The organism is Arenibacter flavimaris (assembly GCF_030291335.1).
In the GTDB taxonomy this organism is placed as follows: domain Bacteria; phylum Bacteroidota; class Bacteroidia; order Flavobacteriales; family Flavobacteriaceae; genus Arenibacter.
The window spans coordinates 1-43,737 of the sequence record NZ_JASWIM010000043.1 but is presented as its reverse complement, the minus strand read 5'-3'; the positions used below and the strand labels follow the sequence as shown (position 1 = coordinate 43,737).

General features: G+C 41.0%; 32 protein-coding genes and 1 tRNA gene. 21 read left to right on the top strand and 12 right to left on the bottom strand.

Annotated features, from left to right (window positions below; translation table 11 throughout):
* Positions 1-274 precede the first annotated feature (274 nt).
* From QSE00_RS22340 to QSE00_RS22325, 5 genes are all read right to left on the bottom strand, one after another.
* The gene (locus QSE00_RS22340; protein ID WP_286107571.1) at positions 275-1,591 is read right to left on the bottom strand and encodes a site-specific integrase; all 1,317 of its coding nucleotides are present in this window, start codon (positions 1,589-1,591) and stop codon (positions 275-277) included.
* Between the two features lie 227 nt (positions 1,592-1,818).
* Positions 1,819-1,893, bottom strand: a tRNA-Pro gene (locus tag QSE00_RS22335).
* A gap of 86 nt (positions 1,894-1,979) precedes the next feature.
* Positions 1,980-2,123: a GIY-YIG nuclease family protein gene (locus QSE00_RS25275; protein WP_353477491.1), complete on the bottom strand. Its 144-nt coding sequence runs from the start codon at positions 2,121-2,123 to the stop codon at positions 1,980-1,982.
* A 23-nt stretch (positions 2,124-2,146) separates the two neighbouring features.
* On the bottom strand, positions 2,147-2,485 hold the full coding sequence (locus QSE00_RS22330; RefSeq protein WP_286107570.1) for a GIY-YIG nuclease family protein: 339 nt from the start codon (positions 2,483-2,485) through the stop codon (positions 2,147-2,149).
* 291 nt (positions 2,486-2,776) lie between these two features.
* A complete protein-coding gene (locus QSE00_RS22325) occupies positions 2,777-11,167 on the bottom strand; it encodes a T9SS type B sorting domain-containing protein (RefSeq protein WP_286107569.1) in 8,391 nt (2,796 codons plus the stop codon).
* Between the two features lie 135 nt (positions 11,168-11,302).
* Here QSE00_RS22325 and QSE00_RS22320 point away from each other — a divergent pair, with 135 nt between their 5' ends.
* The gene (locus tag QSE00_RS22320; protein WP_286107568.1) at positions 11,303-12,424 is read left to right on the top strand and encodes a PQQ-dependent sugar dehydrogenase; all 1,122 of its coding nucleotides are present in this window, start codon (positions 11,303-11,305) and stop codon (positions 12,422-12,424) included.
* Positions 12,425-12,463: 39 nt separating this feature from the next.
* On the top strand, positions 12,464-12,868 hold the full coding sequence (locus QSE00_RS22315; protein WP_110355861.1) for a c-type cytochrome: 405 nt from the start codon (positions 12,464-12,466) through the stop codon (positions 12,866-12,868).
* Between the two features lies 1 nt (position 12,869).
* Here the strand turns inward: QSE00_RS22315 and QSE00_RS22310 are convergent, their stop codons facing one another.
* Positions 12,870-13,685 (bottom strand): N-acetylmuramic acid 6-phosphate etherase, encoded by an 816-nt coding sequence (locus QSE00_RS22310; RefSeq protein WP_286107567.1) that lies wholly within the window; start codon positions 13,683-13,685, stop codon positions 12,870-12,872.
* Between the two features lie 193 nt (positions 13,686-13,878).
* Between QSE00_RS22310 and QSE00_RS22305 the strand changes: the two genes are divergently transcribed.
* The 8 genes from QSE00_RS22305 to acs all read left to right on the top strand — a co-directional run bounded on the left by QSE00_RS22305 (position 13,879) and on the right by acs (position 24,443).
* The gene (locus tag QSE00_RS22305; protein ID WP_286107566.1) at positions 13,879-15,393 is read left to right on the top strand and encodes a glycoside hydrolase family 10 protein; all 1,515 of its coding nucleotides are present in this window, start codon (positions 13,879-13,881) and stop codon (positions 15,391-15,393) included.
* A 71-nt stretch (positions 15,394-15,464) separates the two neighbouring features.
* Positions 15,465-16,739, top strand: a complete 1,275-nt coding sequence (locus QSE00_RS22300; RefSeq protein WP_286107565.1) for an MFS transporter — start codon at positions 15,465-15,467, stop codon at positions 16,737-16,739.
* The gene (locus QSE00_RS22295; RefSeq protein ID WP_286107564.1) at positions 16,729-18,294 is read left to right on the top strand and encodes a glycoside hydrolase family 3 protein; all 1,566 of its coding nucleotides are present in this window, start codon (positions 16,729-16,731) and stop codon (positions 18,292-18,294) included. Before QSE00_RS22300 ends, QSE00_RS22295 begins: the two co-directional genes overlap by 11 nt.
* Before the next feature lie 5 nt (positions 18,295-18,299).
* Positions 18,300-18,959 (top strand): class I SAM-dependent methyltransferase, encoded by a 660-nt coding sequence (locus tag QSE00_RS22290; RefSeq protein WP_286107563.1) that lies wholly within the window; start codon positions 18,300-18,302, stop codon positions 18,957-18,959.
* A 45-nt stretch (positions 18,960-19,004) separates the two neighbouring features.
* Positions 19,005-20,081 carry an anhydro-N-acetylmuramic acid kinase gene (locus QSE00_RS22285; protein ID WP_286107562.1) on the top strand — a complete coding sequence of 359 codons (1,077 nt, stop codon included), beginning with the start codon at positions 19,005-19,007 and terminating at the stop codon, positions 20,079-20,081.
* A gap of 80 nt (positions 20,082-20,161) precedes the next feature.
* On the top strand, positions 20,162-20,422 hold the full coding sequence (locus QSE00_RS22280; protein ID WP_110356061.1) for a DUF4212 domain-containing protein: 261 nt from the start codon (positions 20,162-20,164) through the stop codon (positions 20,420-20,422).
* A gap of 106 nt (positions 20,423-20,528) precedes the next feature.
* Positions 20,529-22,226, top strand: coding sequence for a sodium:solute symporter family protein (locus QSE00_RS22275; protein WP_286107561.1), 1,698 nt, complete (start codon positions 20,529-20,531; stop codon positions 22,224-22,226).
* Between the two features lie 309 nt (positions 22,227-22,535).
* Positions 22,536-24,443 carry an acetate--CoA ligase gene (gene acs / locus QSE00_RS22270; protein WP_286107560.1) on the top strand — a complete coding sequence of 636 codons (1,908 nt, stop codon included), beginning with the start codon at positions 22,536-22,538 and terminating at the stop codon, positions 24,441-24,443.
* Positions 24,444-24,959: 516 nt separating this feature from the next.
* Here acs and QSE00_RS22265 read toward each other — a convergent pair.
* Together QSE00_RS22265 and QSE00_RS22260 are read right to left on the bottom strand one after the other, a co-directional pair.
* Positions 24,960-25,376, bottom strand: coding sequence for a response regulator (locus QSE00_RS22265; protein ID WP_110355872.1), 417 nt, complete (start codon positions 25,374-25,376; stop codon positions 24,960-24,962).
* A 13-nt stretch (positions 25,377-25,389) separates the two neighbouring features.
* Positions 25,390-28,047, bottom strand: coding sequence for a PAS domain S-box protein (locus QSE00_RS22260; RefSeq protein WP_286107559.1), 2,658 nt, complete (start codon positions 28,045-28,047; stop codon positions 25,390-25,392).
* Between the two features lie 429 nt (positions 28,048-28,476).
* On the opposite strand from QSE00_RS22260, the gene QSE00_RS22255 reads away from it, so the two are divergent.
* Entirely contained in the window at positions 28,477-29,778 is a 1,302-nt protein-coding gene (locus QSE00_RS22255) for an APC family permease (protein ID WP_286107558.1), read from the top strand.
* Positions 29,779-29,838: 60 nt separating this feature from the next.
* On the opposite strand, the gene QSE00_RS22250 is transcribed toward QSE00_RS22255, so the two are convergent.
* The gene (locus tag QSE00_RS22250) at positions 29,839-30,075 is read right to left on the bottom strand and encodes a hypothetical protein (protein ID WP_110355876.1); all 237 of its coding nucleotides are present in this window, start codon (positions 30,073-30,075) and stop codon (positions 29,839-29,841) included.
* A gap of 574 nt (positions 30,076-30,649) precedes the next feature.
* Here QSE00_RS22250 and msrA point away from each other — a divergent pair.
* The 3 genes from msrA to QSE00_RS22235 all read left to right on the top strand — a co-directional run bounded on the left by msrA (position 30,650) and on the right by QSE00_RS22235 (position 34,258).
* Positions 30,650-31,315, top strand: a complete 666-nt coding sequence (msrA, locus tag QSE00_RS22245) for a peptide-methionine (S)-S-oxide reductase MsrA (RefSeq protein WP_110355877.1) — start codon at positions 30,650-30,652, stop codon at positions 31,313-31,315.
* A 222-nt stretch (positions 31,316-31,537) separates the two neighbouring features.
* Positions 31,538-32,929 (top strand): 3-keto-disaccharide hydrolase, encoded by a 1,392-nt coding sequence (locus QSE00_RS22240; protein WP_459076854.1) that lies wholly within the window; start codon positions 31,538-31,540, stop codon positions 32,927-32,929.
* Positions 32,930-34,258, top strand: a complete 1,329-nt coding sequence (locus QSE00_RS22235; protein WP_286107557.1) for a Gfo/Idh/MocA family oxidoreductase — start codon at positions 32,930-32,932, stop codon at positions 34,256-34,258.
* A 74-nt stretch (positions 34,259-34,332) separates the two neighbouring features.
* On the opposite strand, the gene QSE00_RS22230 is transcribed toward QSE00_RS22235, so the two are convergent.
* The 3 genes from QSE00_RS22230 to QSE00_RS22220 are packed head-to-tail and all read right to left on the bottom strand — an operon-like array spanning position 34,333 to position 37,010.
* Complete coding sequence (locus QSE00_RS22230; protein WP_286107556.1) at positions 34,333-35,847, bottom strand: hypothetical protein; 1,515 nt, start codon at positions 35,845-35,847, stop codon at positions 34,333-34,335.
* Positions 35,848-35,887: 40 nt separating this feature from the next.
* The gene (locus QSE00_RS22225) at positions 35,888-36,484 is read right to left on the bottom strand and encodes a hypothetical protein (RefSeq protein WP_286107555.1); all 597 of its coding nucleotides are present in this window, start codon (positions 36,482-36,484) and stop codon (positions 35,888-35,890) included.
* The gene (locus QSE00_RS22220; RefSeq protein ID WP_286107572.1) at positions 36,468-37,010 is read right to left on the bottom strand and encodes an RNA polymerase sigma factor; all 543 of its coding nucleotides are present in this window, start codon (positions 37,008-37,010) and stop codon (positions 36,468-36,470) included. Before QSE00_RS22220 ends, QSE00_RS22225 begins: the two co-directional genes overlap by 17 nt.
* 142 nt (positions 37,011-37,152) lie before the next feature.
* Here QSE00_RS22220 and QSE00_RS22215 point away from each other — a divergent pair, with 142 nt between their 5' ends.
* From QSE00_RS22215 to QSE00_RS22185, 7 genes are all read left to right on the top strand, one after another.
* Positions 37,153-38,061: an aldose epimerase family protein gene (locus tag QSE00_RS22215; protein ID WP_110355882.1), complete on the top strand. Its 909-nt coding sequence runs from the start codon at positions 37,153-37,155 to the stop codon at positions 38,059-38,061.
* 29 nt (positions 38,062-38,090) lie between these two features.
* Entirely contained in the window at positions 38,091-38,651 is a 561-nt protein-coding gene (locus tag QSE00_RS22210) for a DUF2911 domain-containing protein (protein ID WP_110355883.1), read from the top strand.
* Between the two features lie 2 nt (positions 38,652-38,653).
* Positions 38,654-39,700, top strand: coding sequence for a methylmalonyl Co-A mutase-associated GTPase MeaB (gene meaB / locus QSE00_RS22205; RefSeq protein WP_110355884.1), 1,047 nt, complete (start codon positions 38,654-38,656; stop codon positions 39,698-39,700).
* 191 nt (positions 39,701-39,891) lie between these two features.
* Entirely contained in the window at positions 39,892-40,605 is a 714-nt protein-coding gene (locus QSE00_RS22200) for a glycosyltransferase family 2 protein (RefSeq protein WP_110355885.1), read from the top strand.
* On the top strand, positions 40,606-41,244 hold the full coding sequence (locus QSE00_RS22195; protein WP_110355886.1) for a lipid-A-disaccharide synthase N-terminal domain-containing protein: 639 nt from the start codon (positions 40,606-40,608) through the stop codon (positions 41,242-41,244).
* The gene (locus QSE00_RS22190) at positions 41,225-42,868 is read left to right on the top strand and encodes an ArnT family glycosyltransferase (RefSeq protein ID WP_286107554.1); all 1,644 of its coding nucleotides are present in this window, start codon (positions 41,225-41,227) and stop codon (positions 42,866-42,868) included. The genes QSE00_RS22195 and QSE00_RS22190 overlap by 20 nt, the downstream gene beginning before the upstream one ends.
* Positions 42,865-43,545 carry a hypothetical protein gene (locus QSE00_RS22185; RefSeq protein ID WP_286107553.1) on the top strand — a complete coding sequence of 227 codons (681 nt, stop codon included), beginning with the start codon at positions 42,865-42,867 and terminating at the stop codon, positions 43,543-43,545. Before QSE00_RS22190 ends, QSE00_RS22185 begins: the two co-directional genes overlap by 4 nt.
* The last annotated feature ends 192 nt before the right edge of the window (positions 43,546-43,737 follow it).

Sequence of the window (43,737 nt, the reverse complement as noted above, 5' to 3'; positions counted from 1 at the left end):
CCTGGACAACCTTCCCGAAAACATACAACAAATGGTGCTCCGGGCAAGAGCGGAAGGAAAAGATATTGAATTCACTACAGAATATGAAGATCAATAACTAGTGTAGTTGCTCGGATGGATACGTTAGGTGCAGTAGAATGACAGAATTCGACCTGTGGCCTTACGCTTTTTGTAGCCTTACCCTTTTTAGGAAATACCGCATTTCACCATAAGCACCTTGCGCCCTAATTCGATTTTAATTAACGCTTATCAGTCCGAACACTATAAAATCGAATTAGGATCCATGCGCAGTTAAGTTATGGTAAGATTTGGGATCTTTTGTTCTTACTCCTTGCCTCCCTTTTCTCTCTTTCTTTTCAAAAGCTCTGTGGTTCTCCCTTTCCTTAAACCTTAGCAAAAGGTTACCAATATCCTCGCTTATCTTGGTTTCCACTACCCTAGCATATATCTGGGTAGTCGATAGCTTGGTATGGCCCAAAAGCTTTGAGACCGTTTCAATGGGTACCCCATTGGACAGCATTACCGTGGTAGCAAAGGTATGCCTGGCCACATGGAAGGTAATATTCTTACGGACTCCGCATGCCCCTGCTATTTCCTTGAGATAGGTATTCACCTTCTGGTTGGAGCATATAGGAAGCAATCCATGGTGGGTAGGGTAATCCCTATACTTTTCCAAAATATCCCATGCTTGGGGAAGAATAGGTATTTTGACCAGCTCGTCCGTTTTTTCCCGTTTGGTATAGATCCAATTCCTATCATCTATCCCCTTGGTGATCTTTTCCCTTGTAAGCTCCTTTACATCCACATAGGAAAGTCCGGTATAGCAGGAAAATACAAAACAGTCCTTTACATGCTGCAATCGGTCCTGCTTGAATTCCGTTTCCTCTATCAGCCTTAATTCCCTTTGGGTCAGGAACACCCGGTCGAATTTGTTGAACTTCAATTGAAACCTATCAAAAGGATTTTTATTTACCCATTCCAGTTTCACGGCAAGGTTCACCATCTTCTTGAACCGTTCCAAATGTTTCATAACTCCATTATTGTTAAGGCACAGCTGTTTCTTTTTGTCCGTGCACCTCCTTAAATAATGTTCTAGGTCCAGTATAAAACGATAGTTGAGCTGCTTCAGGTGGATATCCTCCTGTTTGTACTTGCTCTTTAAAAACCGTTTTAGGTATTTTTCCGTTGTATAGTAGTTCTTCATGGTGCCAGGCTTCAGGACATGGACCATGTTCCCGTTGTGGTATTCGATAAGGTCCATCAAAGTCCTGCTTACCTTATCTTCACCCAGAAAACGCATTTTTATGGCGTTGGAGGACACGATCTTGTCCTCTTGGACAAGTTGGCCGTGGCACTGCAGAAGTTTGGCCTGGACCTGGTCCAGATAGGCATTAAGGTTACGGATATCTTCCGACCTGCCCTTGCCCCTGCCCTTGATGCAGTCCCATTGGCCCGCATCGATATTTCGCTTTAAACTGATCTCCGCACGTTTGCCCAAAATGGTGATACGTACATAAATGGATAGAAGGTTTGCTACACTTCTTGATTTTCTCGTAAAAAAGATTACCGTAAAGGTCTGGTTTGTTTTCATTTGAAACGGCTTTAGTTAGACAATGATCACTAAGGAAAAAAGTCAAATACTACCCTAAAGTTCTTTCAAGTTATTACAATTTCAGTGAACCGTTGCACACCGAATTGCACACCGAATTAGGTGTGCACATATGATATCATTTGATATCAAAGAAAATGTGTAAAAACAAAAAACACTGAAAATCAATTGATTAACAGTGTTTTTACTACTACCTATTTCTAGGTTCGTCGGGGTGGCAGGATTCGAACCTGCGACCTCCGCGTCCCAAACGCGGCGCGATAACCGGGCTACGCTACACCCCGAAATGGTCATCTATAAAACGTTTTGCTCCTCTCTTTTTTATTTTACGCTCCAAGACCAATGCCTCAGATCGTGATAAAACTTCAATTTACAAAATTAATTTCCAAGGCGTCCCACTCTTAGTAAAAGGAACTACCCCTTGATTATGTCTTTTTAATCTTCTTTCAATATCAGCAGTTTGACCTACGTAATATTTTGAACGTTTCTCGCTATATAAAATATAAACGAACATATGTACTATCTTTCTTCGGGTGGTCACGCCCAAAGCGTGACGACCTCCGCGTCCCAAACGCGGCGCGATAACAATGCCTTGGGCTTTGCAAGCCGGGCCAGACCTGCCACGCCATCAGCGTGGTACACCCCGAAATGGTCATCTATAAAACGTTTTGCTCCTCTCTTTTTTATTTTACGCTCCAAGACCAATGCCTCAGATCGTGATAAAACTTCAATTTGCAAAATTAATTTCCAAGGCGTCCCACTCTTAATAAAAGGAACTACTCCTTGATTATGTCTTTTTAATCTTCTTTCAATATCAGCAGTTTGACCTACGTAATATTTTGAACGTTTCTCGCTATATAAAATATAAACGAACATATGTACTATCTTTCTTCGGGTGGTCACGCCCAAAGCGTGACGACCTCCGCGTCCCAAACGCGGCGCGATAACAATGCCTTTGGCTTTGCAAGCCGGGCCACACCTGCCACGCCATCAGCGTGGTACACCAAGAACATTTAATAGAACCGAATATTTCAATGGGAAAATTCAATCCTATTTTTTGGGACTGCAAATATAGCATAATCCTTGGAAATAAAAAGATATGTTACATAAAAAAGGACACTAATATTTTTAGTGCCCTTTTCATGGAAAATACAGGTAATAATTCCGTTATCTATACAGGGTGAAGTGGCCCATAAACTGCTGCTTATCCTCGTCATTGGCATTCACTTCATACCAATAATCCCCAGAAGGTAAGGCTTTGCCATCATAATTACCATCCCACCCGGATACCTGGTCCAAAATAGCCACTACCCTACCATATCGGTCATAAATCTTAACCTCCAAATTAGGGAAATAGTCCCTATTGTCGGGAAACCACTCATCATTCATATTATCTCCATTCGGAGTAAAGAAATTTGGTACTACCAACATACCCGTAAATTTAAACGGAATGGATATTGTAGCCTCGCAACCCATACGATCTACAACTCTCACCGTAACATTGGTATCTTGGTTGGACAAAAACACATTTACTGCACCATATGAGTCCCCTTGGAAAAAATATTCGTAATCGCCAAAGCCTCCAGTCGCTGTTGCAGTAACCTCATTTGGACCTGTTTTTATGGCTGTCAAAGTCAATGGTTCATACGCATCCACAGTAAAGTCAACTGAAGTAGCACAACCATTTTCATGATATATGTAAACAGTATGATCGCCTGCCGGCAAATCTCCAAAAACAGTTTGGGTATTGGCCAAGGTCATATCGTCCACATCCAAGGAAAAGAGCAATCTAGGCATTAAACTAGTATCCGTCATTCGAATGGTAACCGTGCTATTTGGGAATATTCCCTCACAACCGTATTCTACAACAGGCTCTGCACTTAGGTCAACACCTATCATAATGGGGACAACAACATTTGTTTCACACCCCATAGCATCCCGAATGAAGACCACATAGGTTTCACCGCCCATTAAATTATCAAAAAACAAGGTATCGTTTCTCTCAAATACTTCATCTCCAACAGAGTTTGGCCCAATAATCCTTGTCTCATAATATTCCACTCCGGTAAGTATGTCCACAAAGGGTGTACCACCCATCATGGTCAACTGTGCAGAACCATCAGCTGCATTGATACAGGTCTCCGGAGTGGTATCTACATTGGCTACCACCAATTCCTCCGGCTCCGTAATGGTTACTTCCTGCAAAATATTACATCCCAACTCGTCCTGTACTATTATCTCGTAGGTTCCAGGAGGTAAATCCGTAAAAGTAAAGGAATTTGGATTCAAAGGATCTTCCCCTTCAAAGAACTCACTTAAGGTATCGGAGATGGAGAAACGAATCTTTCCTGTACCACCACTGGCTTCAATAATGACCTGACCATCTACATCCCCATAACAACTAACAGGTACCATTTCCAAACGATCCAAAATCAAAGGGTCTTTGGGAGTTATCAAAATTTCCTCGGAAATAGCAGTACATCCCAAACTAGTGGCATAGACATAATACGATCCCGGTGGCAAATCCCTAAATATACCCGAGCTTTGAGCTCCCCTCACAATATCAGCTGCAACAGGGGGCCTTGGAACTCCAGGGGTTCCACTATCCAATACATTGTTTACCAACGTATAAATGTAGTTCCCTACCCCTCCAAAAGCCTCAGATCTCACAATACCGGTGGGTTGTCCTGCACATTTAATATTGGCATCTACCAGATCAAGGGCTATAACCAATGGTAAAGCAGGATCAAGGTTAATTTCATTCGATTTCTGTTCTGGACAACCATTGCCATTTTGTACATCAAATTGATAAGGACCTGGATTAAGATTTACATCGGGTATAATAATCTCAGTGGTAATTACATCAATTCCACCAAAAGAAACAAAAGGATCAGTAGTACCCGACCTACGATAGAAATACTCCATTCCAGCAACTGGATTTGCAATAGTCAATTCCATACGGCCCTCATCCCCACAACCAGGTGCCAAAGTCTCCACAAGATCGGCATCTACGGGCAATGGATCTTGGATAAAGACCGGTAGGGTAGTAAAACTACATCCCCAACCGTCATAGACCACTATAGTATAATTTCCTGTTGGAAGGTTAGGGAATACAGCAGACTCCTGTAAACCACTGGTATTTACAATATTGCCCAATGCATCCAACCTATTCAACTGGAATAGATATTCCTCGCCATCCCCATTAGTATCCTCACCACCGCTTACATTGTAAGCTTCAATTATTCCGTCATTTGATCCAGGGCAGAGTAAAGGCTGTACAATTCTAATATCGGCAGCAATCGGTACAGGTGGACTAATGATGAAATCCTCCATTACCACACACCCTCCAGAGTCACGAATACCTACACGATATGTACCGCTTATTAAATCGCTGAATACGTTATTGACAGAAAAGGAAGCAATCATAAGATAAGTCCCAGGAGCAGTTTCCAATTCCAACTGATATTCATAGCCTCCCCAGCCGCCATCGCCCGAAACCGTAATTTCACCCCTACCCGGGATAAAACAAGTTACATCCGCAGTTTGGGCCGGAGTGGGATCCAAAGGTCTATCAGGCCCGTGTACCGTTGTTGTGTTACTAACGGTATCACAAAATGGACTATCTACAGCCTCTACCCTCACCAATAAGTTCCCAGCGGGTACGCCTGTAATTATTTCAGGGGTATTTATAGGATTGGTCGTATCGAAACTACCGGTAACCCCTGTGCTGGTTTCAACACCTGAGGCATCACGGGAAAATACTTCATAGTTATAAATACCGGTATAATTATTTAGTTCAATACTAATTTCCCCATCAGATCCATTAAAACAAGTTACTGGTTTCACCTCATTAATAACAGCCTCTATAAGGTTGTAGTCCGGAACATTATAAGTTGGCGTAACAAATAAACAGCCACCGTTTGCAATATCCCTCACGGCAAATATATAGTCTCCCGGTGTATCCAAATCCCAAACAATCCTATCGGCCCCACCGGTGAGTCGCTCTGGCTGTGAACCCAAAGGCAATATTTCAATGCCATAGTTTCCTGGCCCTTGGTCTATAATTATCTCTACATTACTTGCCATTACACCAGATCCCGAAGCATCGCAGGTAATAGGGTTAAGTTCGTTAAAGCTGAAGCTTAGCCCGGACGGGGGAGTCAAATTGACCGTGTCGGTAATTTCACAACCATTGTCATCCCTTATGGTTACAATGATAGTTTGGGGACCACCATTATCAATAATCTCAAAGGTATTACTACTCTGGAAATTGGTTCCATCAAATACGGCAGTTCCATCATTTATACTGTAAGTGTATGGACCCGTACCTGTCAATGTACCAGATCCGTCGCCATTGGTATCGGTATAAGCTGTAATTATTGTTGTATTAAAAGTATTGCTGGACGGATTACAGGTAAATGGTGGTGCTGTTGCCACTCCCATTAATGCCGTCGGTTCCAAAATATTAGCAGGTACACGCGGCGATGTACACCCTCTGCTGGACACTACCTCAACCTCATAGGTGTCAGCCGTCAAATTATCGAAAATTGCATCGGCCTGACTCGTAACCAAACCTCCTCCACTGTCATACAAATTATAAACAAAAGGTCCGTCCGTAGCCGAAGCCGCTACCAAATCCACCGAAATACTGCCATCGGCACTTCCGAAACACGAAATGTCCTCGGTTAATATTGAATCAATAATTGGCTGATCTACCGTAATAATTTCTACTACCGCGGTATCCTCACATAACGGTGTAGTATTAGAACTTCTATCCGTTACGGTAATGGTATAATTCCCAGGAGGTAAGGCGGTAAACACTGGATCGTCCGATTGATTTACCACGAAACCGGCACCATCGTCCAAAACATAATCAAAATCCCCGCTACCACCTGAAGTTACAACGGTAATAGAACCATCTGCATTATTACAGGAAGGCTCCGCCGTTGCACTGGCGGTTATGGAAAAAAAGTCGAACACCTCAAAAGTATTGGTTGCAGTACACCCGTTACCATCCCTTACCGTCATAGTATAAGTCCCTGGATTGGGGACAATGAAAAGCGGGCTATCTTGAAATCCGTTGCCCATATCGTATTGAAAAGTAGTTTCCGGGGCCGGCCCACTGTTTAGTGGCGAGGTAACTTCTACATTATAGGAGGCCACTACAAAACACTGATTGGTAACATCAATAGCAGGTACCGCAGCTCCAGGATCTTCTGAAATGGTCACAGTTGTGAAAGAACTACAACCACTGGCATCCTGTACATATATATCATAATCTCCTGGAGACAGATCATAGTCCGTTGTTGCCGAATAAGCCCCGACTGGCGTTGTGGTAGGTACCACTGAAAATTGGTAAGGCCCTGTTCCCCCTACACCCCGTATCACCAAATGACCATCCGGATCAATACAATTGGCATTGGTATTACTATCTATGCTAACGCTTGGAATATCTTGAACTATGGATACCAATGCCTCACCCACACATCCACTGGTTAGGTCTTCGGCGAAGATCTGATAATTACCAGGGTTAAGAGCTGTTAGATCAGGATATGGTCCGGCAGATGGCATAATTGTAGGTGCCAAAATTAGATTTCCTGTATCGGTATCATATACTGTGATTTCTACGTTGACCCCAGAGGTACCGGTAACGTTATAGGAAATGGTTCCATTACCGGCAACATCACACGAAGCGGAAGTTGCGGTAGCATTTACAGTTAATGAAGGTCCTGGAATAGGATCTATCTGTTCAACATACCTACAACCCAAAGCATCAATAACTTCAACAAAATATGTTACTCCATATTGAATCTGTCCGGTAAAATCATGGGTATCCCCATCAATATTGGGCGCCCCCAAGGCTCCTCCAACCAAACCAATTTGATATGCAGGTGTTCCTCCTACAATATCTACAATATATGTAAAAGTAGTAGTACAATCTTGTGGGTCTGTTGTTGAAACAGGCACCAAATCGATTGTATTTTGATCAATGACTACCTCATCACGATCTTCACAACCGGCGGCATCATTTGTAATTACGGTATATGATCCCTGTGGCAGATTCGGAAAGTTTTCGGAGGTACTGGCTGTTGGACCAATGGTATTAAGAACAACTCCTGCGGCATTCACCAATGTATAGGTATAAGGTGATACGCCATTGGCAATTGCCGTAACATCTATAGACCCAAAAGTTGCCACCCCCGAACAAACTGCATCATTTGGCACCACTGTGGCGTCCACCCCAGGATCTGGTGCTCCAATCGTAAAATCAACATCTATAAAACACCCTCTGCTATCCCTAACATAATAGGTATAATTTCCTGGTGAAAGGTTCCCATAAACAGCTTGATTGGTATATGTAATACCATCAATACTATAGGCGTACGGAGCTACCCCTACCGTAGTATCAGGTAACAATTGCACTATCCCGGTATTGGGGTCATTACAACGTGGGTTGGTAACATCGGCGGTTGCCGCTATTATATCAGTTGGGCTTATGGTAACCACATTGGTTTCCACCACACAACCATTACCGTCCGTAATTTGGAACTGGTAAGTACCGTCACTTGGAGTTGTATAAATAAAACTACTTCCTGCAATAGGTGTAGTAGGTCCATATGCCCCTCCATTAAAACTGACTGCATAATTGGCATAGGGTGGATTTCCATTTCCGATATTGACTCGGATATCCGCATCACCTGCACCAGGTACCAGGCTACAAGTAAGTTCTTTTTGTATACTGACCGTAGAAGTAGTCTGTGCCCTTATATTCCTAACCACCGAATCCATACATTTATTTCCATCCCTAACCTCAACAGTATGGTTGCCAGGGTTAAGACCACTAAAACTTGCACTGGCACCACCTGCTGCCCAAGGCCCATTGTCTATTCGGTATTCATAGTTCCCATCTCCTCCACTGGCATTGACCACCATGGTAGTGGCATTGGTACTATCAAAACAAAAATCAGAGGCTCCAGTGTCCAATACCAATGTTGGTGCTGTTAACATGGTAAATGTATAGCTAGCTGAAGCGGTGCAACCACCGCCATCTTCCACACTTATGGTGTATGGTCCTGAATCATCTGTTAAACCTGTGAAATTTGGATTGCTCCTAGGGCCTACAGTACTTCCGTTAGGCCGGGTAAGAGTATATTGAAATCCGCCCCACCCGCCGGAGGCATTCCCGTTAACAGCACCCCTATTGTTATTCTGACAACTCATATCCGTCCATATGGGAGCTATGGTCAAGGATGATGATGGCTCCGAAATAGTCAAGGTTGCCGTATCAACGCAATTGGTATCTTCATCCGTTACCGTTATAGTATAGGAACCAGCACTTAATCCACTTACAGAAACTATGTTGGAAGTCTGGCCGGTAACTACAGGATCGGCATCTATTTGATACGCATAGGTACCGCTAAATCCGTCCACTATAAAACGGCCTGCCCCATCGCTATCGCCAAAACAGGTGACATTGGTCAGCAACTGACTTGTAACCCCAATAGAACTTATATCGGTTATAGCGAAACTTTCTGTAAAACTACAACCAGCAGAATCGGTTACCCTAAAGGTATAACTACCAAGCCCTAAGCCGGTAAAGGTGTTGGATCCACCATTATTTACACTTGTCGGGGCTATAATTTCATAGGTACTTATAGCCGTGCCACCTGTTACCGCAAGGGAAACGGATGCCGTACCTGTGGCACAATCTATACTGGATACCGCAAAATCGATATCCGTAGGTTTATCCAACGGATTAAAAACAATGGCCGGTAAGGTGGTAACACAGCCATTCGCATCCCGTATCTGAGGGGAATAGGTTCCTGCAGAAATACCATTAAAGACCGTATTGTTCAGAATGAAGCCAGATCCAATACTGTACTCATATGGACCTACACCTCCGCTAACTCCTGTAAAAGTAATCTGCCCCCCACTTTCGTTTAAACAACTTGGGGTTTGGGTGGCGTTGGCACTTCCTAAAATAGTTGAAGGGGTCGCTATAGTCCTACTAACCGCCGGTGTGGTACATGAAAAAGTATCTTGTTGATACCTTATTACTATATCATAGTTCCCTGGTGCCAAATTGGAAAACACATTACTGTTCTGAAACGTACCACCATTATTAATACTGTACTCCAGATTATAACCATTACTATTCGTTACATTTACAGTAATACTACCATTATTGGATCCTCCACAGTTGGCGTCTATAGAACTAATATTATATACTGGGGGTGGAATATTCTCAACATCCACAACAGCATTTTTAGTACACCCATTGTCATCCCTTACCACTATATTATACGTACCGGGACTATTTACCGTATGTGTGGTGGAAGTAGCAAAACTTCCTCCGAAGGCTCCTCCATTAACACTATATTCATACGGTCCCGTACCACCACTTGCATCAATGGTAATATCCACAGAAGTAGCACCACAGCCAAAACTGTCTGTGGCAAAGGCCGTAGCATCTACAGGAACAAGTCCTGCACCTATGGTAATTGGATTGCCATCAATAGTACTAATGGTTTGGGTACAACTGCTGCCCGCCTGAACAGATACCGAATAGGTACCGGCCCCGAGATTATTAAAGGTATGTGTGTTAGAACCATTTGGTCCAAAGGTGTTCATGGTAACACCATTTCTAATTAACCTATAACTATAAAATCCGGGTACCCCAGAAATGTCGATGCTAATACTTCCCTTATCACCACTACAGATGATATCTACCTTGGAAACATCTACCGTCATATCCACTGCACTTATGGTTACGGTTTGGGATGGAAAAACACAGGCACTTGGGGAAGCATTTTTTAAGCGAGTATATACCTGATAATTACCAGGTGTAGTTATATCAAAATACGGATTGTCCTGATAAGGGCCTGCAGCAGAATTAAGGCTGTATTCGTAGCCGGCAGGAACATTGGTAACCTCTACCCTACCTGGATTTCCACAGATAATGTTTTGGGTACTAAGTTGGGGGTTCAATGGGTTTGAAGAAACCCTAAAGTAATAAAAGGCCCCGGATCCTACCCTTACACGATATTCTCCCGCAACAGCGGGATCACTGGCATCAAGGAAATATGTCGCACTTGTTACTGCCGGCCCATAACAACTATTATCCTTCACAGGGCAGGTATCCGTTCCAACAAAAACACAGCTGGCAGAAAGTTTCTGCCAGGTAATGGTGCCAGAACCACTTACTGAAATAGTTCTATCATCACCAGTTCCACATAGGAAAAATTTAGCCAAAGTACTACCGTCATTGGTACAGGTTACCTCTTCATTGGCGCCATTGATGATTGTAGCGAACATCATTGGACTTGAAATAGCTTCTATTTCAGCCTCTTTGTCGGCATTTATTTTTGAATCATTTCGTACGTTATTCTCCTGACGTTCTTCAACTACCGTTTCCGTCGAATTTATATTCTCGACAGCAGATGACACATCCGCGATAAGTTCGTAAACTATCGAGTTGGCCTTCGAGGCACTAAACACAATGCTTAGTGCTAACAGAAGTAAGGCATAATAGACATGCCGTGGTTTTTTCGGGAGCATAGATTAAGTAGGTTTTACAAAATACATTTGGACTTGGGGAAGTCTAAGTATATTCTTGGTGTATTAGTTTAAACTTATATTTTATATTTATCTTTATCGTTCTAAGCTACATTATTAATTATTTAACGTTGAATTATGAAAAATAGTATCCCAATTATAATCATTGCCTTAATGTTTTTGAATTTATCTTGTGCACAACAATCTGAAAATGAGGTAAATAACATAGATAATCCACCGTTCACCACTGAGCTAATAATCGATGAACTACAACTACCGTGGGGATTTACCTTTCTTCCGGATGGTAGTATGCTCATCACGGAAAAGGCTGGTCAATTGATCCATTTTAAGGATGGCAAAAAAAATATAGTGGACAATGTTCCTCCGGTATATGTTAGGGGCCAAGGAGGGCTGTTGGATGTTGTCCTACATCCCGATTACGCCAACAATGGATGGATCTATATATCCTATGCTTCCGAAGAAGGTGATGAAAAGGGGGGGAATACGGCCATTATTAGGGCAAAGTTGAACAACAACAGCCTTACCGATACCCAATTATTGTACAAGGCCACCCCCAACACTACCAAAGGTCAGCATTTTGGTTCCAGAATCACCTTTGATGATAAGGGCTATCTATTCTTTTCCATTGGAGAACGTGGAGACCGGGACGTTAACCCCCAGGATATTACCAGGGATGGCGGTAAAATATATCGTTTAAACGCGGACGGGAGCATTCCTTCCGACAATCCTTTTGTAAACACCGAAGGGGCAAAAACTGCCATATATAGCTATGGACATAGAAACCCACAAGGTCTGATTAAAAACCCAATGACCGGGGAAATCTGGGACAACGAACACGGTCCACAGGGCGGGGATGAAATAAACATTATTGAAAAAGGAAAGAATTATGGTTGGCCGGTAATTACCTACGGTATCAACTACAGTGGCACCCCTATTACCGACAAGACCGAAATGGAAGGCATGGAGCAGCCAATACACTATTGGGTGCCATCCATAGCACCCAGTGGTATGGCTTTTGTTACCTCGGAAAAATACCCTGATTGGAAAGGTAATTTATTAATTGGCTCCCTAAAGTTTCAATACTTGGAAAGGCTTGAGCTAAAGGGCAATAAAGTTGTTTACAGAGAAAAACTAATGCCCAACTTGGGACGTATTCGGGACGTTAGACAAGCCCCGGACGGTTTCATATACGTGGCCGTGGAAGGCAAGGGAATCTATAAACTGGCACCAAAAAAATAATACTTCTTTCTCACATATCATTATCCTAAAAAGTAACACATGAAGCTTTTGCTTTTAACTTATATTTCATCTATTTCCTTGTTAACCATTTTAATGTTCCAAGACAAGGAATTGGAGGAAAGCATTGAGAGAGGTGCGGATATCTATTCTGACTTTTGTATAAACTGCCATATGGCGAATGGGGAGGGTGTTGAAAAAACATTCCCTCCATTGGCAAAATCAGATTTCTTATTAAACAAAAGGGAAGAAAGTATTAGGGGTGTAAAATACGGCCAACAAGGTTATATATTGGTAAATGGAGTAGCCTATAACAACATTATGCCCCCAATGGGATTGGAAGATGAGGAAATTGCAGATGTCATGAACTATATCCTAAACTCTTGGGGAAATAAAAGTGACAGCATAGTAACCCCTGAAGAGGTTAGTATCAATGTGAATAAATAGTTCAGCCCTTACCCGCTTCTATGGCATTCTTTACAGAACCATATTTCTTTAATAGTTTCTCGGCCTCGGTGTAACCTATTTTTAATTCCTCAACCAAATATCGGGTTCCACGATCCACCAACTTTTCATTGGTCAGTTGCATATTTACCATTTTATTGCCCTTCACCCTACCAATCCTGATCATCAAAGCTGTGGAAATCATATTGAGTACCAACTTTTGTGATGTACCACTTTTCATCCGCGTACTTCCCGTAAGAAATTCGGGCCCTACGTTTACTGCGATCGGGATTTCAACGACTTGGGTCAAGGGAGATCCTGGATTATTGGTGATACATGCGGTCAGTAATCCATGGGAAGCCGCCTCCTTTACCCCTCCAATAACATATGGGGTAGTTCCCGATGCGGCTATTCCTACCACTGTATCGTTCTTGGTTATATCATAAGCTTCCAAATCCTTCCAAGCCTGAACGGTATCATCCTCGGCATTTTCAACGGCCTTTCTAATCGCCACATCACCACCGGCAATCAGTCCAATGACATGATCATGGGACAATCCAAAAGTAGGAGGGATTTCCGAGGCATCCAATATACCCAAACGGCCACTGGTTCCGGCACCTATATAAAAAAGCCTACCACCTTTATCGAATCTTTCCTTAAGGGCATCCACCAGTTTGGTCACTTCCGGTATAACCAAGGCTACGGCATTGGCTATCAATTGGTCCTCCTTGTTCATATTCTTCAGGATGGTTGCTGTATCCATCAATTCCAGGTCCGTATAATTTGATGGTAATTCGGTTATTTTCTGGTATTTAAACATTAGTGATTTTTTTTTAATTCCTATTACAAAAATACGTCATTTGATATCAAAACAATCAAACTTGACCCAAACTATATCTGAAATAATATACCAAACCATCATAATCGACATTGGTTATTTATACCTAAATCACATAATAAAAACCTATTTTTAGTTTTTATTATGTGATTTAATCCATTTTTCACTTTAACCTATGCCTAAAAATTTTATTGCCATATTACTTGCATTAGCACTCACCTCCTGCTCGGTATTCAAACCCTCCATACCAACACCCAAACATGAATTCAGGGGGGTATGGATAGCCACCGTAGTCAATATCGATTGGCCAAAAAGCGGCCTTGACGATATTGAAAAACAGAAACTCGACTATTTAAAGATCCTTGATTTTTATAAAGATTTAAATTTTAATGCCGTAATAGTGCAAATTAGAGCCGCTGGTGACGCCTTTTATCCATCCCAGTACTCACCTTGGTCAAGATTTTTGACCGGTAATGAAGGCACTGCCCCCGAACCTTATTACGACCCATTACATTGGATGATACAGGAAGCTCATGCCAGAGGAATGGAGTTTCACGCATGGCTTAACCCTTACCGAGCCACGTTCGACGAAAAACTGGAAATCTTAAGTAAGGACCATGATTACAACCTACATCCAGATTGGATGCTGAAATACGGAAAAAAATACTATTACAATCCTGGCCTACCGGAAGTACAACAGCATTTAACAAACATAATGGGAGAAGTAGTTGCCAATTACGATGTAGATGCCGTTCACTTTGACGATTATTTTTACCCCTATAAAATAACGGATGAAACTTTTGAGGATACGGAAACCTTTTCCAAATACGCACAACCACAACAGTCCATGGAAGATTGGAGAAGAAGCAATATAGACAGTCTGGTAAAAAACGTACATAAAACCATAAAAAACATAAAGCCTTGGGTACAGTTCGGCATCAGTCCGTTCGGAGTGTGGAAAAACAACTCTACCGACCCGCGAGGATCCGATACCAAAGCGGGTCAGACCACTTATGAGGACCTGTACGCCGATCCGTTGTTATGGATGAAAATGGGTTGGATAGACTATTTGGTACCCCAGGTATACTGGAGCATGGATCTACCCGTGGCATCCCATAAAAAAATTGTGGACTGGTGGTCCAAAAACAGCCATAACACCAACCTATATATTGGCAACGGACCTTACAAAATAAGAAACAATAGTGACAAAGCTTGGGACAGGAAAAAAGAACTTCCCAACCAAATAAGATTTGCCAGGAAAAATAAAAACGTAATCGGCAATGTGTTTTTCAGTGCCAAATCCCTAATGTCCAACAAAGAGGATGTGCTCAAAATATTGAAGAAAAAATACTATAACAATATCGCTTTGCCCCCTACCTCGCCCCTTCAAAAAAATGTATTTGACAATGAGATTGTAGAAACCGAGTTTGAAGAGAAAGACGGACTTCTACATTTCAGTTTACCATCCACGGAAAGACAAAATTTAAGATATGCGCTGGTGTATCTTGCCAAAAAAGAATCAAAATTAAGTCTGGAAAACACGGATAGATTAGTGGAAAAAATACCACTTTCGGACTCCGAACATTTCAGTTTTGACAGTTCAGGATTCAAAGGAAAAAAACTTTTGGCCTTAACATTTATAAATAATTTTGGACAGGAAAGTAAACCCCAAATCATCAGAATAAATTAATGTCAAAGAAGATATAATATCTTCATGAACAACAAAATAAAATCAATTTTAGAAAATAAAAATCCAACAAAATGATTCAAAAAGACAAGTGGGCATGGGCATGGGTTCCTGTTTTATACTTCACACAAGGCATTCCATACGTACTTGTAGTTACAGTTTCGGTAATAATGTATAAAAAACTGGGTATCAGCAACTCAGATATAGGTTTATACACCAGCTGGCTTTACCTTCCATGGGTATTGAAACCCCTTTGGAGTCCGTTTGTGGACCTCAATGGCACCAAACGAAAATGGTTTTTGAGCATGCAATTAATAATTTCCCTTGCTATCTTGGGAGTGGGACTAACCATTCCTTCATCCATATTCTTTACCACTACTTTGGCCTGTTTTTGGATGGCGGCTTTTGCTTCCGCAACCAACGATATTGCATCTGACGGATATTATATGTTGGGGCTTACAGAGAAGAAACAAGCCTTCTTTGTGGGCATGCGAAGTACCTTTTACAGGTTGGCAATGATTACTGGCCAAGGACTCATTGTTATCCTTGCCGGATTTTTGGAAAACTACTACGGGGACAATACCAAGGCATGGTCCGTTACTATGATCGCCGCTGCCGTTTTAATGTTGATATTGACCATTGCCAACTTTTTTGTCACTCCAAAATATGAAACATCCGAAGCTATTGTCCATGTTAAACCTGAGGGATTTTTGGATGTATTTATTTCCTTTTTTAAGAAACCCAATATTGGAATTGCCTTGGCATTTATTTTAAGTTATCGTCTTGGAGAATCCCAGTTGGTAAAAATGGCTGCCCCCTTTTTGCTGGATAAAACTTCAGCTGGAGGATTGGAATATTCCACGGAGGCGGTCGGGACCATTTACGGAACGGTCGGAGTAATTATGTTGTCCTTGGGAGGTATCCTCGGAGGAATCTTGATTTCCAAGGATGGACTAAAAAAATGGATGCTGCCCATGGTCCTGTCTTTGAATGTACCCAATGCCATGTATGCAATTCTTGCACTGACCAAAACCACCAGTATAGTAGCTGTGGTTGCAACGGTAGTATTGGAGCAGTTTGGATATGGGTTTGGATTTGCCGCCTTTCTAATCTTCCTCATCTATATTGCCGAGGGAATTTCAAAAACCTCGCACTATGCCATTGCAACCGGTTTTATGGCCCTAGGTATGATGCTGCCCGGAATGATCAGCGGTTACATTCAGGAATGGCTCGGATATGGTGGTTTTTTTGTTTGGGTGGTTATTGCTGCCCTACCAGCCCTTTTTCTTTTAAGATTTATTAAATACCCAGCCGATTACGGCAAAAAGACGAATACCGATGTTATTTAATATAGACTCATACAAAACGGCAACCAACACGCTTTCCCTAAGGGAAAAACTTGGGCAACTATTTATGCCTGCCGCCTTCATCAATGATAAGGAGGAGGAGATTCGGGAATTGGAAAACCTTATTGCCGAACAGCATGTAGGTGGACTCTGTTTTTTTCATAGCAGGGCCAGTGCCGCCACTAATTTTGAAGGCAAAAAGAGAATCGTATATAACGAACAAAGCCTTTCCACCCTTAAAACCCTTATACAACGCTATCAAAAAGCGGCAAAATATCCATTGCTCATATGTATTGATGCGGAATGGGGATTGGCCATGCGCATAGAAAACACTCCCCAATACCCCTATGCTATAACGCTAGGGGCCATTCAAGACAACGATGAGCTTATTTTTAAAGTGGGACAACAAATAGCCCGCGACTGCAAGGAAGCCGGTATACATTGGAATTTGGCCCCAGTGGTAGACATCAACAACAATCCCAATAATCCAGTAATTGGTTACCGCTCTTTTGGCGAGGATAAATTAAACGTTACCAAAAAAGCAATTGCCTTTATCAAAGGAGCTAAAAGTGTAGGTGTTTTAAGCTGCATCAAACATTTCCCAGGACATGGGGATACCGCAACCGATTCCCACCTTGGCTTACCAATCATTAAAAAATCCAAGGAAGCCCTGATGGAAAACGAACTCTATCCCTTTAGCGAGATCATAAAAAATGGAGTGGATAGCGTTATGGTCGGTCATTTATCCGTTCCCTCTTTGGATAACGGAGAAGGCGTACCGGCCACCATTTCCAAAACCATAATTAAGGGACTCTTACGCCAAGAGCTGAATTTTAACGGTGTGGTCATCTCCGATGCCTTGAACATGCACAGCGTTAGCAAAATGTTCCCCGAAAAAGGGCAACTGGAATGGCAGGCTTTCGACGCTGGCAACGATATCCTTTGTTTTGCAGAGAACACGGTGGAAGGAATTCTAAAAATATTGGAAAATGCAGACCCTGCTGAAATAGAAGTTCGATTTAAACGGATATGGAGATTAAAGGAGCATGCCTTCACGCCCCCCGAACCAATTGACTTTGGCACGGAAGCTCCCACTGCCCTAAATAAAAGATTGGCCAGGGAGAGCATCACCTTATTTACCGGTAGTGAGAGCCTTGTACATACATTTAAAAATGATGGTTTTTCCTGTCTTGTCTTTGGGGAACCAGCCAATCAAATATTTGCAGAAAAGGTAGCCAAAATAGCCCGTGAAGGACCTCAAAATAAGAATAACATTTTAATAGCCCTTTACCCACCAAAAGTAAAACCCCAGAACAATTTTGACCTCAAAACCGAAGAACTGGAGTTGCTTCGGCAATTGCTAAAAATAAAAAAAGTTGTTCTATATGTGTTTGGAAACCCTTATGTGCTCAACCTCATCAATTATAAATCGGCCGAAGCCATAGTATTGGGTTATCAAAATTTTTCGGAATTTCAGGATATGGCCTTTGCCCATTTCATGGGAAATCAAAAAGCAAAGGGAGGCCTAGCTGTTTCTCTCAACCCTAAAAAGAATTAATGGACATGGAAAAAAACACAATCGATTCTTGGAATAAAAATGCCCTTGAGTGGATCAAGGTAATTGACAATGCCGAAATCGAATCCAGAAAATTCACCAATAAAGCCATATTGGATGTTTTAGGAAATTCTTCTGCAATTAAAATATTGGATATGGGCTGTGGCGAAGGTTGGCTCACTAGAACCTTGATGGGGATGGGAAAATCTGCAGTAGGAATGGATGCCATTCCCCAATTATTGGAAAATGCAAAAAACAAAGGTCAAGGAACCTATTTTCAAATGTCCTACGAAGAAATAATATTGGAAAACCCTATCCCTAAAGCACCCTATGATGCAGCTGTTTTCAACTTTTGCCTTTATCAAAGGGAAGGGCTCAGCCAACTCCTAAGGCAAGTAAAAAAATCGCTATCGGAAAATGGTTATATCGCCATCCAGACCCTTCATCCTTTTTTCCTTTTAGAAAATGATTTGGGGTACAAAAGTCAATGGATCAACGATTCCTGGAAAGGACTTCCCGGCAATTTCACAGAAGGCCACTCTTGGTACGCCCGTACTTTTGAATCATGGATGTCCGTCTTCAAGAAAGCCGGACTTCAATTACATCAATGTCAAGAAGTCAACAACGATAACAACAAACCCGTTTCCGTAATATTTATACTCTCGTAATAAAATGCCCCAATTATAAACTAAAACAACACTATTAGGTTAAAGATGAAGATATATAAAGTTATAGGGTTAATGTCCGGCACCTCCTTGGACGGGTTGGACCTTGCATATTGCCATATATGGGAGACCTCCAACGCTTGGGATTTTGAAATTAAACAGACCCATAGTATTTCGTATAACGAAGAAATGCAGGAAAAACTAAAAAATTCAATTTTCCTCCCAGCAGACCAATTGCTGCGATTCCATAATTCCTATGGAACTTGGTTGGGAATACAAACCAAGGAATTTATAGAATCTCATGGGCTGGAAGTCGATTTTATAGCCAGCCATGGCCATACCACCCACCACCAACCCCAAAACGGACTTACTTTTCAAATAGGTTCTGGCCAACACCTGGCCAACGAAAGTGCCACCAAGGTGATCTGCGACTTCCGTACCAACGACCTTGCATTGGGAGGACAGGGTGCACCTTTGGTACCCATTGGCGATCAACTCTTTTTTGGGCAATATCACTATTGCCTTAATCTTGGTGGAATAAGTAATATTTCTTTTGAGCAAAACGGCAAGAGACGGGCATACGACATAGGACTCGCCAATATGATCCTTAACCATATCACCCAAAAAATAAAACTCAATTACGACAAAGGAGGCTCCTTGGCACGAACGGGAAAAATAAATCAACCCATGCTGGACCGTCTGAACAACTTGGAGTTCTATAAATTGCCATTTCCCAAATCTATAGGTTTTGAATGGTTTGTGGAGAAAGTAGTACCCATAGTGGATTCCACTTCGGATTCCATTGAAAATTTACTGCACACTGCCATTCACCATATTTGTGATCAGATAGCCATACAGGTAAATACTCAGAATAATAAAACAAATAGAAGCTTATTTGTTACCGGGGGAGGTGCTTTAAACACTTTTCTGATGGACTGCCTACAAGAAAAATTGGGTCCTGAAACAATGGTTGTTTCCCCATCAAAAACGCTGATCGAATTCAAGGAAGCTCTGGTATTTGCCCTCATGGGCGTTTTGCGGGAAGAACAAAAAAACAATTGCCTGAGTTCCGTAACGGGTGCCAAAAGGGATTGTTATGGTGGGGTTATTTATTTGCCGGCATAAAACATATCGTTTGGTATATTAATTCAAATACTTATCTTGGGTACCTAATCAATCTACCAACATCTAACAAAAGGGTAAAAATGAGTGAAAAACAAAAAAAGGCAACCGCCTATTGGAAGGAAAATGTACGCTATCTGTTTATTCTTCTAGCCATATGGTTTGCAGTATCATTTGGGGCCGGAATCATCTTTAAAGATGCCTTGAACAATATAAAGATTGGTGGCTTCAAATTGGGCTTTTGGTTTGCCCAACAAGGCTCTATATATGTCTTTGTAGTATTGATTTTTGTTTATGTTCGTCTTATGAACAAGTTGGACAAAAAGTATGGTTACAACGAATAGGCGTTTTGATTCTTCCAAATTCTCTTATCAACACCAAAATCCCTTTGGGCCTACCACCCAATTGACAAAAAATATAATCCAAAATATCAACCAAAAAACTTAAAAAATGAGTGTTCAAGTCTGGACGTACCTTCTCGTAGGAATCACCTTTACCCTATATATTGGAATAGCTATCTGGTCCAGGGCCGGATCAACCAAAGAATTTTATGTTGCCGGTGGAGGTGTATCCCCACTTGCCAACGGAATGGCAACGGCAGCCGATTGGATGTCCGCAGCCAGCTTTATTTCCATGGCCGGAATAATTGCATTTGCAGGTTATGACGGTTCCGTTTATCTGATGGGCTGGACCGGAGGATATGTGCTATTGGCTTTACTCCTTGCCCCCTATTTGCGGAAATTCGGAAAGTTTACCGTTCCCGATTTTATAGGGGATCGCTACTATTCCAACACCGCACGTATGGTGGCCGTTTTCTGCGCCTTAATAGTTTCCTTTACCTATGTGGCCGGACAAATGCGCGGTGTAGGGGTAGTCTTCTCCAGATTTTTGCAGGTTGATATCAATACCGGGGTGATCATTGGTATGATCATAGTACTTTTTTATGCCGTTTTAGGGGGCATGAAGGGAATCACCTATACCCAGGTAGCACAATACTGTGTACTTATATTTGCCTTTATGGTCCCGGCTATTTTTATATCCTTCCAAATGACAGGCAATCCTGTTCCGCAACTTGGAATGGGATCTACCTTAAACGATGGTTCCGGAACCTTTTTAATGGATAGGTTAAACGGACTCTCCACCGAGTTGGGTTTTGCCGAATATACAGATGGAACCAAATCGGTCATCGATGTTTTTGCCATCACCTTGGCTTTGATGGTAGGCACGGCAGGATTGCCCCATGTTATTGTTAGGTTCTTTACTGTTAAAAGAGTTAAGGATGCCAGGAAATCTGCCGGACTGGCCTTGTTGCTTATCGCAATACTTTACACCACCGCCCCCGCTGTTTCCGTTTTTGCCAAAATAAACTTAATAGATACGGTGAGCAATGAAGAATACAGCCTTATGCCTGCCTGGTTCAAAAACTGGGAAGAAACGGGATTATTGACCTTTGATGACAAAAACAAGGATGGCATCATTCAATACGTGGCCGATAAAGACAAGAACGAACTAACGGTGGATAATGATATTATGGTGCTGGCCAATCCAGAGATAGCCAACCTTCCCGCTTGGGTAATTGCCCTAGTGGCTGCAGGAGGACTGGCAGCAGCATTGAGTACCGCTGCCGGACTGTTATTGGTTATTTCGGCCTCCGTTTCCCATGATTTGATCAAAAAAGTTTTTAAACCCAATATTTCTGAAAAAGGCGAACTTTGGGCAGCAAGGGGTGCCGCTACCGTAGCAGTTGTAATTGCAGGGTATTTTGGAATCCACCCCCCTGGCTTTGTGGCGGCTGTAGTGGCCCTTGCCTTTGGACTGGCGGCCGCATCCTTCTTTCCTGCCATCGTCCTTGGAATTTTTTATAAAAAAATGAACAAGGAAGGTGCAATCGGCGGTATGATAGTAGGAATTAGTCTAATGCTATTTTATATGGCCAAATTTAAATTGGGCTGGTTGGGAGAAATCCCGGATAAGTCGGAATGGTGGTTCGGGATATCGCCAGAAGGCTTTGGAACCGTTGCCATGATCGTGAACTTTGTGGTGGCTTTGGTCATCAATAGATTTACCCCGGAACCTCCAGAGGAAGTGCAGGAAATAGTAGAGAATATAAGGATTCCCAGTGGTGCTGGAGAAGCCGTGGACCACTAACGGTCTTGTGGAAAGGTTAAGGGCAGCTTCCTGGAAACTTACAACCATTATTAAGGCTTTTTGCCTATTTAATAACGGAAAAGTAAACTACCTCGGGGCAAGCCCACGAGGCATTCATAGGAAGCGAACTTTAATTTTCGAGGCAAGCCTCGGGGTATTATACCTTTGGCGGTGCCAATAAATTGGTCATCCCGACTTTGACCGTTTTAAGAGTTTCTCAGAAAAACAGCCTTTCCATAATAAAATCCTTGAATGAAACCGTTCTTTTATGGATGATTTATATAAATTTATAGAAATTTTTTAAACACGATGAGCAATTATCACATTAAACATTTAGAAGAGTACTACCAAGTTTATCGAAAATCGGTTCGAGAACCAGAAAATTTCTGGGGTGAAGTGGCCGAAGAACATTTTTTATGGAGAAAAAAATGGGACAAAGTTTTAAGTTGGGATTTTGAAAAGCCGGAGATAAAATGGTTTCAAGGTGCGCAGCTTAACATTACTGAAAATTGTATAGATAGGCATCTCCTTACCCGAGGCGAAAAAACGGCCATTATATTTGAGCCTAACAATCCGGAGGAGGAAGCCCAGCATATTACCTATCATCAATTACACGAGCGCGTCTGCCAATTGGCCAATGTATTAAAGGACCAAGGCATTAAAAAAGGGGATCGGGTGTGTATTTACCTTCCCATGATTCCGGAATTGTCCATTGCCCTTTTGGCCTGTGCCAGAATAGGGGCTGTTCATTCAGTAGTGTTTGCAGGGTTCTCGGCAACCGCACTGTCCACACGCATCAATGACAGTGACTGCAAACTGGTTATAACTTCAGATGGCTCCTATAGAGGGGCAAAATCCATTGACCTTAAAGGAATTGTAGACGAGGGACTTGAGGATTGCCCCGGGGTTGAAACGGTTTTGGTGGTAAAGCGTACCAATGCCGAAATAAACATGAAGGAAGGTCGCGATAAATGGCTCCAACCTTTGTTGGAGAATGCCTATTTGGATTGTGTTCCTGAAATAATGAATGCCGAAGACCCTTTATTCATATTGTACACCTCTGGTTCCACAGGAAAACCTAAGGGAATGGTACATACTACCGCTGGCTATTTGGTGTATACGGCCTATACGTTCAAAAATGTTTTTCAGTATACCGAAAACGATGTCTATTGGTGTACCGCCGATATCGGTTGGATTACCGGGCACAGTTATATTGTTTACGGTCCCTTGGCCAATGGCGCCACTACCATTATGTTCGAGGGGGTACCCAGTTATCCAGATTTTGGGCGCTTCTGGGAAATTGTGGAAAAACACAAGGTGAACCAATTTTATACGGCACCTACAGCTATACGGGCCTTGGCTAAACAAAACATATCCTTTGCAGAAAAACACGACCTCTCTTCTTTAAAAGTATTGGGCTCCGTTGGAGAACCCATCAACGAAGAGGCTTGGCATTGGTACAATGATGTTATAGGTAAAAAGAATAGTCCAATTGTGGATACTTGGTGGCAAACAGAAACAGGAGGCATTATGATAACTCCCATACCTTATGTAACCCCCACCAAACCCACCTATGCTACCCTCCCATTTATTGGGATACAACCGGCATTGATGGACGAGCAGGGCCAAGAACTCAAAGGCAACCAAGTAGAAGGTCGGCTTTGTATCAAGTTCCCATGGCCGGGAATGGCACGTACCATTTGGGGCAATCACGATCGGTATAAGGAAACCTATTTCACAGCCTTTCCCAACAAATACTTTTCTGGGGATGGCGCGTTAAGGGACGAGGTGGGATATTACAGGATTACCGGTCGTGTAGATGACGTAATCATCGTATCTGGCCACAACCTGGGTACCGCCCCAATAGAGGATGCCATAAACGAACACCCTGCCGTGGCGGAATCTGCTATAGTAGGTTTCCCTCATGATATAAAGGGCAATGCCCTTTATGGCTATGTAATCCTTAAAGAAACGGGAGAATCACGTAACCACGATAATTTAAGGAGCGAGATCAACCAAATCATTACGGAGCACATAGGCCCCATTGCCAAACTGGATAAGATACAATTCACTTCTGGCTTGCCCAAGACCCGGTCCGGCAAGATCATGAGACGTATATTGCGTAAGATTGCCAGTAGGGACATGAACAATTTGGGAGATACCAGCACTCTGCTAAACCCAGAAGTAGTAGAAGAAATTAAGGACAACGTACTATAATTATTTGGTGGGGCATTGCCACTTTATGCAATAACATAAAGTGGCCGTGCTTTCCGCTATATCTTTTTTATGCCCAGGACATCAAAGATGTTTTTAATACTTTCCCCATTGGCCTAAAAAAGGATGCCGCTACAATCACTAATGCGGCTTACTTCAAAGAATACTCCCTCCCCTATCCAATTAGTATTGCCCCCCTTAAAACAAGGTAATAATTAAAGCGCTCCGAAATACTACAGAAATTAAAGACTGGACCTTAAAAAGAACCGGTTGAATATAAGAAAAGACAAGCATCTACTTTCCAAGGAACAACGACCTTATAATTTATGGGCAAAGGGCAATATGTTTGTCCTACTTACCTAAAATCCAACTATGAAACGGAATAACTCTATTTTACACCTGCCACTGACCACCCCATTATAATGGAACAATCCTACCAACTTATACAAAGGAGAATAAGGCACATGAAAATCCCTTCCAATGAACGAAGGGCTTAAATATAATCCACAAGCAATTCAATTACAATGCTCCGCTACTATCCAATTCCCTGATAATACCCGTTAACTGATCGTGGGTTATTGGTTTCACAATATAATCTGTAATTTCACTTATTTTCTTTGCCCTATCAATATCAACGGGGTCTACAGATGAAGACACCATATATATCGTTATTTTTTTTCCCAACTTTGGCTTTATCCTTACATATTCCTCCATAAACTGAAATCCGTCCATTATAGGCATGTCAATATCCAAAAAAATCACATCGGGAAGCTCCTTATCATTGTGTAGATTGTCCAACATAAAATCCAATGCCTCCTCTCCATCGGAAAAAACCATAATACTATCGGTTAACTTTAAGGATCGCAATGTTTTTACCATTGTAAACTGATAAATGTCGTCGTCGTCAACAATACATACATTTAAAGTACTATTCATTATATCTAAATATCTAATTAAAATTAATTTTAAAGGTGGTACCCACATCTACTTCACTTTCTGCCGATATAGACCCACCATGCGCCTCGACCTGCATTTTAGTCAAGAACAAACCTATCCCCTTGGCATCGGGATGTCTATGAAAGACCTTGTTTAGACCAAACAATTTATGCCCATGCCTTTTTAAATTGATACCCTGCCCATTGTCCGAAACCTTCAGGAACTTTATACCTTTTTCAATACCCGATGACACAAATATCTTAGGTACCCTATCGGAACTCCTGTATTTCAGGGCATTTCCTACCAAGTTAAGAAAAATACTTTCTAAATAAATTTTATTATAGGCAATTTGTGGAAAATTTGTAAAATCACTTTTAATTTCGGCCCCTGTTCCCATAATTTCACCAGATAATATTTCCTGTGTTTTAACCATGACCGAATTGAATTCAATATCCTCCAGTGTTTCCTCGGTATTATCCTTCTTTATATTTAAGGCCTCTACTAAGGTATTGAGCGTTAGTGTAAGGTGATTTATAACGGTTTCAAATTTTTCAAAAAGATCCACACGCTCCTCTTCACTTTCGGCAAGTTTGTAGAAACCTAAAAGTGAATTTAGGTTGCTCACCGGGGCTCTTAAGTTGTGTGAGGTTATATGGGTGAAATCGGCCAATTTTGCGTTTTTTGAAACCAATTTTTTAGAAAAAATTTCCAGTTCTTCCTTGGCCTTCAATATTCTTCGCTCTGCCAATTTTTGGGACGTAATATCCCTAATGGCAGCGGATACCAATACTCCTTCCTCCGTTTTAAGTGGGCTAAGACTAATTTGTATAGGAATTAATTCCCCTTTCCTGTTAATTCCATATAAATCCTTTCCTTCACCCATATCCCGTGTTTTGGGATTGGCAAAGAAATCCGACCGATGTTCGGAGTGTTTGCCCTTATAATCTTCGGGAATAAGAATTTCCACGGGTTCACCCGCTAATTCCTTAGCACTATAACCAAATAATTTTTCCGCCTGCTTATTGATCATATGAATTTTCCCGGCTTCATTTACGATCACCATGGCATCAGGAGCCGATTCCAACAGTCCACGAAATTTTATTTCCGCCATCCGTTGTTCCGTTACATCCTGACAAGTACCTACCAATTCAATTACCTCCCCAGCGTCATTGGTTATAATTTCTGCCAAAAGCTGAATATTTTTTACCGTCCCATCCATTAACTTGATCCGATGCAATAAATCCGGGAATTTTTTTTCCTTCAAGGAATATTGCACATGGTCTGTTACCATTTCCTTGTCCTCAGGATGCACGAATGAAAAATAGGTATCGTAAGTCAACCGAGTCTCTTCTTCAACATTAAAAATCTCATATAAATTGGAAGACCATATCACATCATTCGTAATTGTATTCCATTGCCAGTTGCCGATCATGGTTAAACGTTCCGCAAAATTGAGTAGCTGATTTTTTCGTAATAATTCAACCTCCGCATGTTTCCTTTCCGTTATATCGGAGGCTACATTTAAAAATCCGATCAATTCACCTTCTTCATTTTTAATGGCCGATAATGTTACCTGAACCGTTAGTCTAGTACCATCTTTCTTAATATAGGTCCATTCCCTAACATCAAACTCATTTTTTTCTGCCAATTCCTTTAAAGGATCAAAATGACGCGGGTCTTGTCCATATTTAAGGGACATATCCAACATGAATTTTTCCACCTCTTCCTTCACTGTATAAACACCGGGTGCTTTTTTTCCGATTATTTCAGAAGCAGAATAACCCAATAATTTTTCCGCACCATGATTGAAGCGGTTTATAATCCCTTTATCGTTGGTTGTGATAATGGCAACGGTCTTGGAATTGAATATGGCCCTTAATTCGGCATTGGCCTTACTCAATGCATGCTCGGACAACTTTCTATTATTAATATCCTGGAAGACCCCAAAAAGGCCAACGCATTTTCCATCAACAAATTCTCCATTTCCTATGGCCCGTACCCATATAGAAGCGCCTTTAGCAGTCACTATTTCAACTTCAATATCAAAAGGTTCCCCTGTTGCCATGATTTCTTGCATTACCCTTTGGATGGTATCCCGACTCTCTCCTTGCTTATAAAAGTTTATGGCAGATTCCAAACTCGGTTTATAATCTTCGGGCACCTCGTGAATCTCACACACCATCTTACTCCAATAAACTTCATTCTTTATAAGATTCACTTCCCAAGTACCTATACGGGCCACTTCGTTGGTCTTGTCCAATATTTCGATCATGCGGGCCCTTTCCCTTTCCTTTTCTTTCTGAATTGTAATGTCTCCGGTATGCATAAGCAAACCACCAATCTTATCCTCCGAAATATACCAAGGCCGTACATCCCAATAGATCCACTGTATAGTCCCATCTGCACGCTTAAACGGTGCCTCCTCACAAATATCTATAGCTCCATTAAGACATTTTTGGTGGTTTATTTTCCAATCTTCCCCAATTTCCGGAAATATATCATAATGTGAACGGCCAATTATTTCCTTGCCTTCCATTTTATAATCCGATATCCAGCGTTGGGATACTGCAATATAACGCATGTCCCTATCCAACATCGCGATGGCCGTAGGTGCCTGTTCAATAAAGATCTTATTATATTCCCCACTTAATTTTAAATCATTTTTGTGCATACTCAATCCCTAAGATTAATGAAAAAATTTCCAAAAATTAACGTTTATTGGTATTTCCAAATCAGTAATATGAAAGAAGTACCTTTAATTATATCCAACTACAAGACCAGGTCGAAATACATACATATGGCCCTAAAATTCAAGTACTTGTTTAAAATTCGTTTCCAATTGTTAAAATTAGCACATTTTTCCTACATAAAATGGAGACGACCAATCTTTAAGGTCCATTTAATGAAATTAATAACACTACGGAACCCTTGGCCTTATAGAGCCGGAGGAATAAAATTAACTTGGATCGACCATTAAACGTTACACATTCCACTTAAGGAATTCCATGGATAACAGCACATTCCGGAACACCTTTTAAGGCCAAAATCCATTATCCATAAAATCAGTATATTAGATTGCCCCTATAAAACAAATCGACCAATGCAAGAAACCAATGAACATTTAAAAAGGGAGGTCGGTGTTTGGGGCCTAAGTGCCAACTTAGTAAATATTATGATCGGCGCCGGCATTTTTGCCTTACCTGCCATAGTTGCTGCCGGACTAGGTACTTCCAGTATTTACGCTTATTTATTCTGTGGTCTGTTAATTGCCTTGGTAATGCTCTGTTTTGCCGAAATAGGTAGTAAAGTAACTACTTCAGGAGGTGCCTACACCTATATTGAAACAATTTTTGGACCCTATTGTGGTTTTCTAACGGTAATTCTATTTGCGCTTTCCGCCTTATCGGCAGACGGTGCCGTTGCCAATGCCTTGGTAGACGTTTTGGGGTCTATTTTTCCCTTTTTTAAATCCAATTTTGTTAGGACGTTCGTTTTTGTTATCCTATTTGCAGGACTGGGCTATATTAACGTTAGAGGAATTAAGGAGGGAATGGTTTTGGTTAAAACAATTACCCTCACCAAACTTATTCCTCTCCTATTACTGGTTTCCTTTTCATGGGGTCATATTTCCTTGGAAAACCTTATAATCGATTCTACCCCGACAATTTCGGAAGTAGGTGCTATATCCCTGATTCTGTTTTTTGCCTTTCAGGGCGCCGAGACCGGATTGTCTATAAGTGGCGAGGTTAAAAAACCCAATAGGACTATTCCAAGAGCTATATTTATAAGTATCTCTGGGGTTTTAATCCTGTATATATTAATACAAACGGTTTCACAGGGCGTGCTAGGGGATACCTTGGCCACTTATACCGAAAATCCCTTAAGCGTGGTGGCACAACAGGTGTTTGGCCCCGTGGGTTTGACCATAATCACAATAGGAGCTGCCATTTCTATGCTAGGAAATTTAAGTAGTGAAGTATTGAGTATGCCGCGGGTACTTTTTAGGGCCTCAAAAGACAATGTACTTCCCCTAAGACCACTCTCTAAAATCCATGACCGATATTCCACCCCCTATATCGCGATAATTACATATGCTACAATAGGATTCTTATTGGCCTCCCTGGGAGGGTTTGAACAATTGGCCGTTATTTCAAGTGCATCTATCTTATTGGTCTATCTAGGTGTATCCCTTTCTGTAATAAAATCGAGAAGAAAATCGGGTAAATCTACCAAACCGGAATTTCAAATACCTGGAGGTTACTTGGTACCCATATTGTCGATTATCATCATTGTTTGGTTGCTATCCAACCTAGAGCCCAAAGAGGTTATTGGATTTGGGGTTTATATTGCGTTGCTTACTTTGCTATACTTCCTTAAGGATAAATTCGGGAAGGGAAAATAGGGGTAACAACACGACCCAATAACTTAAAATCAAAATGTATAGAGGTATTGTACGCTGTAATTAAGCCAATTTAGCCTTGTTCAATTTTGTAGTGAAAGACAATTCTTTTTTAATCTTCGAATTTTTGAACATGTACAAACGAGCCACTTTGTTCTCGTTTTTAACAGTAACTTCATTTGGAGTGGCAGTAACAATACTCATGGTAGCCGTTTCAACCTTTACTTCCTGTCCAACATTGTTGGCTTGAGCAGTTACTCCGATAAAAAGAACAAAAATTAAAGTTAAAAGCGTTTTCATGATGCGTTGTTTTGTTATGTAAATTTAACGCCACATGCACCCACGTATAGGTCACAAATCGTTTAAACCCCCTTATTTTTCGGTATCTGACAAATCTCTCGATTAAGTGCAGAGAATGCTCGGTGAATGAAAAGTAGGTTGGTAATCGCTAATCGATGATATCTGTTTTTAATCGGTTATTCCTACAGCATATTTGATATCGAAAGCCTTATTCAATCCAACATTGTAGTATAAAACTGATATTTATACCATATTAAAAATTGTATTACTCCATATCTGGCATCCATCATTTCCATACGCCCAGCCTCGGTTGAATGTGAATACCTTTTATCGATAAAAATCCTTTCCCTTCCCTAAAGGCTGAAATAGAAATGATATTTTAATACTTTTAAGCAGAAAAACGTAAGTATTTTGGATATACGGACACTAAAGAAAAAAATATTTACAAGCAATACATTTGGTTAAACTGCCTTACCTTTAAAAAGGCAGGATTTTTGTTGTTAGATAATTGTTGCCCCATCCAAGTTGGTTGGACCACAAAAAATAGCATATAATAATTGTAAGAAATTCACCTATGAGACTTTTACAGATTACCCTATTCACCATTTTGGGATTGACGGCAAGCAGTTGTCTATCAAAAACCAAAACGGACCAAAAAACTGAAATGCTCACGGAACACACTCCAAGTGAACTTCAGGAATATGAAACCGCCTATTTTGCCAGCGGCTGTTTTTGGTGTGTAGAAGCGGTTTTTGAAAGTGTTAAGGGGGTCAAGGAAGTCGTATCCGGATATTCGGGTGGCAAGGAAAAAAACCCCACTTATGAACAGGTGGGTTACGGCCGAACCACCCACGCCGAAGCGGTAGAGGTTTATTACGATCCGAAAGTCATTTCTTTTGAAACCTTGGTAAAAGTATTTTTTGGTTCCCATGACCCCACTACTTTAAATAGACAGGGACCCGACAAAGGTGCTCAATATAGATCCATTGCCTTCTATAAAAATGACTCCGAAAGAAAAATCATAAAGGACTATATTGCCCAATTGGCTAAGGATAAAGTCTATTCAGCACCCATAGTTACGGAAGTAAAACCCTTTAGTGTTTTTTATGAAGCCGAGGACTATCACCAGGATTATGAAAAAAACAATCCCAACAATTCCTATATACTAAACGTATCCGTACCAAGATTAAAAAGATTTCAGGCCAAATTTCCTGAATTATTAAAGGAGGGGTCCCATTAAATTAACCACATCACAAATTTTGGAATCAAGGCCCAATGGTTACCACCTAACCTCACTGGGAGAGTGTTTATAGGTTGTGCCCAGGCAGGTAACAATAAGCGGGAACATCCATTTTCTAGTCGATTTTTAATTTAACGATTGGGCTAATTTTAGTGTATAAAGACAATATTTAATCACTTTTTTATACCTTTCAAGCTCACATTTTAAAATAAGATTAAAAAAATGAAAGTACGATCAAAAATCCCATCCTTTTTATTTGCCACCCTCTTGATGGGATCCTTATTAATAAGTTGCGCAGGAACGGAAAAGGACTCCACACCATGGATCAATTTATTCGACGGTAAGACCCTAAATGGTTGGAATCAAAAAGGTGGAGTAGCCAAATACGAAGTGGTCGATGGCACTATTGTTGGAACCACAGTTCACAACACTCCCAATTCCTTTTTGACGACCAACAAAATGTACGGGGACTTTATTCTAGAATTGGAATATAAAGTTGATCCATCCATGAACTCTGGAATCCAGATTAGGAGCAATAGCCTGCCAACGTACATGGACGGTCGAGTACACGGATACCAAGTAGAAATAGATCCATCAGAAAGAGCATGGAGTGCGGGTATTTATGATGAAGCCAGAAGGGGTTGGTTAAATCCGTTGGACAATAATCCAAAGGCACAAAAAGCCTTTAAACAAAATGATTGGAATCACTACAGAATTGAAGCTATAGGGGATACCATAAAGACATGGATCAACGACGTACCTGCCTCCTATTTAATTGATGATAAAACTGCAAGTGGCTTTATTGCGCTTCAGGTTCATGGCATTGGAAAAGATAAAACCGAAGGAACCCAAATTGTTTGGAAGAATGTAAAAATACTAACAGACAATTTGGAAACCTATTCCAGAAAAACACCTTTGACCCCTATTACCACTAAGAACAAACTTACAGTGGGTGAAGAAAAAGACAATTGGAAATTGTTATGGGATGGGGAAACTACCAAGGGTTGGCGTGGTGCACGATTGGATGGTTTTCCTGAGTCGGGATGGGAAATTGAAGACGGTATTCTTACGGTATTGCCATCAGGCGGTGAAGAATCTGCCGCTGGCGGCGATATAGTAACCACAGATCTTTATGGCGATTTTGAATTAAAAGTGGATTTTAAGCTTTCCGAAGGTGCCAATAGTGGTATAAAGTATTATGTGAATACCGATCTTAATAAAGGACCTGGATCTTCCATTGGTCTTGAATATCAAATTCTGGACGATGCTCGCCATCCAGATGCCAAGTTGGGAAATCACGATGGCAGCAGAACCGTAGCTTCGCTTTATGATCTTATCCAGGCAGACCCCAACAAGCCGATCAATCCCATTGGGGAATGGAACACTGCACATATCAAATCGATCAACAACCATGTTGAACATTGGTTAAATGGAACCAAGGTTTTGGAGTATGAAAGGAAAAGTGATGATTATCGTAAATTGGTATCCGAAAGTAAATATGTGAAATGGCCAAATTTTGGCGAAGGAGACCAAGGTCACATCCTGCTTCAAGATCATGGGGATAGGGTTTCTTTTAAAAACATTAAAATTAAGAGCATAAACAAAAGCGAATAAATGAAAACGAGAAGAGATTTTATTAAAAAAACGGCAGCAGGCAGCGCTGCCCTTAGCTTGGGTGGTTTAATAATGCCAAGTATGGGTTACAGCAATATCATCGGGGCCAATGACAGAATAAATGTTGCGGTCATTGGGGTGAGAAGCAGGGCCAAGGCCCACTTCGTGGCCATACATAAAGACCCCAACGCCAAAATACTCTACAGTTGTGATGTAGATGACCAAATCTTGGAGGAGCACAATGTATGGTGCAAAAAGAATATAGGTTATATTCCCAAGGTAGAAAAGGACTTTAGAAAGGTATTGGAGGACAAAAAAGTTGATGCCGTTTTCATAGCAACCCCAGAGCATTGGCATGCTCCAATGGCTATCATGGCCTTGCAAGCAGGAAAACATGTTTATGTAGAAAAGCCCTGTAGCCACAATCCACACGAAAATGAACTATTGGTTGCCGCACAAAAGAAATATGGCAAAAAGGTGCAAATGGGAAACCAGCAGCGTTCCTCCCAAAGCTCCGCATTGGCAGTTAAGGAAATACGTGAAGGTATCATTGGAGAAGTGTACAAAGGGAAAGCCTATTATTCCAGCAATAGGGGTTCTATTGGTATTGGGAATAAGATAGAGGTCCCTAGCACATTGGATTGGGATTTATGGCAAGGACCGGCACCTAGGGAATCCTACAGGGACAATGTACATCCATACAACTGGCATTGGTTCCGTACCTGGGGCACTGGGGAAATCCACAACAATGGCACCCATGAAATTGATATTTGTCGTTGGGCATTGGGTGTGGACCTTCCTAACAGTGTAACCTCCTTTGGCGGTAAATACACCTTTAAAGACGATTGGGAGTTTGTGGACAACCAACAGGTTACCTACAAGTATGATAATGATAAATTTATTACCTGGACTGGTCATAGTAGGGGCCTGATAAAACCGGAGCAACCTGGAAGGGGAGCCACTATTTACGGAAGTAAGGGAATGATTACTTTGAGTAGAAATGAATACAACCTTTATAATCTGGACGGTAGTTTAATCAAGAAGGTGGAAGAAGGGGTTAAAAGTGCTACTACCAATACCATGGGAATGGGTGGTTTGGATGTTAATCACATCCACAATTTCTTCAGTGCCATACGTCAGGACACTTCCTTGAATTCCGACATAAATGATGCCAGTATTTCCACTATGCTCTGTCATTTAGGTAATATTGCCCAAGACGTGGGTAGGACCATTCATATCAACCCAACCACGGGTAAGGTTAAGAATGATGATGAGGCCATGTCCCATTGGAAAAGGGAATATCAAAATGGATGGGAGCCTACATTGTAATACTTGTAGTTCCTATAAAAAAGAGGGGGATTTTCTATCGAAAATCCCCCTCTTTTTGGTCATGATCATTCCCTTTACTGTAGAACAACTTCCGTAAACTTGGAATTTATGATAATGGACTTGCCACTACTCTTGTTTATATGATATCCCTTACTCAGGGTATTATAACCATTTTTAGTTTTTACCAATTGTAGCTCCTTTGGGTAAACCAAATCCGAATTGCTACCGTTTACCGCAATATTAAATGCGGTTTTGGGCAATATACACCGTAATTCGGCATTTTGTAGGTTGATATCCAGATCGGTAAAATCCTTGGAAATGGACTTAATGGTCAATGGGCCGAAATTATTTTTTATAAAGGCCTTGTTCAAAAGGTTATCAATATTCACGTCGGAAAAAGTAGCACTAAGGGTAAGGTTTTCAACCTCCTTGATATTTACATTCTCTGAGTAATCTGCCTTTAATTTACCATAGTTCCATTTTTGCACACTAACCGGCGAATAGGAAACATCAATATTGGTTTTATCCCCGTCAATGGTAGTGGCCAATAAGGTGGAATAGGATAAAGTAGCACTTAGATTTTTGGTGTTATCGGCCAAAATAACTTCCCCATGTCTTACGTTCATCTTTATTTTGGTCGATTTTGGCAATCTAATCTTAATGGTTTTCTTGACCTTAAAATTTTTATCCCCTCCCTTTTTTACTGAATAGAAAACATTGGGTGCATTGGGGTGGGGTATGTCCAAAACTACAAATTCACTATTAACCCCATTTACCGTATCGATCTCAATAGTAATTGTCTTGTTATTATTTCCAATATCTTTTGCCCGTTGTTTCAACTCCATAGCCCTCCCCCTATGCTCTAGTACTTTTTCGGCTATTTCCACTCGTTGCTTTTGTAGATACTGTAATTTCTCCAAACGCTCTTGTTGGGCATGTTCCCTATTCCTTTCCATTTCAAGTCTTCTTTTATGGATTTCAGCCTGCTTTAATTCCATATGCTTGCTCCATTCTTTCATTTTACGCTGATAGTCCTTATCAAAACCTTTGTCAAATTCAGTTTTCCACTTCTTTAAATAGGCTTCCCCATCCTTTTTATAGGCTTCATAATCAAAAGGTTGTATGTTCATTGGGGGAAGTGGAGGCAATTCCATCACTTCTGGCAACTCTGGCAGTTCTACAAGTGGTGCTATGTTCTGGGCTCCCCCTACCCCATTAAATTGATCTAAAAAATCGATATCTATATTATCCGTATTATAAGTGATGAATTCTTGGCGCCCCATACCTGTGCTTACACTTATCCCCTTACTATTCCCTACAATCTTAACGGGTTCATTGTTGAAGTAATTGTTGGCCTCCGCCTGCGAGACATCTTCCAATTCCACCACGGCCACAACATCCACTTGATCCTTGTTCCACGTTTCAAATTCTATATCGGCATAACTGGTGTTTATTTCCAATACCACGTCATTGGCCACATTAAAATTCTCATGAAATGTTCTGGATTGTTTTTGGGCGTGTACACCACTTGTAGCAGTTACTAGAGCTATGGTCACCATAACTCCAATTTTCTCGAATATGTTCTTCATCTGTACTATTTTATTTTTCCTTTTTAACTCCATAACCTTTTTATATTATGGTAACCAGGTCTTTTACTCCTGCCTCGTCCCCAATTTTTTTCAGTTCCTGTAACTTATCCCTTAGTTTGTGCAGTAATTGTAATCTCAGTTGTAAATTCTTGATCAATGCCGTTATAGTCAGATCATTGGGGCCTATTTCATTTAATTCTATATTCAATTTTTTATACTCAACATTTAATTCCTCCAACCGCTCCATAAAACTATCCACCAAGGCCTTGTTACGATCTGAAATGTTTAATTGGGAAATCTCCAAATTGATATTGACCATATAGTAATTTTCAACCTTTTTTAAATCCGGGGAAAGATCGCCGAGAGAAATACCCCTTTCTTCCGTGGCGGAGTTGTTTTTTTCTACTATAATTGTTTCCAAAGGCTCTGTGTTATTCCAATTCATAAAAATGTAGGCTCCTAAGCCAGTCAACATAATTATGGAAGCCGCAATTTTAAACCATGGCAAGGATGGCCCCTTAGCAACCGGTAGTTCCACTTCCATTCGTTTTATAAAACGCTGTTCATGCCCATCCTTCATGGATTGCACTATTTCCGTATTGGAATTCTTGAACATATCTCTAAGATCTTGCGACATACTTACTCGATTTTAACATTTCCTTTAATTGTCCTTTTCCCCTTAATAGCCTTGTTCTACATGCGGTATAACTTATACCCAGTATTTCGGATATCTCATTGTGATCGTACCCCTCTACCAAAAATAACTGTACCACATATCTGTATTTATCGGGCAACCCCGCTATGGCATGCATTACCTCCTTTACCGTGACCGAATCCTCTACGGACCAATCCTCATCTTCGGCCACATGCATATACCCTTCATTCAATTCCACTGTTTTAAGTTGTTGCGATTTTAAAAAGTCGATACTCTTGTTTACTACGATCCGCTTTAACCAGGCCCCAAAACTTACCTGGCCCTTATATTGGTTTATTTTTTGAAAAGCCTTAATAAAGGACTCTTGGACAATATCTTCCGCATCGTCCGGATTTTTTATAAATCGCATGGCAACACAGAACATGCCCGGACAATACTGATTGTACAGTTTTAATTGCGCTTTGCGATTATTACGTTTACATTGTTCTACAATATCAATCTGAAACATTCTGGCCAGTTTCTTTGGTTGGCGGGAGGGTTTTACAACACCTAGAGCATTCCCCATAAATCCCAATTACCTAAAGGACGATGGAATGATCGAAATGTTGCAAAAAATAGTATTTTTATCATAAATCTTAAAAAGAACTATCTTGAATCAAGTTACAATAAAAAACAGTTTCATCACGCTTACCGTATTGGACTATGGGGCTATCATCCAAAAAATGGTCTTAAAAAACAAAGAGGGCGTAGATACCAATGTGGTGGTTGGCTTGGAAGAGCCTGACAAATATTTAAACGATAACAAATCACTGGGAGCCTGTATCGGCAGATACGCTGGTAGAATTTCTAAAGGAGGTTTTAAAATCAATAACATCGATTACCCCATTTTTTCAAAGGACGGGGTTCACCTTCACGGTGGACAAAAAGGCTTTGGAAAGAGATATTGGACCATAGAGCAGGTGCACGATGGGGACAATCCCTTTGTAAAATTGGGTTACCTCAGCAAGGATATGGAGGAGGGCTATCCTGGAAATCTGAAGGCCACGGTGACCTATAAGCTGGTAGGTTCATCCTTGTTTATAATTCACGAGGCCACAACGGATAAGGCCACGCCGGTAAACCTTACCAACCATTCCTATTTTAACCTGGACGGTGCCGAAACCATAGACCATTGGGATCTAAGGTTGTCATGTTCGCAATATTTGGAAACGGATGCAAAACTTCTGCCTACAGGAAAATTGATTTCCGTGAATAATTCAAAATATGATTTCCTCGAAATGAAAAAAATTGGTCAAGTCCGTTTGGACACACCCTTTGTTATGGATTCCGGTCAAGAAAAAGGTACCGTATTGGCATCCGATAGATCCGGTTTATCCATGGAAGTCATTACCGATCAACCAGGCGTTGTTGTCTATACCCCGACCGCCTTTGCCGCCATCTGTTTTGAAACGCAAAATTACCCGGATGCACCCAACCAACCCCACTTTCCCAATAGTATTCTGCAACCTGGAGAAACCTATCACAATGGAAGCGAGTTTAGGTTTAGTTTCGTAAATTAGAAGAATTAACCTAACTAAAATCCGAGGATATGAAATTTCTTAAGTGGTTACTAATAGTTATCGTAGTGTTGGTATTGGCCTTTTTTTTATTTGGAAAATCCTATCTAAAGGAACAGACAAAAAAGATCAGTCCAGAAAAAACGGTTACCTATAGCAAAAATGGAATGGATCTAACCGTAAATTACAGCAGCCCCTTTAAGAAAAATCGTGTAATCTTTGGGGAGTTGGTTCCCTATGATGTGGTATGGAGAACGGGCGCAAATGAGCCTACCACCTTTACTACGGGCAATAATATTAAAATAGGGACCAAAAGCCTACCGGCTGGAAGTTACTCTTTATGGACCATACCTGGCAAGGAGGGCTGGACCTTTATTTTCAATAACGAAATCCCGGATTGGGGTGTGACTATTTTTAGTGGCGGAAAAAAAACAAGCAGAAATGCCGACGCAGATGTTTTACAAATAAGTGTCCCGGTACAACAACTGCCACAAACCGTTGAAAGTCTAACTATAGATTTTGAGGATAACGAACAACTTCACCTAAGTCTTGCCTGGGACCATACCAAAGTAAGCCTTCCCATTAATAAGTAGATTTGATCACCAATAAAAACACCGACGGAAATAGCAACTCTAAAAACAAAACTTTTAGAAAAAAGAGTCCGTCTACGGCGGACTTGGTTCAAGGTATATTAAATGGTGATATAGCCACCTTGGCCAGGGCTATTACGTTGGTGGAAAGCACCAACATTGCACATTTTCAAAAAGCTGATGACATTATAAACCAATGCCTTCCCCATAGTGGCAAAAGCATACGAATTGGAATAACCGGAGTTCCCGGGGTAGGAAAAAGTACCTTTATCGAAACCTTTGGCACCCACCTTACGGCCCTGGGCAAAAAAGTGGCCGTACTGGCAGTAGATCCTACTAGTACCATTAGCAAGGGAAGTATTTTGGGAGACAAGACCCGAATGCAGGAACTGGTGAAGGATAGGAATGCCTATATCCGTCCGTCCCCTACAGGTTATTCTTTGGGCGGAGTTGCCCGAAAAACCCGTGAAACCATAATCCTGTGCGAAGCCGCCGGCTTCGATACTATTCTAGTGGAAACAGTCGGGGTGGGACAAAGTGAAACAGCAGTACATGGGATGGTAGATTTCTTTTTATTATTGAAATTGGCCGGGGCCGGCGATGAACTACAGGGTATAAAAAGAGGCATTATGGAAATGGCAGATGCCATTGTTATCAATAAGGCAGATGGCAAGAACATTGAACAGGCCAACTTGGCCAAAGTTGAATTTAGCAAGGCACTGCATCTCTATCCCCCAAAAGAAAACGGTTGGACCCCTAAAATCCTTAGCTGTTCCGCTATTCAAAAAAAGGGAATAACTGAAATATGGGAAGTTATCAAAGCCTACATAGACGATAAACCAGGCCTGGACGGAATATTGGAAAAAAGGAAAATACAAAACAAATACTGGCTACTACAGACCATTGAAGACCGGCTAAAGCAACAATTTTATGAAAACAAAAACATAAAAAACCATTTGGAACAAATGATAAAATTAGTTGTGGATGGCAAAATATCACCATTCAACGCTGCTGAAAAATTGTTACGTTTGTCCAAGGAACCCAATTCCTAAGAATATTCTGGGACCAAGTACCTGTAGATTCATACCCGGAGGAATAGGCTATTTCCATGTATTGAATGTCATATTTTTATTCCAATAACACCTCCCAAATAAGAACTAAGGCCCAATACCGCATAGGTTGACAAAGTTGATTATCTTTGGCCCTAAATTTTAAATACAAAAGCCCTTATCCTTTTTATAAAATGAATTACGAATTCACCATAATTATACCTGTCTACAATGAAGAAGATAATTTGGAACGCGTTGAAAAGGAGCTAAAGGAGTACTTGGTTGTTTGCACTAAGAAAGCAAAAGTATTGTTTGTAAACGATGGCTCCAAGGATAAGAGCCAACAATTAATTGAGGCCATTTGCCAAAGAAACGAAGCTTTTAGTTTTGTGAAATTTGCCCAGAACAAAGGGTTGAGTGCCGCCATTAAAGCCGGCTTTGACTATACGGATACCCCTTTGGTAGGCTATATAGACTCTGACCTACAAACCTCTCCGGAAGACTTCAACCTACTCCTTGAGCATATAGATCAATATGATCTTGTAACAGGGGTAAGGGCAGATAGAAAAGATTCCTTCGTCAAGAATGCCTCCTCTACCATTGCCAATAGTATACGTAGAGCGTTTACAAATGATGGAATGGACGATACCGGATGTCCACTAAAGGTCATAAAAACGGATTACGCCAAAAGAATCCCTATGTTTAAAGGTTTACATCGATTTTTACCTGCCATGATCTTGTTGCAAAATGGCACCATTGTACAAATTCCCGTTCGTCACTTTCCCCGTATGGCAGGAACGGCAAAGTTTGGTCTTTGGAACAGGTTATTGGGCCCCCTTATGGATTGTTTTGCCTATTTATGGATGAAGAAAAAATATATTAACTATCAAGTAGATAAAATAGGGTAAATGGCAGATTGGATGGTTTATGCAATTGGATTCATTGCCCAAATTCTGTTTTCCAGTAGAATGGTGGTACAATGGGTGCTATCGGAAAAGAACAAAAAAGTACTTACCCCTAGACTATTCTGGCAATTAAGTTTATTGGCCTCATTCCTGTTATTCGTCTACGGCTGGTTACGTGACGACTTTGCCATTATGTTGGGACAGGCCATTACCTATTTTATATATATCCGAAACATCCAGTTACAGGGTGAATGGACTAAGTTACCCCGGGCCTTTAGGGTTTTTCTATGGGTTTTTCCAGCGATAATCATAGTTTATGGCTACAATAACAATGCCTATGACCTACGGAATTTCTTCCAAAACGAAAATATTCCAACATGGCTACTATTGTTGGGAAGTATAGCCCAGGTAATTTTCACCTTTCGGTTCATATACCAATGGATCTATTCCGAGAAAAAGAAAACCTCCAGCCTTCCTTTCGGTTTTTGGCTGCTAAGTCTGGTCGGGGCATCCCTAATCCTAACCTATGCCATTTTCAGGAAGGATCCCGTCCTATTTGCAGGCCATTCATTGGGAATGATCGTTTATTTAAGAAATTTAATTATCCTTAAAAATGAAGTTCATGACGTGGTTGAAAAATAATCCAATTGCACTGATCTTACTCGCGGGAATCACCATTTTTCTATTTCAATTAAACGTTATTCCCGTCACTATCATGGAAGCCAGAAATTTTATTACGGCAAGGGAAATGATTACCGACGGCAATTGGTTACTCACCACTATGAACAATCTTCCTAGATATGAGAAACCACCTTTACCTAGTTGGATCACCGCTATTTTTGGATTGTTATTTGGGCTGGAAAATACAGCTGCTCTAAGGCTACCGACCATGCTCATGGCCATATTTTTGGGATATATGGGGTATAAATTTTCAATGCAACTACTGAACAATAAAAGACATGCACTTATAAATGCCCTTATTCTTTTAAGTTCATTCTACATAATCGTCATTACCATTGAGGCTCCTTGGGATATTTACACCCATGGATTTATGCTGACAGGAATCTATTTTTTATATAATTTTTTTGCCCTGCCCGGGAACAATTGGAAGAATAGCCTATTGGCCGCCATTTTCATTGGCCTATCCTTTATGAGCAAGGGACCTGTTTCCCTATACGGTCTTCTCTTACCTTTCCTCCTAGCCTATGGGTTTGTCTTTAAATATGAGGGCTTTGGATTGAGCAGGAAATATGTCCCCTTGGTTGCCATGATCGTCCTGGCGAGTATTATTGGTATATGGTGGTTCCTGTACGTTCGCCTTGCCGACCCCGATGCCTTCTTGGCCATAACGAAAAAAGAAACGGCCAATTGGTCCAGCTACAATGTACGCCCCTTTTATTATTACTGGAGCTTTTTTATTCAGAGTGGAATTTGGACCATACCAGCCCTCACAGGTCTTTTATATCCTTATCTTAAAAATAGGGTAAGTGATAAAAAGGTTTACCGTCTTACCTTTCTGTGGACCATTTTTTCAGTAATACTACTTTCCGTCATCCCAGAAAAAAAGGCTAGATACCTTGTCCCTGTTCTAATACCCCTAGCCATGAATACAGGTTTTTACATGGAATATGTCATTGGGAATTTCAAAAACGCCTTTGCAAAGAAAGAAAGAATACCTGTGTACTTTCATTTTGGATTATTAGGGCTTGTAGGTATTGCTTTTCCCCTTGCGGCATATTTCTTCCTAAAGGGTGGGTTAAGTGAATATTGGGGATATTACACCCTATCATCCGCGGTAATATTCACCATAGGGATTTTACTTTTCATCCAATTAAAAAAGAAGCACCTTTTTAACTGCTTTTTGTTGACCATAGCCTTGGTGGGCGCCATAAAATCCCTGGCATTGCCACTGTCCGGGGCCTTGGACAGAAACACCCAATATAAAGGTATTTCAAACCTAGCGACTTCCAAGGCATACGAGGGTTTGAAAATCTATTGTTTTGGAGACATTGCACCTGAAATGATATGGGACTACGGTAGGGCAATCCCCGTCCTTAAAGGGGATGAGGAAATACGAATACCCGAAGGCCAAAAATTTGCCGTTTTGGTGATTCCAGTAGAAGAAAATGAATTTAAACGTATCTTTGACCCGGAATATAGGCTTACATTAAAAAGTGTGTACGACCTAAATTACAATGCCGACCCAGGGACCAAAGGACATAAGAACCGTTTGATAAGTAATTTATATATAGTTCAAAAACGATGATGAATATCTTTTCCAAAATTGAAAAAATAGGATACATTATTCTATTGGCAATTGTTTTGTTTGGTCTTTTTTTAGGCCTAAGGGACGACATTTTTTTTGATGTTAACTATGCCCAGGAAGATGGACCTGTTGAATGGGGTACGGCCATAATGCTATTTGGTATTTTTTTACTTTCCCTATACCACCTATTAACTTTATGGAACTCCAAAAAATTATTGTGGAAACTGGGAACCTTCCTGTTTGTAGTACTTTTTCTTTTTGCCGCAGGTGAGGAAATATCATGGGGACAACGCATATTCGGAGTGGAATCAAGCGAGTTTTTTATAGAAAACAATGCCCAGGGGGAAACCAACCTGCATAATCTTGTGGTAGGTGAAAAGAAAATAAACAAAATCATCTTCAGTCAGTTATTATTCCTAGTGATGTTTATTTATCTTATTATAACCCCTATCCTATTTAGAAAATATAAATGGTTTAAAAATTTGGCAAGTACTTTTGCAGTTCCTATTGTTAAATGGCATCATACCATAGCTTTTCTAGTGACCACAATTTTGGTTGCACTTAACCCTGCAAGCCGTAAATGGGAGGTGTACGAATTGGCATTCGCTGCAATCTTTTTCCTGATTTTTCTAGGCCCCTTGAACAAGGATATTTTTGAACGGGAACAACCAAAATAAGGTAGGCATAAAAGATTCACATACATGGAATGGAATCTTGGATCAAGACTGGTATTTGGAAACGGCCTTTAAAAAGGCACCTTCAGAGGTAGATTAAATACTTGATATTCAGCATATTAATTCGTATTTTAGATAAAACAAAACCCCGAATATGAGTCTCCAGCTCTAAAAACGGGGTATTATCCTAATTAC

Coding starts and splice junctions, on each gene's coding strand:
- QSE00_RS22235 (WP_286107557.1), top strand. CDS start 32,930: ATGAAAACGAGAAGAGATTTTATTAAAAAAACGGCAGCAGGCAGCGCT.
- QSE00_RS22260 (WP_286107559.1), bottom strand. CDS start 28,047: ATGCACAAAAATGATTTAAAATTAAGTGGGGAATATAATAAGATCTTT.
- acs (WP_286107560.1), top strand. CDS start 22,536: ATGAGCAATTATCACATTAAACATTTAGAAGAGTACTACCAAGTTTAT.
- QSE00_RS22285 (WP_286107562.1), top strand. CDS start 19,005: ATGAAGATATATAAAGTTATAGGGTTAATGTCCGGCACCTCCTTGGAC.
- msrA (WP_110355877.1), top strand. CDS start 30,650: ATGAGACTTTTACAGATTACCCTATTCACCATTTTGGGATTGACGGCA.
- QSE00_RS22185 (WP_286107553.1), top strand. CDS start 42,865: ATGATGAATATCTTTTCCAAAATTGAAAAAATAGGATACATTATTCTA.
- QSE00_RS22230 (WP_286107556.1), bottom strand. CDS start 35,847: ATGAAGAACATATTCGAGAAAATTGGAGTTATGGTGACCATAGCTCTA.
- QSE00_RS22200 (WP_110355885.1), top strand. CDS start 39,892: ATGAATTACGAATTCACCATAATTATACCTGTCTACAATGAAGAAGAT.
- QSE00_RS22330 (WP_286107570.1), bottom strand. CDS start 2,485: ATGTTCGTTTATATTTTATATAGCGAGAAACGTTCAAAATATTACGTA.
- QSE00_RS22290 (WP_286107563.1), top strand. CDS start 18,300: ATGGAAAAAAACACAATCGATTCTTGGAATAAAAATGCCCTTGAGTGG.
- QSE00_RS22255 (WP_286107558.1), top strand. CDS start 28,477: ATGCAAGAAACCAATGAACATTTAAAAAGGGAGGTCGGTGTTTGGGGC.
- QSE00_RS22295 (WP_286107564.1), top strand. CDS start 16,729: ATGTTATTTAATATAGACTCATACAAAACGGCAACCAACACGCTTTCC.
- QSE00_RS22320 (WP_286107568.1), top strand. CDS start 11,303: ATGAAAAATAGTATCCCAATTATAATCATTGCCTTAATGTTTTTGAAT.
- QSE00_RS22325 (WP_286107569.1), bottom strand. CDS start 11,167: ATGCTCCCGAAAAAACCACGGCATGTCTATTATGCCTTACTTCTGTTA.
- QSE00_RS22275 (WP_286107561.1), top strand. CDS start 20,529: ATGAGTGTTCAAGTCTGGACGTACCTTCTCGTAGGAATCACCTTTACC.
- QSE00_RS25275 (WP_353477491.1), bottom strand. CDS start 2,123: ATGTTCGTTTATATTTTATATAGCGAGAAACGTTCAAAATATTACGTA.
- QSE00_RS22300 (WP_286107565.1), top strand. CDS start 15,465: ATGATTCAAAAAGACAAGTGGGCATGGGCATGGGTTCCTGTTTTATAC.
- QSE00_RS22195 (WP_110355886.1), top strand. CDS start 40,606: ATGGCAGATTGGATGGTTTATGCAATTGGATTCATTGCCCAAATTCTG.
- QSE00_RS22220 (WP_286107572.1), bottom strand. CDS start 37,010: ATGTTTCAGATTGATATTGTAGAACAATGTAAACGTAATAATCGCAAA.
- QSE00_RS22225 (WP_286107555.1), bottom strand. CDS start 36,484: ATGTCGCAAGATCTTAGAGATATGTTCAAGAATTCCAATACGGAAATA.
- QSE00_RS22305 (WP_286107566.1), top strand. CDS start 13,879: ATGCCTAAAAATTTTATTGCCATATTACTTGCATTAGCACTCACCTCC.
- QSE00_RS22315 (WP_110355861.1), top strand. CDS start 12,464: ATGAAGCTTTTGCTTTTAACTTATATTTCATCTATTTCCTTGTTAACC.
- QSE00_RS22210 (WP_110355883.1), top strand. CDS start 38,091: ATGAAATTTCTTAAGTGGTTACTAATAGTTATCGTAGTGTTGGTATTG.
- QSE00_RS22265 (WP_110355872.1), bottom strand. CDS start 25,376: ATGAATAGTACTTTAAATGTATGTATTGTTGACGACGACGACATTTAT.
- QSE00_RS22310 (WP_286107567.1), bottom strand. CDS start 13,685: ATGTTTAAATACCAGAAAATAACCGAATTACCATCAAATTATACGGAC.
- QSE00_RS22250 (WP_110355876.1), bottom strand. CDS start 30,075: ATGAAAACGCTTTTAACTTTAATTTTTGTTCTTTTTATCGGAGTAACT.
- QSE00_RS22240 (WP_459076854.1), top strand. CDS start 31,538: ATGAAAGTACGATCAAAAATCCCATCCTTTTTATTTGCCACCCTCTTG.
- QSE00_RS22340 (WP_286107571.1), bottom strand. CDS start 1,591: ATGAAAACAAACCAGACCTTTACGGTAATCTTTTTTACGAGAAAATCA.
- QSE00_RS22280 (WP_110356061.1), top strand. CDS start 20,162: ATGAGTGAAAAACAAAAAAAGGCAACCGCCTATTGGAAGGAAAATGTA.
- QSE00_RS22190 (WP_286107554.1), top strand. CDS start 41,225: ATGACGTGGTTGAAAAATAATCCAATTGCACTGATCTTACTCGCGGGA.